Origin of the sequence: Crystallibacter degradans, assembly GCF_012952295.1 — a bacterium.
GTDB classification, from domain to species: domain Bacteria; phylum Actinomycetota; class Actinomycetes; order Actinomycetales; family Micrococcaceae; genus Crystallibacter; species Crystallibacter degradans.
Window position 1 is genome coordinate 57,672 of the sequence record NZ_JABBCH010000007.1, and the last position, 55,675, is coordinate 113,346.

At 66.0% G+C, this 55,675-nt stretch carries 56 protein-coding genes and 3 pseudogenes (2 of these 59 only partly in view); 37 read left to right on the forward strand and 22 right to left on the reverse strand.

All coding sequences use genetic code 11. The annotated features are described in order from the left end of the window. A protein-coding gene (locus HGO92_RS12830) for an acylneuraminate cytidylyltransferase (RefSeq protein WP_169995396.1) crosses the window boundary here: on the reverse strand, positions 1–603 show its beginning. Its footprint begins 621 nt before the window's first position; the window shows 603 of its 1,224 coding nt (coding positions 1–603); it begins with the start codon at positions 601–603; the stop codon falls past the left edge of the window. A 109-nt stretch (positions 604–712) separates the two neighbouring features. Between HGO92_RS12830 and HGO92_RS12835 the strand changes: the two genes are divergently transcribed. Both HGO92_RS12835 and HGO92_RS12840 read left to right on the forward strand, forming a co-directional pair. Next, positions 713–2,170: a glycosyltransferase family 87 protein gene (locus HGO92_RS12835; RefSeq protein WP_205834466.1), complete on the forward strand. Its 1,458-nt coding sequence runs from the start codon at positions 713–715 to the stop codon at positions 2,168–2,170. A gap of 21 nt (positions 2,171–2,191) precedes the next feature. Further along, the gene (locus HGO92_RS12840; protein WP_169995398.1) at positions 2,192–3,637 is read left to right on the forward strand and encodes a phytoene desaturase family protein; all 1,446 of its coding nucleotides are present in this window, start codon (positions 2,192–2,194) and stop codon (positions 3,635–3,637) included. Positions 3,638–3,697: 60 nt separating this feature from the next. Here HGO92_RS12840 and nagA read toward each other — a convergent pair whose 3' ends face one another. From nagA to HGO92_RS12855, 3 genes are all read right to left on the reverse strand, one after another. Further along, positions 3,698–4,876 (reverse strand): N-acetylglucosamine-6-phosphate deacetylase, encoded by a 1,179-nt coding sequence (gene nagA, locus HGO92_RS12845; protein ID WP_169995400.1) that lies wholly within the window; start codon positions 4,874–4,876, stop codon positions 3,698–3,700. Positions 4,877–4,946: 70 nt separating this feature from the next. Then, positions 4,947–5,639 carry an ABC transporter ATP-binding protein gene (locus tag HGO92_RS12850; protein ID WP_169995402.1) on the reverse strand — a complete coding sequence of 231 codons (693 nt, stop codon included), beginning with the start codon at positions 5,637–5,639 and terminating at the stop codon, positions 4,947–4,949. A gap of 67 nt (positions 5,640–5,706) precedes the next feature. Beyond that, positions 5,707–6,807, reverse strand: a complete 1,101-nt coding sequence (locus HGO92_RS12855) for an FtsX-like permease family protein (RefSeq protein WP_169995404.1) — start codon at positions 6,805–6,807, stop codon at positions 5,707–5,709. Between the two features lie 175 nt (positions 6,808–6,982). Here HGO92_RS12855 and HGO92_RS12860 point away from each other — a divergent pair, with 175 nt between their 5' ends. Continuing rightward, complete coding sequence (locus HGO92_RS12860) at positions 6,983–8,404, forward strand: sensor histidine kinase (protein WP_169995406.1); 1,422 nt, start codon at positions 6,983–6,985, stop codon at positions 8,402–8,404. Further along, positions 8,401–9,060 (forward strand): response regulator, encoded by a 660-nt coding sequence (locus HGO92_RS12865; protein WP_169995408.1) that lies wholly within the window; start codon positions 8,401–8,403, stop codon positions 9,058–9,060. Before HGO92_RS12860 ends, HGO92_RS12865 begins: the two co-directional genes overlap by 4 nt. 48 nt (positions 9,061–9,108) lie before the next feature. Here the strand turns inward: HGO92_RS12865 and HGO92_RS12870 are convergent, their stop codons facing one another. After that, positions 9,109–9,288 carry a hypothetical protein gene (locus HGO92_RS12870; RefSeq protein WP_169995410.1) on the reverse strand — a complete coding sequence of 60 codons (180 nt, stop codon included), beginning with the start codon at positions 9,286–9,288 and terminating at the stop codon, positions 9,109–9,111. A 173-nt stretch (positions 9,289–9,461) separates the two neighbouring features. Between HGO92_RS12870 and HGO92_RS23750 the strand changes: the two are divergent. The 3 genes and pseudogenes from HGO92_RS23750 to HGO92_RS12880 all read left to right on the forward strand — a co-directional run. Beyond that, positions 9,462–9,560, forward strand: a pseudogene (locus HGO92_RS23750) (IS5-like element ISAs34 family transposase); the annotation flags it as partial. A gap of 61 nt (positions 9,561–9,621) precedes the next feature. Continuing rightward, a pseudogene (locus HGO92_RS12875) lies at positions 9,622–9,983 on the forward strand (LuxR C-terminal-related transcriptional regulator); the annotation flags it as partial. A 382-nt stretch (positions 9,984–10,365) separates the two neighbouring features. Then, positions 10,366–12,642 carry a hypothetical protein gene (locus HGO92_RS12880; RefSeq protein ID WP_205834467.1) on the forward strand — a complete coding sequence of 759 codons (2,277 nt, stop codon included), beginning with the start codon at positions 10,366–10,368 and terminating at the stop codon, positions 12,640–12,642. Here the strand turns inward: HGO92_RS12880 and HGO92_RS12885 are convergent. Further along, entirely contained in the window at positions 12,639–12,890 is a 252-nt protein-coding gene (locus HGO92_RS12885) for a hypothetical protein (RefSeq protein WP_169995414.1), read from the reverse strand. The genes HGO92_RS12880 and HGO92_RS12885 overlap by 4 nt on opposite strands. 213 nt (positions 12,891–13,103) lie before the next feature. On the opposite strand from HGO92_RS12885, the gene HGO92_RS12890 reads away from it, so the two are divergent. Then, positions 13,104–13,931, forward strand: a complete 828-nt coding sequence (locus tag HGO92_RS12890; protein WP_169995416.1) for a fumarylacetoacetate hydrolase family protein — start codon at positions 13,104–13,106, stop codon at positions 13,929–13,931. Positions 13,932–14,001: 70 nt separating this feature from the next. Next, a complete protein-coding gene (locus HGO92_RS12895) occupies positions 14,002–16,845 on the forward strand; it encodes a helix-turn-helix transcriptional regulator (RefSeq protein WP_169995418.1) in 2,844 nt (947 codons plus the stop codon). Between the two features lie 39 nt (positions 16,846–16,884). Here the strand turns inward: HGO92_RS12895 and HGO92_RS12900 are convergent, their stop codons facing one another. Beyond that, positions 16,885–17,286 carry a DUF7793 family protein gene (locus tag HGO92_RS12900; RefSeq protein WP_169995420.1) on the reverse strand — a complete coding sequence of 134 codons (402 nt, stop codon included), beginning with the start codon at positions 17,284–17,286 and terminating at the stop codon, positions 16,885–16,887. A 485-nt stretch (positions 17,287–17,771) separates the two neighbouring features. Between HGO92_RS12900 and HGO92_RS12905 the strand changes: the two genes are divergently transcribed. From HGO92_RS12905 to HGO92_RS12965, 13 genes are all read left to right on the forward strand, one after another. Then, a complete protein-coding gene (locus HGO92_RS12905; RefSeq protein WP_169995422.1) occupies positions 17,772–19,454 on the forward strand; it encodes an ATP-binding cassette domain-containing protein in 1,683 nt (560 codons plus the stop codon). Continuing rightward, a complete protein-coding gene (locus HGO92_RS12910) occupies positions 19,451–20,635 on the forward strand; it encodes an MFS transporter (RefSeq protein WP_169995424.1) in 1,185 nt (394 codons plus the stop codon). Before HGO92_RS12905 ends, HGO92_RS12910 begins: the two co-directional genes overlap by 4 nt. Positions 20,636–20,814: 179 nt before the next feature. Next, a complete protein-coding gene (locus HGO92_RS12915; protein WP_169995426.1) occupies positions 20,815–21,813 on the forward strand; it encodes an ABC transporter ATP-binding protein in 999 nt (332 codons plus the stop codon). Between the two features lie 4 nt (positions 21,814–21,817). Next, positions 21,818–22,663: an ABC transporter permease gene (locus HGO92_RS12920; protein WP_169995428.1), complete on the forward strand. Its 846-nt coding sequence runs from the start codon at positions 21,818–21,820 to the stop codon at positions 22,661–22,663. Between the two features lie 22 nt (positions 22,664–22,685). Then, positions 22,686–23,945 carry a sensor histidine kinase gene (locus HGO92_RS12925; protein WP_169995430.1) on the forward strand — a complete coding sequence of 420 codons (1,260 nt, stop codon included), beginning with the start codon at positions 22,686–22,688 and terminating at the stop codon, positions 23,943–23,945. Then, complete coding sequence (locus HGO92_RS12930) at positions 23,938–24,681, forward strand: response regulator (protein WP_169995432.1); 744 nt, start codon at positions 23,938–23,940, stop codon at positions 24,679–24,681. The genes HGO92_RS12925 and HGO92_RS12930 overlap by 8 nt, the downstream gene beginning before the upstream one ends. 99 nt (positions 24,682–24,780) lie before the next feature. Then, positions 24,781–25,278 carry a hypothetical protein gene (locus HGO92_RS12935; RefSeq protein ID WP_169995434.1) on the forward strand — a complete coding sequence of 166 codons (498 nt, stop codon included), beginning with the start codon at positions 24,781–24,783 and terminating at the stop codon, positions 25,276–25,278. Positions 25,279–25,460: 182 nt separating this feature from the next. Then, complete coding sequence (rpsF, locus tag HGO92_RS12940) at positions 25,461–25,766, forward strand: 30S ribosomal protein S6 (RefSeq protein WP_074700461.1); 306 nt, start codon at positions 25,461–25,463, stop codon at positions 25,764–25,766. 96 nt (positions 25,767–25,862) lie between these two features. Continuing rightward, positions 25,863–26,420, forward strand: a complete 558-nt coding sequence (locus tag HGO92_RS12945) for a single-stranded DNA-binding protein (protein WP_169995436.1) — start codon at positions 25,863–25,865, stop codon at positions 26,418–26,420. Between the two features lie 60 nt (positions 26,421–26,480). After that, positions 26,481–26,720: a 30S ribosomal protein S18 gene (rpsR, locus tag HGO92_RS12950; RefSeq protein ID WP_026543915.1), complete on the forward strand. Its 240-nt coding sequence runs from the start codon at positions 26,481–26,483 to the stop codon at positions 26,718–26,720. A 25-nt stretch (positions 26,721–26,745) separates the two neighbouring features. Next, a complete protein-coding gene (rplI, locus tag HGO92_RS12955; RefSeq protein ID WP_169995438.1) occupies positions 26,746–27,195 on the forward strand; it encodes a 50S ribosomal protein L9 in 450 nt (149 codons plus the stop codon). A 196-nt stretch (positions 27,196–27,391) separates the two neighbouring features. Next, the gene (locus HGO92_RS12960) at positions 27,392–28,231 is read left to right on the forward strand and encodes a PhzF family phenazine biosynthesis isomerase (RefSeq protein ID WP_169995440.1); all 840 of its coding nucleotides are present in this window, start codon (positions 27,392–27,394) and stop codon (positions 28,229–28,231) included. Between the two features lie 62 nt (positions 28,232–28,293). After that, positions 28,294–28,602 carry a hypothetical protein gene (locus HGO92_RS12965; RefSeq protein ID WP_169995442.1) on the forward strand — a complete coding sequence of 103 codons (309 nt, stop codon included), beginning with the start codon at positions 28,294–28,296 and terminating at the stop codon, positions 28,600–28,602. A 57-nt stretch (positions 28,603–28,659) separates the two neighbouring features. On the opposite strand, the gene HGO92_RS12970 is transcribed toward HGO92_RS12965, so the two are convergent. Together HGO92_RS12970 and HGO92_RS12975 are read right to left on the reverse strand one after the other, a co-directional pair. Further along, complete coding sequence (locus tag HGO92_RS12970; protein ID WP_169995444.1) at positions 28,660–29,097, reverse strand: DUF1801 domain-containing protein; 438 nt, start codon at positions 29,095–29,097, stop codon at positions 28,660–28,662. A 39-nt stretch (positions 29,098–29,136) separates the two neighbouring features. Beyond that, the gene (locus HGO92_RS12975) at positions 29,137–29,880 is read right to left on the reverse strand and encodes a hypothetical protein (RefSeq protein ID WP_169995446.1); all 744 of its coding nucleotides are present in this window, start codon (positions 29,878–29,880) and stop codon (positions 29,137–29,139) included. A 599-nt stretch (positions 29,881–30,479) separates the two neighbouring features. Here HGO92_RS12975 and dnaB point away from each other — a divergent pair. From dnaB to HGO92_RS12995, 4 genes are all read left to right on the forward strand, one after another. After that, positions 30,480–31,850, forward strand: coding sequence for a replicative DNA helicase (dnaB, locus tag HGO92_RS12980; protein ID WP_139005594.1), 1,371 nt, complete (start codon positions 30,480–30,482; stop codon positions 31,848–31,850). Between the two features lie 111 nt (positions 31,851–31,961). After that, positions 31,962–32,438 (forward strand): TetR family transcriptional regulator, encoded by a 477-nt coding sequence (locus tag HGO92_RS12985; protein ID WP_169995448.1) that lies wholly within the window; start codon positions 31,962–31,964, stop codon positions 32,436–32,438. After that, positions 32,438–32,959 carry a YfcE family phosphodiesterase gene (locus HGO92_RS12990; protein WP_169995450.1) on the forward strand — a complete coding sequence of 174 codons (522 nt, stop codon included), beginning with the start codon at positions 32,438–32,440 and terminating at the stop codon, positions 32,957–32,959. Before HGO92_RS12985 ends, HGO92_RS12990 begins: the two co-directional genes overlap by 1 nt. A 61-nt stretch (positions 32,960–33,020) precedes the next feature. Further along, positions 33,021–33,896, forward strand: coding sequence for a 2-hydroxy-3-oxopropionate reductase (locus HGO92_RS12995; RefSeq protein WP_169995452.1), 876 nt, complete (start codon positions 33,021–33,023; stop codon positions 33,894–33,896). Between the two features lie 13 nt (positions 33,897–33,909). Here HGO92_RS12995 and HGO92_RS13000 read toward each other — a convergent pair whose 3' ends face one another. The 4 genes and pseudogenes from HGO92_RS13000 to HGO92_RS13010 all read right to left on the reverse strand — a co-directional run bounded on the left by HGO92_RS13000 (position 33,910) and on the right by HGO92_RS13010 (position 35,195). Next, positions 33,910–34,371, reverse strand: coding sequence for a DUF3817 domain-containing protein (locus HGO92_RS13000; RefSeq protein WP_074700475.1), 462 nt, complete (start codon positions 34,369–34,371; stop codon positions 33,910–33,912). A 113-nt stretch (positions 34,372–34,484) separates the two neighbouring features. Continuing rightward, positions 34,485–34,667, reverse strand: a complete 183-nt coding sequence (locus tag HGO92_RS23755) for a LysE family transporter (protein ID WP_240974610.1) — start codon at positions 34,665–34,667, stop codon at positions 34,485–34,487. A 70-nt stretch (positions 34,668–34,737) separates the two neighbouring features. Beyond that, a pseudogene (locus HGO92_RS23760) lies at positions 34,738–34,929 on the reverse strand (LysE family transporter); the annotation flags it as partial. 71 nt (positions 34,930–35,000) lie between these two features. Continuing rightward, positions 35,001–35,195, reverse strand: coding sequence for a DUF2795 domain-containing protein (locus HGO92_RS13010; RefSeq protein ID WP_169995456.1), 195 nt, complete (start codon positions 35,193–35,195; stop codon positions 35,001–35,003). Positions 35,196–35,387: 192 nt separating this feature from the next. On the opposite strand from HGO92_RS13010, the gene HGO92_RS13015 reads away from it, so the two are divergent. The 4 genes from HGO92_RS13015 to HGO92_RS13030 all read left to right on the forward strand — a co-directional run bounded on the left by HGO92_RS13015 (position 35,388) and on the right by HGO92_RS13030 (position 38,201). Then, the gene (locus HGO92_RS13015) at positions 35,388–36,011 is read left to right on the forward strand and encodes a LysE/ArgO family amino acid transporter (protein ID WP_346768948.1); all 624 of its coding nucleotides are present in this window, start codon (positions 35,388–35,390) and stop codon (positions 36,009–36,011) included. Between the two features lie 160 nt (positions 36,012–36,171). Next, entirely contained in the window at positions 36,172–36,387 is a 216-nt protein-coding gene (locus HGO92_RS13020) for a nucleotidyltransferase family protein (protein ID WP_346768955.1), read from the forward strand. 67 nt (positions 36,388–36,454) lie between these two features. Continuing rightward, on the forward strand, positions 36,455–37,501 hold the full coding sequence (locus HGO92_RS13025) for a DUF2293 domain-containing protein (RefSeq protein WP_169995628.1): 1,047 nt from the start codon (positions 36,455–36,457) through the stop codon (positions 37,499–37,501). Positions 37,502–37,577: 76 nt separating this feature from the next. After that, on the forward strand, positions 37,578–38,201 hold the full coding sequence (locus HGO92_RS13030; RefSeq protein ID WP_169995458.1) for a GNAT family N-acetyltransferase: 624 nt from the start codon (positions 37,578–37,580) through the stop codon (positions 38,199–38,201). Between the two features lie 14 nt (positions 38,202–38,215). On the opposite strand, the gene HGO92_RS13035 is transcribed toward HGO92_RS13030, so the two are convergent. From HGO92_RS13035 to HGO92_RS13045, 3 genes are all read right to left on the reverse strand, one after another. Continuing rightward, positions 38,216–39,226, reverse strand: a complete 1,011-nt coding sequence (locus HGO92_RS13035) for a cation diffusion facilitator family transporter (RefSeq protein ID WP_169995460.1) — start codon at positions 39,224–39,226, stop codon at positions 38,216–38,218. Beyond that, complete coding sequence (locus tag HGO92_RS13040) at positions 39,223–39,687, reverse strand: transglycosylase SLT domain-containing protein (protein ID WP_169995630.1); 465 nt, start codon at positions 39,685–39,687, stop codon at positions 39,223–39,225. Before HGO92_RS13040 ends, HGO92_RS13035 begins: the two co-directional genes overlap by 4 nt. A 109-nt stretch (positions 39,688–39,796) precedes the next feature. Further along, positions 39,797–40,282 (reverse strand): hypothetical protein, encoded by a 486-nt coding sequence (locus HGO92_RS13045; RefSeq protein WP_169995462.1) that lies wholly within the window; start codon positions 40,280–40,282, stop codon positions 39,797–39,799. Positions 40,283–40,446: 164 nt separating this feature from the next. On the opposite strand from HGO92_RS13045, the gene HGO92_RS13050 reads away from it, so the two are divergent. Further along, positions 40,447–41,430, forward strand: coding sequence for a hypothetical protein (locus HGO92_RS13050; protein WP_169995463.1), 984 nt, complete (start codon positions 40,447–40,449; stop codon positions 41,428–41,430). A 63-nt stretch (positions 41,431–41,493) separates the two neighbouring features. Here HGO92_RS13050 and HGO92_RS13055 read toward each other — a convergent pair whose 3' ends face one another. Further along, entirely contained in the window at positions 41,494–42,168 is a 675-nt protein-coding gene (locus HGO92_RS13055; RefSeq protein WP_169995465.1) for an endonuclease/exonuclease/phosphatase family protein, read from the reverse strand. A gap of 92 nt (positions 42,169–42,260) precedes the next feature. Further along, the gene (locus tag HGO92_RS13060; protein WP_169995467.1) at positions 42,261–43,754 is read right to left on the reverse strand and encodes a DUF4389 domain-containing protein; all 1,494 of its coding nucleotides are present in this window, start codon (positions 43,752–43,754) and stop codon (positions 42,261–42,263) included. Positions 43,755–43,938: 184 nt separating this feature from the next. Between HGO92_RS13060 and HGO92_RS13065 the strand changes: the two genes are divergently transcribed. Next, on the forward strand, positions 43,939–45,255 hold the full coding sequence (locus tag HGO92_RS13065) for a hemolysin family protein (protein WP_169995469.1): 1,317 nt from the start codon (positions 43,939–43,941) through the stop codon (positions 45,253–45,255). 3 nt (positions 45,256–45,258) lie between these two features. Here the strand turns inward: HGO92_RS13065 and HGO92_RS13070 are convergent, their stop codons facing one another. Beyond that, positions 45,259–45,768 carry a GNAT family N-acetyltransferase gene (locus HGO92_RS13070; protein ID WP_169995471.1) on the reverse strand — a complete coding sequence of 170 codons (510 nt, stop codon included), beginning with the start codon at positions 45,766–45,768 and terminating at the stop codon, positions 45,259–45,261. Between the two features lie 187 nt (positions 45,769–45,955). On the opposite strand from HGO92_RS13070, the gene HGO92_RS13075 reads away from it, so the two are divergent. Next, positions 45,956–46,501, forward strand: coding sequence for a hypothetical protein (locus HGO92_RS13075; RefSeq protein WP_169995473.1), 546 nt, complete (start codon positions 45,956–45,958; stop codon positions 46,499–46,501). 61 nt (positions 46,502–46,562) lie between these two features. Here HGO92_RS13075 and HGO92_RS13080 read toward each other — a convergent pair whose 3' ends face one another. The 3 genes from HGO92_RS13080 to HGO92_RS13090 form a co-directional block, all read right to left on the reverse strand. Beyond that, on the reverse strand, positions 46,563–47,099 hold the full coding sequence (locus HGO92_RS13080) for a flavodoxin domain-containing protein (RefSeq protein WP_169995475.1): 537 nt from the start codon (positions 47,097–47,099) through the stop codon (positions 46,563–46,565). Between the two features lie 72 nt (positions 47,100–47,171). Further along, a complete protein-coding gene (gene epsC / locus HGO92_RS13085; RefSeq protein WP_346768950.1) occupies positions 47,172–47,759 on the reverse strand; it encodes a serine O-acetyltransferase EpsC in 588 nt (195 codons plus the stop codon). A 56-nt stretch (positions 47,760–47,815) separates the two neighbouring features. After that, positions 47,816–50,545: a cation-translocating P-type ATPase gene (locus HGO92_RS13090; protein ID WP_169995477.1), complete on the reverse strand. Its 2,730-nt coding sequence runs from the start codon at positions 50,543–50,545 to the stop codon at positions 47,816–47,818. A 358-nt stretch (positions 50,546–50,903) separates the two neighbouring features. Here HGO92_RS13090 and HGO92_RS13095 point away from each other — a divergent pair, with 358 nt between their 5' ends. From HGO92_RS13095 to HGO92_RS13110, 4 genes are all read left to right on the forward strand, one after another. After that, positions 50,904–51,608, forward strand: coding sequence for a transglycosylase family protein (locus tag HGO92_RS13095; protein WP_440915777.1), 705 nt, complete (start codon positions 50,904–50,906; stop codon positions 51,606–51,608). A 180-nt stretch (positions 51,609–51,788) separates the two neighbouring features. Continuing rightward, positions 51,789–52,448, forward strand: a complete 660-nt coding sequence (locus HGO92_RS13100) for a pentapeptide repeat-containing protein (RefSeq protein ID WP_169995479.1) — start codon at positions 51,789–51,791, stop codon at positions 52,446–52,448. Between the two features lie 10 nt (positions 52,449–52,458). Next, complete coding sequence (locus tag HGO92_RS13105) at positions 52,459–54,165, forward strand: long-chain-fatty-acid--CoA ligase (RefSeq protein WP_169995481.1); 1,707 nt, start codon at positions 52,459–52,461, stop codon at positions 54,163–54,165. A gap of 90 nt (positions 54,166–54,255) precedes the next feature. Next, positions 54,256–55,675 carry the 5' portion of a long-chain-fatty-acid--CoA ligase gene (locus HGO92_RS13110; RefSeq protein WP_169995483.1) on the forward strand. It continues 86 nt past the right edge of the window, so only the first 1,420 of its 1,506 coding nucleotides appear in the window; its start codon is at positions 54,256–54,258; its stop codon lies off the right edge, out of view.

Genomic DNA, 55,675 nt, shown 5'->3' on the forward strand with positions numbered 1-55,675 from the left:
CCGGCCGAAGAAACGGTGCTTGCGCTCGGTGAAGCCCTCGGTGAGCATGGCGTAGAACGCGCCGGTCTCGCGGTACTGCGGTTCGCGGTCCTGGCGGCGGGGACGGAAGTCCGCGCTGTGGCCCACGGCGGTGACGGCGCCGCCGTCGTTCTTGGTCCAGAGGAAGTTGTGGTTTTCGGCGACCGAAAACGCCACGTCCGCCTCGCCGTCGAGAACCTTCCGGACCGCTTCGTTGAGGTCGGCCGGATCGATGAAGGGGGAGGTGCACTGCAGCAGTACGGTGACGACCGGCTTGGTGCCGAACTCCTGGTCGAGGGCGTCCAGGGCGTGCAGGACGGCGGATTCGCTGGTGGCCGTGTCGCCGGAGAGATCGGCGGGACGTTCGATGACACGGGCGCCGAAACGCTCGGCCTCGAACCGGATGTCGGCGGAGTCCGTACTAACGACGACGTCGGTGACCAGGGTTGTCTTGCGGGCGGCTTCCACGGCGCGGGCCACGAGGGAACGGCCGGAAACTGGCTTCAGGTTCTTGAACGGAATCCCTTTTGAACCGCCGCGGGCAGGGATCACAACCAGAACTTCTTGGGGATCGGTGGTGCTCATTGAAGCCACCGTAGGGAGCCCGGGTGGCCGGACGGGGTGCCTAAGGTTAAGCGGAGGTTATCGATAGCCAACGTTTTGTTAACCAGGACCGGCCAGTACTGTTGGTGCCATGCCCCGGTTCCGCCCATCGCGCCGCAGATTGCCGCTGCGCATTGTGGTGCCCAGCCGCAACGATCCGCTGCTGCGGCGGTTCACCGAGCTGATCGGCGGGCCGCTGGGACACCGGACCGCCCCCGGGATTGTGGAGCCGGGCTTCTTTACGGTGGAACGCGTGCTGATTGTGCTCACCACGCTGGCGGCGCTGCTCTCCGTGCTGGTCAAGACGCCCTGCCGCGTGGCTGGCTGGGTGCTGCCGGACTATTTCTATATGGGCTGCTACTCGGACTGGCCCGTTCTGTTCGAAACCCGTGGGCTGGCGGAGGGCATGTTCCCCTTCCTCACGCCGGGCGGTGTTTTCGAGTACCCGGTGCTGATGGGACTGCTGGCCGGAATCACGGCGCTGCTGGTTCCCGGCTCCGGGGTGTCGGCGGAACGCTCGCTGGCCTACTTCGACGTGAATGCGACGCTGGTGGCCGTGGTCTGGATCGTCACCGTGATTGCGACGGCGAGAATGAGCCACCGCCGGCCGTGGGATGCCGCGATGGTGGCGCTGGCGCCCGGGATCGTGGTGGCCGGGACCATTAACTGGGATCTCTGGGCGGCCATGCTGGCGGCGCTGGCCATGCTGTCCTTCGCACGCGGACGCCTGGTGCTGGCCGGGGTGTTCATCGGGCTGGGCACCGCCATGAAGATCTATCCGTTGCTGATCCTGGGCGCCGTGCTGCTGCTGGCCATCCGGACCGGGAAGTACCGGCCGCTGGCGGTCACGACCGCCGCCGCGGCGGGAACCTGGCTGGCCGTTAACCTGCCCTTCATGCTGGCCGACTTTGCCGGCTGGGCCTTCTTCCTGGGGTTCAGCCGCGACCGCGAGGCCGGCTACTCCTCGATCTGGTACGCCTACAACACCACGGTTCAGGGGCAAGGGCTACCGCAGCTGGGCCCGGAGTTCATCAACCGGGCGTCGCTGGTGATGTTCCTGCTGGCCTGTATCGCGATCGCGCTGCTGGTGCTGTCCGCGCCGCGGCGCCCGCGGCTGGCGTCCATCGTGTTCCTGATCGTGGCGGCGCTGGTGCTGACCAACAAGGTGTATTCACCGCAGTTCGTGGTGTGGCTGATTCCGCTGGCGGCGCTCGCCTATCCGCGCTGGCGGGATTTTCTTATCTGGCAGTTCGTCGAACTGCTGCACTGGTGGGCGGTCTGGATGTATCTGGGGCAGTTCACCAGCGGCGGCGCGCCGGAGCACAACATCGACGGCGCCTACTACGTGCTGGCCGTGCTCGCGCATATAGCAGCAACGGCATACATCGGCTACAAGGTTGTGCGCTCCATCCTGCATCCCGAGCACGATCCGGTCCGCCGGTTGGAGACCGACGATCCGCAGGGCGGTCCCTTTGACCGTTCCGGCGACGTGCTGGTGCTGGACAGCTACGCTGTTCACAGATGGCGTGCACGGATAGGCAGCCGGTAGGCCGGCAGGAAGGCGGAGCACATGTCACTTCCCGATGCGGCCGTGGTGGGATCCGGGCCGAACGGCCTGGCGGCTGCGGTCATTCTGGCGCGGGCCGGACTCAAGGTCACGGTTTACGAGGGCGGCGCGACACCCGGCGGCGGTGCCCGCACGACCGAGCTGATGGAACCCGGGCACTGGCATGATGTTTGCTCCGCGGTACACCCGATGGCGGTGGCGGCGCCGTTCTTCCGGGAGTTCGGCTTGGCAGAGCGGATCGAGCTCATTACGCCGGACATCTCCTATTCGCACGTTATCGACGGCGCGAAAGCCGCCTTTGCCTACCGCGACCTGGACCGCACAGCCGACGCACTGGGCGCCGACGGAAACGCGTTCCGGTCGCTGATGGAACCGCTGGTCACCCATTCCCGCAACGTGCTGGACCTGACCATGAACCAGTTGCTCCGGCTGCCCCGCCATCCGGTCTCGGCGCTGCAGTACGGACTGCGTTCGCTGGAGCAGGGGAGCCCCGCCTGGAATATGCGCTTCAAGGAATACCTCGCTCCGGCGCTGCTGTCCGGGGTGATGGCCCATACGCCCGGCGGCCTGCAGCGTCCGGTGGCTGCCGGAGCGGGGCTAATGCTCGGTTCGTTGGCGCACGCCGTGGGGTACCCGTTGCCCGTGGGTGGCTCGCAGGCCATCATCGACGAGCTGGTGCGCGACCTAAAGGACCACGGCGGCAATCTGGTCACCGGCCACAAGGTGAATTCCCTCGCCGAACTGACCGATGCCCGCACCGTGCTGTTGGACACCTCGCCGCAGGAGCTGGTCCGGCTGGCCGGCGGACGCCTGCCCCGCGGCTATGCCAAGTCCTTGATCTCCTACCGGTACGGTCCGGGTGCCGGCAAGGTGGACTTCATTCTGTCCGAACCTGTTCCGTGGGCCAACGCCGAACTGGCCCGGGCCGGTACCGTCCACCTGGGTGGAACCCGCGAACAGGTTGCGGCATCGGAGAAGGACATCGCCCGCGGCCGGCACTCTGAAAAGCCCTTTGTGCTGGTCTCCCAGCCGAGCGTCTTCGATGCCACGAGGGCCCCGGGCGGACGGAATATCCTGTGGACCTACTGCCACGTGCCGCAGGGCTCCACCCGCGACATGACGGACGTGATCACCGCGCAGCTCGAGGCGGCCGCGCCGGGCTTTGCCGACGTCGTTGTTGCCTCGCACAGTATGTCCGCGGCGGAATACGAGCAGTACAACCCGAATTACGTCGGCGGGGACTTCGGCACCGGCGCCGTGGACGTCACGCAGCTGCTGGCCCGGCCCGTGCTGAGCACCAAGCCGTGGAAGACGCCGCTGGACGGGGTGTACCTATGCTCGGCCGCGACGCCGCCGGGACCCGGCGTGCACGGGATGGCCGGATACCATGCGGCCCGCCTGGCGCTGAAGGATGACTTCGGGCTGCCGATGCCCGCGCTGGGGCGGTAGCTGCCGAGCGGGTGGGTCGGGAGCCGGGCTGCCCGGCAGGCTCCATCGGAGCCGGAATGGTTAGTCCTGCAGGCCCGGCTCCTTTGCTGCTGGCAGCTCTTCTCCCGCCCGCCAGATCCTGTGCGGCCGCAGGTTCTGGTCCAGCAGGATCAGGTCCGCCGGCGAACCGACGGCGATAGTACCTGCACCATCGCCGTCCAGACCGGCCGCGCGGGCTGGTACCGAGGTGCCTGCGGCCACGGCCATCGGCAGCGGGATTCCGGCCGCAACGGCACGCCGCAGCGCTGCATCCATCGTGAGCGTGCTGCCGGCGATGGGACCTTCGTGGGGCAGCCGGGCAACGCCGTCGTTCACTTCAACGGGGAGCGAACCAAGATGGTAGCTGCCGTCCCCGCAGCCTGCCGCCGCCATGGCGTCGGTGATCATGGCAACCCGGCCCGGAGCGGCTTGAAACGCCAGCCGGAGCATCGCGTCATCGACGTGGTGCCCGTCAGCGATCAGTTCCAGGGTGACGTGGGGTGAGTCGAACGCCGCGGCGACCGGGCCGGGCGCGCGGTGGTGCAGGCCGTTCATGGCGTTGAAGGCATGGGTGAGGATGCTGGCGCCGGCGTCGAAAGCAGCGCGGGCAGTGGCATAGTCCGCGTCCGTATGTCCGACGGCGACCCCCACCTTGTGGTCGACCAGTCGGCGGATGGCGGCAAAACCGGGGTCCAGTTCCGGGGCGATGGTCACCTGCCGCAAAAAGCCGCCGCCGGCTTCGACAAGCCGGTCCACGGCTTCAACCGTGGGCGCCGCGAGGAAGCTTGGATTGTGGGCGCCGCAGTGGCTGGCCGCGAGGAATGGTCCCTCAAGGTGGAAGCCCTTCACCGTCGCGCTGGCCGCAGCGTCCGCCGCCAGCCGGCGGAGTGTGGCCTCCAAGACCTCGAGCGGGTTGGTGACCAGCGAGCCGAGGAGGGTGGTGGTGCCGTGGGCCAGGTGGGTGAGCGGGCCGCGGGAGGTGTCGCCGTCGTCAAACGAACCGCCGCCGCCGCCATGGCAGTGTATGTCCACGAACCCCGGCACCAGATAGGCACCGGCGGCGTCGACCTCCCGAATCCCTGCAACCCCCTGGCCGGCAACGGTTCCGGACCAACTGCCGGTTCCGGCGTCGGTAATTCGGCCGTCCTCAAGGAGCACCCAGGAACCGGCGACGATCTTCCCATCGGCGATGCGGCGGGCGGAATGGATGACGGTGCGCATGGGCCTCACTGTTCTCCGGGATCAGCACATCGGAAAGGACTGGCTTACCTCGACAGTAGAGCGTCAGGTGCTAAACGGCGACTTGTTCCAGCGCAGTGAGTTTGCCGTCGCGCATGGTGGCGACCGCGTCGGTCAGCGGGATGTATTCGGTGTCGTGGGTGACCATCACCGTGGCCACCTTGAACTCCCGGGTCACCCGGACGAGCAGCCGGACAATCGCCTCGGAGCGTTCGTGGTCCAGCGCCGCCGTCGGCTCGTCCACCAGCAGCAGCTTCGGCTCACCCATCAGGGCGCGGGCAATGTTGACCCGCTGGCGCTGCCCGCCGGAAAGCTGGTGCGGGCGGCGCCGCGCGGAATCAGCGAGGCCCACCACGTCCAGCAGTTCCAGGGCCCGGGCCTTCGACTTCTTCGGCGACCCGCCGCGCAGGTGCTCCGCGATTTGCAGCTGCTCGACGGCGGTCAGCGAGGCGAGCAGGTTGGGCTGCTGGAAGATGATGCCAATGGATTCACGCCTCAGGACGGCCGTTTCCCGCGCTGAGAGGGCCGTGGCATCGACGCCGTCGAGGAGGACGAGTCCCGACGTCGGCCGGATCAGCGTGGCGGCAACGGCGAGCAACGAGGACTTGCCGGAGCCCGAAGGGCCGGCGAGCGAGGTGATGGTGCCGGCCCTGGCGGACAGGTTGACGCTGTCCAGGGCAGTGACCGTGGAATCGCCGTCCGGGTACTCGAGGGTGGTGTTGACGAGGTTCAGTACTGCAGTCATGGCTGTTGTCCTTTAGCTGGAGAGTGCGGATTTCGAGAAGTGGCTGGGGCTCAGTTGCGCCGGAGGCTCAGTTGCCGCCGAGCGCGGTCAGGGGATCCACCTTGGTCACGCGGCGGACCGCGACGACGGCCCCGGCCATGCCCAGGAGCACGATGCCGGCGATTGGCAGCACTGTGCTGGCCGCGGTAAGCAGGAACGGCGCGGCCTGGGCAGCGAAGTAGCCGCCCAGAACGCCCACGCCACCACCGACGGCGGCCCCGGCAACCAGGACGATCGCGGCTTGGGTCAGGGCGTCGCGCAGCAGGTAGCCGTCCGAGCCGCCCATGGCCTTGAGCACCGCAATGTCCCGCGTGCGCTGGATGGTCCAGACGGTCAGGAAGGCGACAATCACCAGCGCCGAGATCCCGTAGAGGAAGGCCTGCATCATCAGCAGCGAGCCGTTCTCGCTCTTGTACGAACCCAGTGCCTGGAACGAACCGGTCACGGAAGTGGTCACGGTACCGGCTGCCTCGTTGGCTGCCGTGGCGGCGGCTCCGGCCGCATCTCCGTCCGCCAGCTGCACCGCAACTGCGGTGGCGATCGGACCGTCGGCGGCCCCGCCGTCGTTAATATGGGCTATCTTCTGCCACTGCTCCAGCGAGGTCCAGACCACCGGCGTGTGGGAGTACCACTGGTCATCGACGACGGCGGAGACCAGCAGCTGCCGGCCGGCAACCTCCGCGGTGTTTCCCGCGGCAACGTCCAGCTCGTCCGCAATGGTCTGGCTGAGGATCACCGTCCCGTCCGCAACGGGGGCGGGGGCGAGCCTGCCGCCGGGCTCGACACCGAAGACCGCCACGTTAGTGGTGCCGCCGGCGGAGAAACGGGTCTGCGCGACGCCGAAGGCCTCGGCATGCTCCACCCCGTCCGCCTGCTGCCAGGTGTCCAGCTGGTCCCGGGTAATCTGCGACTCTGTGTAGGAAGCCTTCGCCTCGTTTCCTTCCGGCGCGCCGAATGCCACGGTGTTGGCCGCTGGGGCCAGCCCGGCGATGGCGGAGATGGACTGGTTGCCCAGGCCCGCCGTGAGGCCGGAGAGCATGACCAGCAGCAGGGTAATCAGGGCCACTACGGTTCCCATCAGGGCGAATCGGCCCTTCGCGAACCGGATGTCCCGCAGTGCCAAAAACACGATGTTTCCTTCTTTCAGTGGAGTACTGGCCGCCGTTCGGCCGCTGTATCCAGCCTTTCGCGGAAGCCTCGCGGGCACATCGCGGAACCGGTTGATCCGCCGCGGACAGAGGGTTGATTCCACCGTCAACCGAATGGTTGATGCCCGTTGCCCGTGTGGTGGCTACGCTGGGAGCATGTCTGTCCCGACCGAGCCTGCCGAGACCGAGGCCTGGCCCGGGTCCGGGCCCGGCTTCGCCGAAGCGAGCCAGTCCGGCCGAGCACCTGCAGAATCCGGGCCCGTTCAGCCGTCGGCGGGTGCCTTGGTGCTCCGTGTGCTGCGGATCGGGCTGCACACCGGCTTCGCAGGACTGCTCGCCTTCGCCGTCGTCCTGACACTCATCAACGCACCGCATGCACCGCTGAGTTGGCTCGCCTTGCTGCTGGGGATCCTGCTGGCCGGCGTCTACCTAGCCGGCACGATCGTCGAGAAACGGCACAGCACCACCGGGACCGGCCCGGATCCGCGCCGCTACGGGGCGGCCTGGCTGGCGCTGGTGACCGTGCTCTGGGTAGCGCTCGTGGCGGTCAGCGGGAATTTCGTCTGGCTGGCCTTCCCGCTGTTCTTCCTGCACCTGCACGTGCTCAAAACCGCCCACGCCGTGTTCGCCGTGGCCATGCTGACCGGCGTGGTGATTCTGTCCCAGTGGTGGCACAACGGCCAGCTGGAGCCGGCGATGCTGATCGGGCCGATGGTGGGCGCGGTGTTCGCCGTGTTCATGGCCATGGCGTACCGGGCGCTGTATCTCGACGGCGAGAACCAGCGGCGCGCGCTCGCTGAGCTCCGCCGTACCCGCGCTGAACTGGCCCAATCCCAGCACGACGCCGGGGTGCTCGCCGAACGCGGCCGGCTCGCTCGGGAAATCCACGACACCCTTGCCCAGGGCCTGTCCAGCATCGTGCTGGTCTCGCGCGGTGCCGTTAGTGCGCTGGACGCCGGCGACACCGCGACGGCAGCCGAGCGCATCCGCCTGGCCCAGTCCACGGCCTCGGAGAACCTTGCCGAAGCCCGGCGCTTCATCCGCGGCCTGTCCTCCCCTCAGCTGGAACCGCGGGAAGACGGTGCCAGCGCCCTGGCCGACGGCCTGGCCCGGCTGTGTTCCGCCACCGAGCGGCACGCCGCGGCGCGGGGGGACCAGCTGCGCTGCCGTTTCAACCTCGACGGCGACAGCGTCTGGCTGCCCGCCCCGTACGAGGTCACGCTGCTCCGGGCGGCGCAAGCGAGCCTGGCGAACGTGCTGGCGCATGCGAAGGCGCGCACCGCCGTCGTTACTCTGGGTTTCCTGGACGAAGACGTGACACTGGATATTTACGACGACGGCGTAGGCTTTGATCCGTCAAAGTACGACGGCGGTACGGGCCTTGGTTCTTCTGCGGTGACTGGGGACGGGGAGAGAGACAGCGACGGCGGCGGAGGCGGTGGCTTCGGCCTGCTGACGCTGCGGGAACGGGTTGCCGCGCTCAACGGCCGGCTGGACCTGGAATCCGCGCCGGGTGAGGGAACCGTGGTGGCCATCCGGCTGCCGCTGCGCACCGGCACGGGGGAGGAGCGGGAGTGAGCGGGATCAGGATTCTGCTGGTCGACGACCATCCCGTGGTGCGCGCGGGGCTGCGGGCCATGCTCTCCGACTTCGAAGGCATGACCGTGGCGGCCGAAGCCGCGGACGGTGCTGCCGCGCTGAAGGAACTGGACCGTCTGGCCGCCCTCGGCGAGCCCGCGGATGTGGTGCTGATGGACCTGCAGATGGGTGCCGGTATGGACGGGGTGACGGCGACAGCGCGGATCAAGGCCAACGGCGACGCCGGGAAAGCCGCCCCGCCGGTCCTCATTCTGACCACTTACGACACTGACGCGGACATCCTCGCCGCCGTGGAGGCCGGAGCCGCCGGCTACATGCTTAAGGACGCTCCGCCGGAGCAGATCCGCGAAGCAGTCCTGGCCGCCGCGGGCGGCCGGACCGCGCTGGCACCGGAAGTCGCGGCCCGCCTGATGGGCCGGATCCGCAACCCCGAGCCCGCGCTCAGCGCCCGCGAAGTCCAACTGGTCGAACTGCTGGCTACCGGCATGCAGAACAAGGAAATTGCCCGCAAGCTCTTCATCTCCGAAGCCACAGTCAAGACCCACCTCGTGCACATTTACGCCAAGCTCGGCGTGGACAACCGTACCGCCGCCATCGCCGAGGCCACCAAGCGCTGGATCATCCGCCCGTCCTGACTCTCGCAGGGTCAGCCGGTTGCGCCCAGCAATGTCGGTTAAGGCGTCCTATGACAGGTCGCTGGCGACACCGATCGTGAAGACTTTGGGCCCGCTCCGTGTGACTCTGACCAGATCCTTCGAGACGTTTGCCCTCAGGGCGACGTCGGCGACTGCGGCATCCAGCGATTCGTTCGTGGTCGAGCGGTCCCAGATCTTGAGCGTCACGGAGTGCGATTCAAAGTTCATGCGTCGTTGCTTTCTTTGATTGAATTCCCGCCTCGTCGCTGAGGCAGCGGCAACAACTCTAGCCGGAATGATCATCTTCCCTCGACTAGATTTCGCATTTATGAACCGCCATCAGCCGCTGCTATTCCTGGAAGATCGCGTACCTGGCCGGGCAAAGACCCGGCCCGGACCGCGCGTTGGCCGACAAAGTCTACTCATCCATGGCGATCCGGGAACTGCTGCGCCGACCCTGTATTCACGCAGTGATCCCCGAACGCAGCGACCAGGAGCAAACCGCAAACACCGCGGCGCAGCCGTTCTCAGAGCCATCACCATCTGGCTCAAGGATCTAAGGAGCCCGCGGATGTGGTGCTAATGGACCTGCAGATGGGCACCGGCATGCTCAAGGACGCCCCGCCGGAGCAGATCCGCGAGGCCTGGCCGCCGCGGTCGGCCGCACCGCACTGGCGCCGGAGGTCGCGGCCCGCCTGATGGGCCGGATCCCCAACCCCGAACCTGCCCTCAGCGCCCGCGAAGTCCAGTTGGTGGAACTGCTGGCCACCGGCATGCCGAACAAGGAGATTGCCCGCAAGCTCTTCATCTCCGAGGCCACCGTCAAGACCCGTCTGGTGCACATTTACGCCAAGCTCGGCGTGGACAACCACACGGCCGCCATCGCCGAAGCCACCAAGCGCCGCATCATTCGCCCGGCCTGACTCGCCGCGAACCGGTCCGACGTCCGGCAACGTTTATCCACAGTGGGGGTAACCCAGTGCATAAACGTCATACCTGCTGGTTACGGTAGAAACGATTCACCAATCGCTCCACTTAGTCCAGTCTCTTCACTTCGTCTCTTTCAGGGGAACTTTTATGAACACCGGCCCTTCCGGTATGCCCGCGCACGGCGCGGAACTGCATGACTCACTTCCACCGCGGCCAAAGCAGGCTCCAGCAACTGTCTCCGAACCGGCTGGACATTCAGTGCCGAGCCCTGCTGCAGAACGCGGTCCGTTTGACGGTCTCGGTAAACAGCATTGGCTCAAGGCAGTGGCTTCGGCAGCAATCACTTATGGAATTGTTCTGGGCGGATCTGTCTTAGTGCTCCTGCTGGCAGTGGCGGGTTCGCTGATGTCTGGAGCGGGGAGCGATCTGGGCCAGTCCGCGCAGGAAGCCATCGGCGTGGACCCGATGGAGAGCGGTGTCGGGATGATCTTCACCCTGCCGTTCCTGTTGGTCGGGATGGCTTTCCTTGGCCCGGTAAGTGCTTCCGGGGAGGCTGGCGTCCTGGGAATGTTCCTGAGCATGCGCGGCGAGGTTTGGGCCGTGCCAGTGCTGCTGACGGTCCTTGCAGCCCTCAGCCTGTGGTGGCTCGGCAGGCATTTTGAACGGAAGGCCGGCGTGGTCCGGACAAGCCAACGCTGGATTCTCGCCGCCACCACAGGACTGGCACTTGCCGTGATTGCCGTCGGGCTAGCAATCCTGATGGCGGTGCGCAGCGAAATGGAGGCTGTCACACTCAGCATTGACAGCGCCTCGGCCTGGTTGTTTCTCGGGGCGTTTGTCATCGGCGCAGTCTGTAGTGTTGCCGGACGCCATGCGGGCAGAACCAAGACGCTACCGGCAGCGTCGGCCACTGGGCATGCTGTTGTTCGGACGGCCCAAGCGGTGCGTGTTTTCGGGTGGCACCTTCTGGCTTACATGACGGTGGCGGGTATGGTGCTTTTTGTCGCAGCAGCAACGGAAGGCGGCACGGCAGCAGCCTTCACCGCCCCCTTGTGGCTCCCTACCGCTGCCGCGTGGGCGTATGGGGCGGGACACCTCTCCGGCCTGAACGTGTTCGGCCAACCCGAAACCACCTATGTTTTCGAAGCCGGGTGGTGGCAGGCGGCATTGTTGCTGCTGCTGACGGTGCTTGCCGCGCTCGCCGCGTCTTTGCTGTGGTCGCAGCGCCGGGGAACCGGCCGTAATGCACTTGAGGGATGGTACTCGTGGCTGACCCTGCCCGTTGTTTTCGCCTGTGGCGGGGCGGCAGTGGGACTGATGACCACGATCGTGGCCACGGCTGCCGGCAGTTTCATCTCCTTCTCCGGCGCCATGGGATTGGCAGGCTGGACCTTCCTGGTTATGGGCATCTGGGGTGGAATCATTGAGGTATCAGCCAGATATCTTGCGCCCACACTCGCCCCCTATGCCCCTGCAAAGATGCGCGGTTTTCTGACCGCGGGAGCTCCGTCCGGCGCGGTCATGAGCGTCGGTTCCGTCACCCCGGCCGCGGCACATCCCGTGGCGGACTCTGCCGCTGCGGGAAGGCCAGGCCCGGCCGAAAACCAGCCGACGCCGCTGTCGGCCTCGGCAAAGAAGCGCCTCAAGATCGCCGCTTGGTCTGTTGGAGCCGTTGCCGTGGTCGGAATCGGGGCCGGTATTGCCTACAACATCTTGGCAACCGGCGCTTATGGACCTCAGGCAAAGGTGGAGCAGTACCTCACGGCGCTGCAGAACGGCGAAGCCTCTACCGCAACCGCCCTGCTGGACCCGAACGTTGCCACGGCGGAGCGCGTCCTCTTTAACGATGAGATCTTCGCGGCGGCGGAGAACCGCATCACGGGCTTCAGCATCCGGGACGTGGTGACAACAGAAGATACAGCGATGGTCGTCGCCGACGTCGTCCAAGACGCAAAGACAACACCGCTGACTTTCGAGCTAGAGCAGGAGGGCCGAACGGCCGTCGTCTTCAAGGACTGGCGCATCGCGTCCGGCGGGAGCTGGAGCTTGCCGCTGGAGCTGCCGGCAGGCCGGCAGGACATCAAGGTCAACGGCGTCGCGGTGGAAATCGCCGGCGGCCAGGAGGACTTCCAGGGTGGCGTCCGGGCCCTCGTTCCGGTCTTGCCGGGCGACTATGTGGTCTCGGCGCCGGAAGGAACCAAGTACATCAGCTACGGTTCCGAGCAGGCCGTCCGGGTGCCGGTCGACAGCAGTGCGCAGCCCGAGACAGCGGTCTTCGAACAGGCGATGACGGACGCGGTGGCAGCAGATGCTGCTGCACAGGCGAACGCCTATCTCGCCAAATGCATCGAGGCAAAGGAGCTGCAGCCCCAGGGTTGCCCCAATGCTGCCTTCGCCTGGCGGGACGACGAAAACTACCGCGCGATCAGCTGGAAACTGGAGACCGAGCCGGAGTACGACGTCTCGCGGAGTTGGCTGGACGACGGATTAATGCTGACCGCCCGGAACGGCGAAGTCTCGCTAAATTACGAGGAGAACGTCTCCTTCACCGATGACCGGGAGGAATGGAAGCAGCAGGAGACCACCCGGGGACTCCTGTTTAACGGCGCGGTGTCCATCGACGGCGACAAGCTGACCGTGACCTTCGATTAGGACGCTCGCGCGTCCTGCGAATCGTTTTCCTGCGTGCTGGCTTCGGCCGACGAGCCGAGCCGGCACCAGGGACCGCAGGGTTCGGCAGACGGGCCGGTAACAAGCATCCGGAAGGCGCCGTCGAGGTAGGCCCTGCCGTCCCTGGCCCGCCCGATCACGACGCCACGGCGAAGACGCATCCGTTGGCCCGGTTCCAGTTTGCGCAGTTGCGGCCAGAGCAGGGCTTCCGAGGTCGAAAGGAATAACATAACGGCCCTCCTGTCACCGAGTTGGACCATTATGAACCCTCCCGGCCCTGTTTGGACCCGGCCGGCGCAAAATTGTGCCGACCCGTTATCGTTCGGGCCCGGCCGCTTCGCTGCAGGGCTTCCGTGCGAAAGCGATATATTGTGCGGTGGAGCGGGCATTACCGCACAAACAATGGACGACGGCGGTGTGCAGCTGCCTGCAGGAGGTTATGGATGCGACTGGGTACAGTACGGCGGAATGGGACAACGCAGGCGTTCCGGCAGGAGAACGGCGCCACCACCTACCTTCCGGCCAACGACGTCGGAGAGCTCCTGCTGCGCGAGGACTGGCGCACCCTTGCCGGCGAAGAAGGACAGGAACCGGCTGCCGCCGACCTGGACACGCCCATCCTTCGCCCCGGCAAGATCCTTTGCGCCGGACTGAACTACTACGCACACGCCGAAGAAGTCGGCCAGGACGTGCCGAAGCACCCCACGATCTTCACCAAGATGCACAACGCGCTGGTGGGTCCCAACGATGACGTGCAGATGCCCGAAGCCAGCCGCAAGATCGACTGGGAGGCCGAGCTGACCATCGTGATCGGCAAAACAATCCGCAAAGTGGACGAGGCCGCAGCCCGCGACGCCATCCTCGGGTACACGGTGATGAACGACGTCTCCGTGCGGGACTGGCAGGGCCGCACGTCCGAGTGGTTCCAGGGCAAGAACTGGGACCGGATGACGCCGGTGGGCCCAGTCGTAGTGACGGCGGATGAAATCGACCCGGCGGACGGCCTGGCCGTGGAGTGCGAGCTGGACGGCGTCGTCAAGCAGTCCGGCACGACATCGGATCTGATCTTCTCCTGCGCCAAGCTGGTCTCCTACATCAGCGAGTTCATGACCTTGGAGCCGGGCGACATCATCGCCACCGGCACGCCGGCCGGGGTCGGTCTGGCGCGCAAGCCCCGCGAGTGGATTCCGGTCGGTGCGGAACTAGTGACCCGGATCGAGGGAATCGGCGAGCTGCGCAACAAGTGCGTCGCCGAGCCGACGGCCGGATAATCAGGCTTCGCGAATGTCACTTTCGAGTCACTCCGTCGTAAATGTCCTAAGGCGGCCGTAGTATCGAACGATGGGGCAGACACGGTTATTCGGTCGGGACCGCGAACTTGCTCATTGGCAAACGCTCGCGGACACCGTCGCGTCCGGCCGCAATACGGAGCTGACGGTCAGCGGCCCGGCAGGCATCGGCAAGACCTCGCTGCTGGACGAAATCTGCCGCGATGCGCAGGCCCGCGACTGGAAGATCCTGCGTGCCCGCGGGGATGCCCGGCGGCAGCTGCCCGGAGCCATGCTGTGGCAGTGGTTCGCCCCGTTGGCCCAGCGGCTGCCCGCGGATGCGCCGCCCTTTGACGGCCAGGGCGCGCTGCTGCACAAGTTCCTGACCACCACCGGCATTCCGGCCCAGAGCGAGGCCCTGAGCTATTCGGCCTCGTGGGTGCTGCGCTCGCTGAGCCAGGACCGGCCAGTGATCGCCGTGGTGGATGACGCCCAGTGGCTCGACGAACTCTCCCTCGGCGCCCTTCTGGATATCGGCAGCCTGCTGATCGACGTCCCCGTGCTCCTGCTGCGCGGCGTCCGGACCGGACCCGGCGCCGAACATCCCGAGGGCATCGACACAAGCGCGTTGCTGGAAGGGGACCGGATTTCCGACCGCGAACCTCAGGTTCCCTCCAGCGTTCCCCTGCACTGGCAGCTGGAGCCGCTGAGCCAGAAGGCCATTGAGAACTGGATTCTGGAGCGGCAGGAAAGCAACGTCCAGGTCAACGCGGCCCGGGTCCAGGCCGCGAGCGGCGGAGTGCCGTTCTTCATCCACGAACTGCTCGAGCGGGACCAGCCGCTGGCCAGGCCCGCCGAAGCTTCGCCCAATGAGGCAGCCGTGCTGCGGGACCGGCTGCACCGGCTCGGGGCGCTGGACCGAAACGTGCTCGGCGGCGTCGTCGTTCTTGGCGAAGACACCAGCGCAGCACGGCTGAAGGCCATGCTGGAGCTGCGGACCGCGGAACTAAACGAGTCGCTGGCCAGGCTGGAGGAAGAACGGTTCCTGGCCTCGGTGAAGCCGCGGCCGGCCATCCAGCATGCGCTCGTGGCGGAGGCCTTGTTGGCGGATCTGGGCGATGAAGAGGTTTCGGCCCTGTACCGGAGCGCGGCCGGCGTATTGATGGCCGAAGGCGCGCAGCCGGCCCTGATTGCCGGCTACCTGCTGGAGACGTTGCCGGACGGCGACGAGGACGGTGCCCGGATCCTGCTCGCCGCTGCCGCGCAGGCACGCCGCCAGGGCGCCTACGCGCTCGCCGCCCAGCTGGCAGACCGGGCGCTGCAGGAGTCCGCGCTGCCGAACCACCTGCGGCAGGAGCTGCTGGTCGAGGCCACGTACGCGCATCAGGGCGCGGGTGATTCGCAGACCGCTGCGAGGCTCGCTGAGGACGCGTTGGAACTGACCGAAGGAACAGTCTGCCGGGTGGAGCTGCTGGTCGGCCACGCTGAAGTGCTCTACGGCATGAACGAGGTGGAACGTGCCTCGGAGTGCTTCGGCAAGGCGCTGAAGGAACTCGAAAACGACCCGGGCGACCATGGCGATTTACGACGGCGGGTGATTGCGTTGGCAGCCGGCGCGGGTTTCCAGCAACTGCAGATCGCCGCGCAGTATTCGTCCGAGCTCGCCGGGATCCTGAACCGGGACCCGTCCGAGGACGGGCCGGGGGACCGGCTGCTGCTGGTGCAGGAGGCACTGCGCCTGACCATTAGCGGCACGGACGCGGCGCTGAGCGGGGAGCTGGCGGTCCGCGGCTACGCGGGCGGTCTCATCCTGGCCGAAAACGGGGCCGAGTCCAGCATCATCAATTTCCTGACCGGCGCCCTCAACGGTGCGGAGCGGGACGCGGACGCCCTGGAATTGCTGGACGCGGCCATTGCCGAAGCACGGTCCAAGTCGTCGCTGATGGCGCACGCCACCCTGGCTTACTGCCGCGGGTCCATCCACCTGAACCGCGGCCGGCTGCGGTTGGCACAGGTGGATCTGGAGGCCAGCATGCGCGCCGCGGATGCCGGCTGGCGCACCTACATTGAAGTGGCCGCGTTCGTGCTCGCCAGTGTTTACGTCGCTCGCGACGACCTGGAGGCGGCGGATGCCCTGCTGGCCAAGGTTCCACTGGACGAAAAACGTGTTCCGCTGGTCCAGGCCATGGCGCTGCAGCTGCACGGAACGGTGCTGGCCGCGCACGGTGACCACAAGTCCGCGCTGGAACACTTTACGGCCGCGATGGATCTGGCCGTGGGGCTGGGACCGACCTTGAGCGCCTGGACCCGGAGCGCGGTGGAAAGCGCGGTGCGCCTGGGTCAGAAGGAGTATGCCGCGGCGGTGGCAGAGGAAGCGTTGGACAAGGTCCGCGCCTTCGGCGCACCCCGGCTGACGGGCATGACGCTGCGGGTGGCGGCGCTCGCGCAGCCACCGGAAACCGCCGTGCTGATGCTCCGCGAGGCCATCGGCCTGCTGGAGGCGAACGAGGGGCGCTACGACCAGGCCCTCGCCTTGGCGGATCTGGCCGAAATCTGCCTCGCGGGGGAGGACGCGGACAAGCTGTCAGCGCACCGGCAGGAGGCCCTGGCGGCAGGCCGCAAGGCACTGGTGCTGGGCAACCGCATCGGCGCGGCCGCCGTGGCGCGGCGCATGACCGAGCTGCTGGCCGCCCATGATGCACGGCTGCCGCTGATCGCGGAGAACAAGGCGGACCGGCTGACGGCCGCGGAGACCCGAGTCTGCTCGCTGGCTGCCAAGGGCATGACCAACCGGCAGATCGCCGCAGAATTGTTCATCACCATCAAGGCCGTGGAGTGGCATCTGTCCCGGTCCTTCTCCAAGCTAGGCATCTCTTCGCGCAAGGCGCTCGCCGGCCTCGTCGACGCCCGCGATTAGGCGCGGTTGGGGGCACGTTCAGCCGGTGGAGCAGCGGATTCAGCCGGCGGCGCCGTCGTGAGCCATGTCCTGCCCCTGCTGTAGCCACGCCATGGCCTCGGACCGTGAATTGAAGAACCGCGTGGGGCACGGCGGGGTATGTACGCCGAGGAAAAAGTTCGCGATGACCCGGTCCACGGCGGATTTTCCCAGCAGTGCTATCCGGTTCGCGGCGCAGGGGATCGAGAAGACCGCACGGGCACCCCGGCTCACGGATTGGGTCGTCGCCATGTCAACCAGCATTGGGTGCTCATCGGTGCCGGAGAGGTTGTTGACCTCCCGCATCGCCGCCTGGGCGTCCTCGGCTTCGATCCGCACCCCTGTGGTCCACCGCAGATTCAGGATCCCGTCCCCGGTGAGCTCCAGAGTGGCTTTGTCTCCTTCGATGGCGATCGGTTCCATAGCTCCTCCTGGGATGCGTGGGGCGCGCTCGGCTGCAGCGGAGCGGCTGTCTTAAATGTAACGATAAACTGCCGCGCACGGTACGAGCACGTCCGCTGCCACCGGCCGGTGCGGCGTTTCCGGCCGCTGCGGCAGGACCATGAACAACCACAGCCACCCTAGCTTTTCCTAACTGGGGTGGTTAACGCTGGTCAAACGCTCTATGGCCGAGCAGAATTGATTGTGTTGGAAGCGGAACGGGAAACCGGACCGGATCCGGCAGCAGCTTAGTCCGTTGGGGGCGGCTGGGGAGACCCGGTTGTGGTGCATAGCACCGGATATTCGCGGCTGCAGATACGAAATGGCTCGAAGTGAGTTGGCTCTTGGGGAGGCCTGACTTTGAGCCATTTCGTCTGTCCGGGGCCGTTTCCGCCGCGGGGCGCGGACCGCTTCGGCCGGACCCGGGCAATGTCTACGTCGCCCGCCGGAAGTGACACACTGTAACGGTGGCCCATCTTGACGTGACCAATATTGACTTTTTCCTCTCCGACGGACGCCAGTTGCTCAACGGCGTCGGCTTCAAAGTCGGCGACGGCGCCAAAACCGCTCTCATCGGACCGAACGGCACCGGCAAGACCACCCTGCTGCGCATCATCGCCGGCGATCTGACCCCGGACGAGGGCGCGGTCAGCCGCTCCGGCAACATGGGCATCATGCGCCAGTTCGTCGGCCAGGTCCGGGACGACACCACCGTGCGTGACCTGCTGGTCACTGCCGCGCCTCCTGCCCTCGCGGCCGCCGCCAGGGCGGTGGATTCGGCCGAACTGGCCATGATGGAGCACGACGACGAGCCAACCCAGATGCGCTACGCCCAGGCAATCGCGGACTGGGGCGACGCCGGCGGCTACGAGCTGGAAACCGTCTGGGACGAAGTCGCCATGGCCGCGCTCGGGATTCCCTTTGACCGCGCCCAGCACCGCGCGGCGTCGACCCTCTCCGGCGGCGAACAGAAGCGACTGGTCCTCGAGGCACTGTTTTCCGGTCCGGACGAGCTCCTGCTGCTCGACGAGCCGGACAACTACCTGGATGTACCCGGCAAGCGCTGGCTGGAAGGGAAACTCAACGAATCCAAAAAGTCCGTGCTCTTCGTCAGCCACGACCGGGAGCTGCTGGCCAACGCCGCCAACCGGATCGTCACGCTGGAACCGGGTGCCCTCGGCGCCACTGCCTGGGTGCACGGCGGCGGGTTCGAAAGCTACCTGCAGGCGCGGGCCGACCGCAATGCCCGCTTCGAGGAGCTGCGCAAGCGCTGGGACGAGGAGCACGTGAAGCTCAAGGAACTCGTCAACATGTACAAGAACAAGGCCGCCTTCCGCTCCGACATGGCCAACCGTTATCACGCGGCGCAGACCCGGCTGGCGAAGTTCCTCGAGGCCGGCCCGCCTGAGGCCGTGCCCATCGAGCAGAACGTGCACATGCGGCTCAAGGGCGGCCGCACGGCCAAGCGCGCCATTGTCGCCAGCAAGCTGGAGCTGACCGGCCTGATGAAGCCGTTCAGCACTGAGATCTGGTTCGGCGACCGCGTCGGCGTGCTCGGCGCCAACGGCTCGGGCAAGTCGCACTTCCTGCGGCTGCTGGCCGGCGGCGGCACGGATCCGGAGAAGGAGCACGTGCCGGTCTCCGAGGTCGAGATTGCCGAAGTTCCGCACAGCGGCACGGTCAAGCTCGGCGCCCGGATCCGGCCGGGTTTCTTCGCGCAGACCCACGTCCGCCCCGACCTGCTCGGCCGGACCTTGGTGGACATCCTGCACCGCGGCGACGAACACCGCTCCGGCCTTGGCCGGGAGGCCGCGGCCGCAGTGCTGGACCGTTACGGGCTGGCGCAGCAGGCGGAGCAAAAGTATGACTCGCTCTCCGGCGGCCAGCAGGCCCGGCTGCAGATCCTGCTGCTGGAACTTTCCGGCGCTACCCTGCTGCTGCTCGACGAGCCCACGGACAACCTGGACCTGCACTCGGCCGAGGCGCTGGAGCGCGCCATCGACGCCTTCGAGGGCACGGTCCTCGCGGTCACTCACGACCGCTGGTTCGCCCGCAGCTTCGACCGCTTCCTGGTCTTCGGCTCGGACGGCAAGGTCTACGAGAGCGACGTGCCGGTCTGGGACGAAGAGCGCGTGGTCCGCCAGCGATGAGGCAGCCGGGTTCCGTTGCCGGCGCCAAGTACGCCACCTTCATCATCTTTGGGCTCAACGGACTGGTTTTCGCCAGCTGGGCGGCCAGGATTCCCGCAGCCGCCTCCGCGCTGCAGATTTCGGCCGGGCAGATCGGGGCCCTGCTGCTGGCACTCGGGCTGGGCTCGGTGGTCTCGCTGCCGCTGGCCGGTCCGATTTCGGCGCGCATCGGCACGGCCAACACCGTGCGCGCGGGCGGCACCGTGGCGGCAGTCGCCGCCGTCGGGCTGGCCATGGCGCTCTTCGCGGGCTCCGTACCCGGGGCCGCGGCGGCCTTGTTCGTCTACGGCGTCGGCGTGGCCTGGTGGGATGTGGCCCAGAATATCGAGGGCGCCGACGTCGAGCGGCGCCTGCTGCGCACCATCATGCCGCAGTTCCATGCCGCCTTCAGCCTGGGCGCCTTCATCGGCGCGATGATCGGGGCGGCGCTCTCCGTGCTCCAGATCCAGCTCGCGGTGCACCTGCTGTTCATGGCCGTGCTGGTAGCCGTCGCCGTCCTCACCGTGCCCAAATACTTCCTGCCGCATGCGCCGGAACAACCTAACGACGACGACGGCGTACCCCGCCGCGGTAAATTCGGCGCCTGGCGGGAACCGCGCACCGTGCTGATCGGTGTGCTGGTGCTCGGGGCGGCACTGACCGAGGGCGCCGCCAACGACTGGATCGCCCAGGCCACCGTGGTGGGGCTCGGCGCGTCCGAGGCCATCGGCGCCGTGCTGTTCGGCATTTTCGTGGCTTCGATGACGCTACTGCGGCTGGTCGGCGGACGGTTCATCGACCGCTGGGGCCGCGTCCTGGTGCTGCGGGTGAGCATGACGACGGCGTTGGTGGGCCTGCTGGTATTCGTCCTCGCTCCGGAGGTGCCGCTAGCCATCTTCGGCGCGGTCCTCTGGGGCGCGGGCGCCGCGCTGGGCTTCCCGATGGGCATGTCCGCGGCGGCCGATGACCGGGCCTTCGCCGCCGAACGCGTTTCGGTCGTCTCCACCCTGGGCTATGTCGCGTTTTTGGCCGGGCCGCCGTTCCTCGGCTTCCTGGGTGAGCATGTGGGCATCCGCAACGCCCTGCTTGCGGTGGCCGTGCTCATGGTCGCCTCGCTGCTGACCGCCCCCGCCGCCCGGGAACAGGAGCCCGTCCGGCGGTAAGGCGACTACAGCACTGGCCGTTGGCCGGCCTCCTGCGGACAGCCCTGTAGTCCTCAAGGACTACGCCGGCGGCGGGCAAGATCATCCTGCAGTGCGGTTACGCCGCGGCCGCCGGCCCGTAGCGTAGTTGGTGCGGGAATCTTTTCCGCCCGCAACCCCAAACTTTAAGGACGGCAGACATGATCGAGGCACACGGCCTGGTCAAGGTGTACGGCAAGAAACCCGCCGTGCAGGGCATCTCCTTCACTGTGCAGCCGGGCAAAGTCACCGGCTTCCTGGGCCCGAACGGCGCGGGCAAGTCCACCACCATGCGCATGATCATGGGGCTGGACCGGCCCACCAGCGGCGACGTCAAGGTGAACGGCAGGCACTATGCCGCACACAAGGCTCCGCTGCGCGAAGTCGGCGCGCTGCTGGACGCCAAGGCGGTCCACAGCTCCCGCAGTGCCTACAACCACCTGCGCGCGATGGCCGCCACGCACGGGATCCCGACGAAGCGCGTGCAGGAAGTCATCGATCTGACCGGCCTGGGTGCCGTCGCGAAGAAGCGGGTAGGTGGCTTCTCGCTCGGCATGGGCCAGCGGCTCGGCATCGCGGCCGCGCTGCTGGGCGATCCGCAGACCATCATCCTGGACGAGCCCGTCAACGGACTCGATCCCGAAGGCGTGCTCTGGGTCCGCAACCTGGTCCGCTCGCTCGCCGCCGAAGGCCGCACCGTGTTCCTCTCCTCGCACTTGATGAGCGAAATGGCGCAGACCGCGGACCACCTGCTAGTGATCGGCCGCGGCAAGATCATTGCCGACGCGAGCATGCAGGACTTCCTGAACGGCCAGAACCAGGTGCGCTCGCGCGTCCGTACGGACAACCCGGAGGTCCTGATCCGCGCGCTCGCAGCTCCCGGCGTCAGTGTGGACACCCGCGACTTGGCGCTGCTGGAGATCACCGGCGTGGACCCCCGCGACATCGCCCGGGCCGCCTTGGAACAGCAGGTCCTGGTTTACGAACTGACCCCGCTGCAGGCTTCGCTGGAAGAGGTCTACATGGACCTGACCAAGGACGAAGTGGAATACCACTCGCAGAACATCGACACCCAGCCAGCGCTTCAAGAACAGTCAGGACAGCCGGCGCTGCCGGCCGAACTGGCCCCCGCGGGCACCACCGGCAGGGAAGGAAAGTAAGGCCATGAGCACTGCAACCATGAACAAGCCGGCCCACACCGCCGGTAGCGGCGTGAACTTCGCCCGGTCCCTGCACTCCGAGTGGATCAAGTTCACCACCCTGCGCTCCACCTGGATCCTGCTGGCCACCACGATGGTCGTCATGATCGGCATCGGCCTGCTCGGTGCCTGGGGCATGGGCTCCGGCATGGAGTCCATCCGCGAGAGCGGGCAGGACCCCGCGGCCATGGGCATGGACGAGTCCATGCTGCACATGATGGCCACCGGCGGCATCGATTTCGGCCAGCTGATCATCGGCGCCCTGGGCGTGCTGTTGATCGCCTCCGAGTACTCCACCGGCATGATCCGTTCCACCATGACCGCCGTGCCGGGGCGTTTGTCCCCGCTGGCAGCCAAGGCCGTCGTCGTTGCCGCGGTAGCCGCCGTCGTCGGTATTGTTTCCAGCTTCGCCACGTACTTCCTCAGTCAGCCCATCCTGGCCAGCTACGGGCTGGACTACGGGCTGGACGTGGAGAACTTCGTGCAGTCGCTGCTGCTCTCCGGTGTCTATCTGGCGCTGGTCGCCCTGATGGGCCTGGCCGTGGGGTCGCTGTTGCGCAACAGCGCCGGCGGGATTGTCACGCTGGTGGCCCTGCTGCTGGTGCTGCCGATTGTGGCGAGCATCCTCCAGTTCGACTGGATCCAGGACGGCGTGGTTCCGTACCTGCCCTCCAATGCGGGCCGCCAAATGCTGGCGCTGCAGATTGCCGACGGCGACCTGACCCAGCTGCAGGGCGGTCTGGTGATGGCAGCCTGGACCGCAGTGCTGCTTGCCGCCGCGGCGGTGACCACCAAGACCCGGGACGTCTAGGCCCGGGGATAAGCTCACCAGCATGAGCACACAGACTTCAGCGAGGGAGGCGGCGGAGCGAACGGCCGCCGTCTCCTTCGCTGAGATATCTTCCAAGCGGCGGGGGCCCTTCCGCCGCTATTTCCATGCCCACCCGGTGGCGATGGACTGGCTGCTGGTTACCGCCAACTTCTTGTTCGGCCTGGGCAACGCGATCTACAGCATCGGCATCGGCGAATGGCTGCCGCTGGTCCTGCTCGTGGGAGCCTCTACCGCGCTGGTCTTCCGCCGGCATTTCCCCTGGCTGGTCCTGGCGGCCATAGTCGTCGGGGACGTGCTGACTGTGCTGTTCACCAGTACCGGCAGCAGCTCCATCGGCATGTGGCTGGCCATTTACACCGTTGCCACCACCGTGCGGGCATTGCATGCGCTGGTGGCGGCGGTTCTCGCCGGGGCCCCGCTGCTGGTTGCCATGGCCTTCAGGATGCCGGCGGAAATCGCCGAAAGCATCGCCTCCGGAGAGCTGCCGCCCTACATCGGGCTGATCTCCGGCGTCGTCATTCTGTTGTTCAACGTCATTGCCGCCGGCATCGGGATCACCGTCCGGCGCGACCGGCAGCACGAAGAGGAGCTGCGCCGCTGGGCCGCCGACAATGCCCTGCTGGCTTCGGCCAATGAACGAACGCGGATCGCGCGCGAAATGCACGATGTGGTGGCCCATTCCTTGTCGGTGATGATCGCGCTCTCGGACGGCGCCGCCGTCGTTGTTAAGAAGGATCCGGGGCGGGCGGCGGACGTGCTCGACCAGCTCTCTGTCACAGGCCGCACCGCGCTCGCCGACATGCGCCGGGTGCTGGGCGTCCTGCGCGACGATGCCCAGCCGGCCGCGCCGCTGGAGCCGGCCGGGAGCGAGCTGATGGACCTGATCGAAGGCTTCCGCGCCGCCGGGCTGCCGCTGCGGGTGGTCACCAGCGGGCCAGTGCTGCCCGAAGACCGGAACTTCAAGCTGACCGTGTACCGGATTGTGCAGGAATCGCTGACCAACGTGCTGCGCTATGCCCGCGGCCTGAGCGAGGTCAAGGTGGACATCACCCGTGCCGGCTCGGTGGTGAATATCCGCGTGACGGACGACGGGCACGCCCCGGCATCGGTGAAGTCCCTGGGGGCGGGGCAGGGCATCACCGGCATGCGCGAACGCGCGGCGATTTACCACGGCACGGTTGACTGCGGTCCGCGTCCCAATGGTGGTTGGATGGTTGAAGCAACGTTGGACTGGCCGGGGGAGGAGCCTGCACATGGCTGAGGAATGCGCGGAACCAACTGAAGCAACGGAGCCGGCGGCACCGAACGGTCCCATCCGGGTGTTGCTGGTCGATGACCAGCCTCTGCTGCGCATGGGATTCCGCCTGATCCTCGAAGGCGAGGACGACGTCGAGATTGCCGGCGAGGCGTCCAACGGCGCGGAAGCGCTGGAGCTGGTCCGGACGCTGGAGCCGGACGTGGTGCTGATGGACGTGCGCATGCCCGTGCTGGACGGGATCGAGGCAACCCGGCAGATCACCGCGGCCGGACTGTGTGCGCGGATCATCATCCTGACCACGTTCGACCTGGACGAATATGCCTTCGCCGGGCTGCGGGCCGGGGCCAGTGCCTTCCTGCTCAAGGACGTGGCGCCGGACGAGCTGGTCCACGCCGTGCGGCTGGTGGCCAGCGGGGACGCCGTGGTGGCGCCCCGGGTTACGCAGCGGCTGCTGGAAACGTACGTCCGGGCCCTGCCGCCGGATGCCGGCCCCGCCGTGGCGCCGCAGCGTGATCCGCTGCTCGATGACCTCACGCCGCGGGAGCTCGAAGTGCTGTCCGCGATTGCCGAGGGGCTGTCCAACGCGGAGATCGCGCACAAGTTCTTCCTCTCCGAGGCCACCGTGAAGACTCATGTCCGCCGGATCCTGAGCAAGCTGCACCTGCGTGACCGGGTACAGGCCGTGGTCTACGCGTACGAGACAGGCCTGGTGGTCCCGAGCCAGGGGCTGGATTACTGATCCTGCGCGGGCCTTGCGCTGCTTCCCCAACCTTTTCCCATCCGTTTCGCGCCGGTCCCGGGATAAGGTGGCCTTCTACTAAAAGAGGTGTTGGGGGACATGAATCTGGAAGAGCTGGATGAGCGGGTCCACGAGGAAGACGGTGAATCCGCCGCGGGCAAGACCCGCTCGGTCGGACGGAACCTCGCGGCCGCCCTGGGTTTCACTTTCGTGGCCCTCGCCGTCGTCGCGGTGCTCGCCGTGGTGGTGATGAACCACCTTGCCTACCTGAACTCGGCCACCGAACAGTCCAAAATCAGTGCCACCGCCTATCTGGACAGCCAGTTGCTGAGCAGTTACGAGATCACGCAGGCCGCCCGGATCGAGAAGCTGGACCAGTTGTCCGTCGTAGAGGTCACCACGGACTTCGATACGGGCTATGGCGACGCCGGCACCGCCGTCGTCACGGTTGGCTGTGAGAAGTGGTGGGTCCAGCGCTGCGAAGTGGTCGACGTTTCCGGCTTGCCCGGCCGCGGATCGGCTGCTGACCGCCCGGCTGTGGAGGACAAGACGCGCGTGCCGGAGGCGGGCCAGGAACCGCGCCAATCCGCGGATTAACTCCCGGGACCACCTGTCCGGTAAGCTTGATGAGTCTGTGCTGGCGCTGCCACCGGCTTTTTTCTGTGAGAATAACCAAAACACCCGAAAGAGTCTGCGGTGGTTCTGCGGCCGGACAACGCAATAGAACCTCCTGTTACGGAAATACCGTGACCGTCTAGCCCAAAGGAGGTGGGTTCACAATGCGTGCTTATGAACTGATGGTAATCATCGACCCCGAGGTCGAAGAGCGTACCGTAGAGCCTCAGCTCGACAAGTTCCTCAACGTCATCCGCACCGACGGTGGCACCGTCGACAAGGTCGATATCTGGGGACGCCGCCGTCTTGCCTACGACATCAAGAAGAAGTCCGAAGGCATCTATGCAGTGGTTAACTTCACCGCTACCCCCGCAACCGCAGCTGAGCTTGACCGTCAGCTTGGTCTGAACGAGACCATCCTGCGCACCAAGATCATCCGCCCGGAGGAGCAGAAGATCTCCGCTGAGTAATTCCAGCTTTGATCTTCGGAGCCCCACCGGCTCCACTCTTCAGAACGCAGAACCGCGGACATTAACAATCCGCGGATCAGGACATCAGGAGGCAGTATGGCAGGCGAAACCGTAATCACCGTCGTTGGTAACCTCACCAACGATCCGGAACTCCGGTTCACTCCGTCAGGCTCGGCAGTAGCAAACTTCACCGTTGCTTCCACGCCGCGGACCTTTGACCGCCAGTCCAACGAATGGAAGGACGGGGAAACCCTGTTCCTCCGCGCGTCGGTATGGCGTGAGGCTGCAGAGAACGTCGCCGAGACCCTGACCAAGGGCACCCGCGTGCTCGTTCAGGGGCGACTGAAGTCGCGTTCCTATGAGACCAAAGAAGGCGAAAAGCGCACCGTGATGGAGCTTGAGGTCGACGAAATCGGCCCCTCGCTGCGTTATGCATCCGCAAAGGTCACCCGCACCCAGCGCTCCGGCGGTGGCCAGGGCGGCTTCGGCGGCGGCAACAGCGGTGGCTTCGGCGGAAACCAGAACCAGGGCTGGGGAGCACCGCAATCCGCTCCGCAGTCTGCACCCCAGGAAGATCCCTGGGGCGCACCGGCAGGCGGCGGCAACGCCGGCAGCTGGGGCAACGGTCCTGACTCCAACGAACCGCCCTTCTAAATAAAACACCCCATCCCGCAGAAACGTTCTGCGGGCTCCACTAGATAAAGGAGCTCCACGATGGCTAAGGCTGAACTCCGTAAGCCCAAACCAAAGTCCAACCCCTTGAAGGCCGCTGACGTCACCGTCATCGACTACAAGGACGTAGCATTGCTGCGCAAGTTCATCTCCGACCGCGGAAAGATCCGCGCCCGCCGCGTTACTGGTGTAACCGTGCAGGAGCAGCGCAAGATCGCACTGGCAATCAAGAACGCCCGCGAAGTTGCTCTGCTGCCTTACTCCGGCGCTGGCCGCGGCTAAGCGAAGCGAAGAGGAGAGTACAAACATGGCAAAGCTCATTTTGACCCACGAAGTAACCGGTCTCGGTGCCGCAGGTGACGTCGTCGAGGTAAAGAACGGTTACGCCCGTAACTACCTTCTGCCCCGCGGCTTCGCTCTGGCCTGGTCCAAGGGCGGCGAGAAGCAGGTTGAGTCCATCAAGGCTGCGCGCGCAGCCCGCGAGCACGCTTCCCTGGAAGATGCTCAGGCCCAGGCCCAGTCTCTGTCCGCCAAGCCGGTCAAGCTGACCGTCAAGGCCGGCGAGTCCGGACGCCTGTTCGGTACCGTCAAGCCCGCCGACGTTGCAGCAGCTGTTGAGGCTGCAGGTCTGGGCGCCATCGACAAGCGCAAGGTTGAACTGCCTGAGCACATCAAGTCGGTTGGCAAGTACCAGGCCAACGTCCGTCTGCACGAGGACGTAGCCGCTGTCATCGACCTCCAGGTCGTTGCAGGCTAATAGCCCGATGATTGGTTGATCCGCGTGCGGTGATACCGGACATTTTGCTGAAGGACCTCTGCCCTCACGGGTGGGGGTCCTTTGCCATGTCCGGGCGCTGCCTGTGGAGCAAGACTCTCCACCCGGAACGCTGAGCGGACCGGACACCGATCTGCGCGCAGGGCCGACGGTCCGCCGTACGGAGTAGGCTACGGACGTGAGTACCCACGCGTTTGCCCAGGTTGATGTCTTCACCACCGGTCCCGGAACCGGCAATGCGCTGGCGGTGGTCGGCGGCGCAGAGGGCCTCTCCGCGGAGCAGATGCAGCGCTTCGCGAACTGGACCAACCTCTCCGAGACCACCTTCCTGCTGCCGCCGACGCAGCCCGGGGCCGACTACCGGGTGCGGATCTTCACGCCGAGCGAAGAGCTGCCCTTCGCCGGGCATCCGACCCTGGGCAGCGCCGCCGTCTGGCTGCAGGACGGCGGCAGTCCGCAGAGCAACTCCGGCTTGGTCCAGGAATGCGAAGCCGGGCTGATCAACCTCAAGAACGACGGCGGCCGGCTGGCTTTCGCCGCCCCGCCCCGGGTGCGCACAGGTGAACTGCCCGAGGAAAATGTTGAGCGGATTTGCGCCGCGCTGGGGCTGGAGCGCTCCGCCGTCGTCCGCCATCAGTGGGCGGACAACGGCCCGCGCTGGCAGGCGCTCCAGCTCACTGATGCCCGGACAGTGCTTGAGGTGGAGCCGGACTACGCCGCTCTTGCTCCCTTCGGCGTCGGGCTTATTGGTGCTTATCCGGAGGGCAGCGAAGTCGATTTCGAGGTCCGCGGCCTGATGGGCTTCGAGGCGGTTCCTGCCGAAGACCCGGCAACGGGGAGCCTGAATGCTGCCTTGGGGCAATGGCTGATCGGCGAGGGTGCGGCTCCGGCGAGATACATCGTCCGGCAGGGGTCGAGACTGGGCCGGGATGCGCGGCTGTACATCCGGGCCGAAGACGGCGACGTGTGGGTCGGTGGCGACGTGCAGACCGTCATCCGCGGCACGGTGGAGCCGTAGACAAGACCCGCGGCGCCGAGCCGGATTGGCACTGCTGCGGTCCGGCACCGGACAATAGACGGGTGGCTACTGCGCAAACTTTCCGGAATCGTTCCCGTACCGCGCTCTGGGCGCTTGTCTCGTCGGGGCTCGCCGCGCTCCTTCTCGCTCTGGTCCTGATCTACGCCGCGACGACCGGCGGTGCCGGGCTGATCCTGGCTCCGCTCGTGGCGTTGCCTGTGCTCATGTTCGCCCTGGGCAGTGTGGCCCTGGCGATTTCCGCATTGGCGCGGCGTACCCATGCCCGCCGGCTGGCCATAACCGGCCTGATCCTCGGGATTGTCTGCGCCGTGCCGCCGGTGTGGCTGTGGGTCTGGCTGCTGGCCGGTTAGCCCCTGCGCCGCCCTTACCCCTCGCGCCGCCCCTGAGCCCTGTGCCCTGCGACCCGGCTAGGACTGGCTCTGTAGCGACTCGTGTGCCGCCGTCGTCATGTGTTCGTAGCCGAGCGTGATCAGCTCTCGGAGGACCGCGAGGTCCACGTCAGCCAGTTTGTTGACATAGAGGCAGGCTGCCCCGGTCTTGTGCTTGCCCAGTCTCTCCAGCAGCGGCGCTGACTCGGGCGCGTAGGTCAGTCCATAAAGCGCGAGGTTGCCCTTGCGAGGAGAGAAACCGACGGCGGCAGCATCGCCTTCGCGCCGGCTGGCGTATTTGTAGTGGTAACTGCCGAAGCCGATGATCGACGGACCCCACATGACCGGCGGCTGGCTCGTCAGTTTCTCGAAGAGTTCCAGCAGTACCTGTCCGTCCGCCCGCCGGACGGGATGCTCCACAGCGTCCATAAAGGCCTGGGCGGACTCGTTGGTGGGGGCAGTCTTGTTTTCAGCCATGGAGGCAGTCTGGCAGAGGATGGCTTCCGCGAGAAGGGTTCAGGGGGCTTCCGGGGCTCCGGCGGGTGGCTCGTCGTGGATGAGCTCCACAAAACCGGATGCTTCCTGCTGGGACGCGTCCGAGTGTTCCATGAGCAGCTGCACCGCGGCTTCCTTGTCGCCGTCGAGCGCTGTTGTCCTGATCCTGGCAAAGACCTCGTCATTGAGCCGGGTACTCGCGATCTCCCTGATCTCATCGCCCTTGGAGACGATGGCCCGGTACCGGTAGCCCGTGGCCGGCGTGACGCTTGCGCGGGCGGCAGAGGCGTCGGAAGTGGTGCTTGCTTCCGGAGTGGCGAACGGTTCAGGAGGGGTATCCGGTTTCGAAGCGGTGCTCCTCTCCGGAGTGCCAGCGGAGTCCGGCTGGGAGGCGGCAGGACCATCCTCCGGCTTGGGCATGGCAGGGGGAGTGTACGGCTGGGGGTGTGCGGACATATTTGCGACGGCGGCAGCGGCTTCGCGCAGGCCGGCTCCGGTCGCGGCCCGGTAGTCCTTGATCGCCCGTAGCGCATCACCCCTCGCGATAGCGGAGTAGACAGCCGTGTGCTGTTGCTGGTTCAGCCGGCTGCTGGCCACTTCGGAATGCTCCTTGGAGGTAGCGGGGGCCGCAGTCAGGTTAGGTCGGCGGCCGGTTCCGCCGCCGTCGTCAGTGGGGGTGGATCTGCGTCTGGCCGTTTTCAACAGGAGCAGGCCGAGCGCAACGACGACAACCAGAATCAGCAGGGGGATCAGGAAAAGCTCCATGTGATCAATCCTACGGGCACAACCAGATGGGCAGCAGCCCTCCGCCCGAGACTGCCCTCAACTAAAAGTGGCACCTGAAGCGCGGGATTTTCCGTTTTCGGCCCGAACGGGCAACGACGCAGGTCAGTGGCACAGGGTGGGTGCATCGCTGGGGCTCCTGCGTGGAAAAAGCTGTGGATAACGGCGTGGATAAGCGACGTATAGGGCCATGTGGGGCATCTGTCAATACGAGGGGTGTGGATGAATGTTCCACAAAAATTTCTTTAATCCACAATGAGGAATAAAAGTTTCCGCAGGTCAGAGCCTTGTTACTCAGTAGTTAACTTTGTTATCCACAGCTGTGCACACAGGCTGTGCACAAGACACGCCGCCTAATCCACAATTAATCCACAGGACCGGTGGATAACTCGCTTGGTTCTGTGTGGATAGAGGGCTAACGTTGCGGAGTATCCCTCAACAGACCGCGATCCGGTCTCTAGTTTTCGTGCCCTCAACCGGGAGCAGCGAAAAGCGTCGGAGGCGGCTGATATACCCGTTTCAACGGGCGAGGCGGGATGCGATTGCCCGGTTTGTCGTTTTAGTAGAGAAAGCAGGCAGCGGTGACTTTAGTACATGCCGACTCCGCCCAGGCTGGCCGGGAACCGGACTTCGCACGTACCCCGCCTCAGGATCTGGTAGCGGAACAGTCGGTACTCGGCGGCATGATGCTGTCCAAGGATGCCATCGCTGACTGCGTCGAGGTGCTGCGCGGCGTCGACTTCTACCGACCCTCGCATGAAGCGATCTATGAGGCCATCATCGACCTCTACGGCCGCGGCGAGCCTGCCGACGCCGTCACCGTCTCCGACCTGCTGACCAAGCGCGGCGAAATCTCGCGCATCGGCGGACCCGCATACCTGCACACCCTCATCCAGTCCGTCCCCACTGCTGCCAACGCGGGCTTCTACGCGGAGATCGTGCGTGAACGTGCGGTGCTGCGCCGACTGGTGGATGCCGGAACCAAGATCGTCCAGCTCGGATACTCGCAGGACGGCGAAGTCGACGACATCGTCAACCAGGCGCAGGCGGAGATCTACACCGTGGCCGAGCGCCGCACGGCTGAAGACTATGTCGCGCTGAAGGACATCATCGAAGGTACGGTCGACGAGATCGAGTCTGCCGGCCACCGCGGCGAAGGCATGACGGGTGTTCCCACCGGCTTCTACGAACTCGACGAACTGACCCAGGGCCTGCACGGCGGACAGATGATCGTCATCGCGGCCAGGCCGGCCGTGGGCAAATCGACGTTCGCATTGGATTTTGCCCGATCTGCAGCGATTAAGAACAACATGACCACGGTCTTCTTCTCCTTGGAAATGGGCCGGAACGAGATCGCCATGCGTCTGCTCTCCGCCGAGGCAACCATCGGCCTGCAGGACCTACGCAAGGGAACCATCAAGGACGAGCAGTGGGGCAAGATCGCCACCACCATGGGCCGGATGAACGATGCTCCGTTGTTCATCGACGACAGCCCCAACATGTCGTTGATGGAAATCCGCGCCAAGTGCCGCCGTCTTAAGCAGCGCCATGACCTCAAGCTGGTGGTCCTGGACTACCTCCAGCTGATGTCGTCCGGTAAGCGCGTGGAATCGCGGCAGCAGGAAGTTTCCGAGTTCTCGCGTGCCCTCAAGCTGCTGGCCAAGGAACTGGAAGTTCCCGTGATTGCGCTGTCGCAGCTGAACCGTGGTTCCGAACAGCGGACGGACAAGAAGCCCATGGTTTCCGACCTTCGTGAATCGGGCTCGATCGAGCAGGATGCGGATATGGTCATCCTCCTGCACCGTGAGGACATCTATGACAAAGAGTCACCTCGCGCGGGTGAGGCAGACGTGATCGTGGCCAAGCACCGTAACGGCCCGACGAAGACCATTGTGGTCGGCTTCCAGGGCCACTATTCACGCTTCTCGAACATGGCAGTCGAGCACGGCTAAGCGCGAACCGCGTTCCAACATAGCCCAGCACGCACCGATGGGTGGGTTGCAGCCAGGCGTGGCTAGACTTGAAGGAAGCGGAGAACCCGCAGACAAGTAGCTGGAGGAGATATGTTCAGGCCCGGGGCGCCCATCGAGGAAATCGAACAGGACGTCGAAGAAATCATTACCGAGCTGGTCCATCAGCTGGGCCGGCTGGCCGAACGGGACCCCGTCCCCACTGGCGCAGAAGAGCGTGCCTACATCCGGGCTTTCGCCGACGCCCGGTCGAACGCCGACCGGAACCAGGCGGCATTGCTCGCCACCGCCGTAGCCAGGCCGAATCTCGCCGAGGCGCTGATCTACCTGAACCGCAGGCTGGACAGCCGTGACCTCGACCCGCGGGACCCCGCGGGCATCATCGGCATCATCGTCCGCCTCGCCATGGACGGCCTGTGGGTCAGCGACATCCTGGACGAAACCCGCTTCACCGCCGGAGAGCGCCGCAAGCTGACGGGCATCCTGGAAGGCATGACCTACCTGACGGACAACCGGTTGGAAACCCTTCTTGCCGAAACGGCACCGGAGCGGAAGGCGCAGGGCGCCTAGTGGCCAGTCGGCTGCTGCTCGTCGCGGACACGCATGTTCCCAAGCGCGCGCGGCAGCTGCCAGCCCAGGTCTGGGACGCCGTCGAGCAGGCGGACGTGGTCTTCCACGCCGGCGATTGGGTTGTCCCGGAGCTGCTGGACGAATTTGAACAGCGCAGCCGGCAGCTGGTTGCAGTCTACGGAAACAACGACGGCGAAGAGCTGCGGTCGAGGCTGCCGGAAGTTGCGAGAGTGACGATCGAGGGCGTCCGGTTTGCCATGATCCACGAGACCGGAGCCGCCACCGGGCGGGAAAAGCGGGCCGAGGCGAATTTCCCGGACACGGACGTGCTGGTCTTCGGGCACAGCCACATCCCGTGGGACACCACGTCGCCCGGCGGCCTGCGGCTGCTCAATCCGGGCTCGCCCACAGACCGGCGGCGCCAGCCGGTCTGCACCTACATGACGGCCGTGGTGGACTCGGGCCAAGTGCTCGACGTCGAGCTGGTCACCGTCCGCAATCGATTACCGGGACCCGCATGATGGCCACTACAGTGACCGGCAGGTGTGACACTCCCGATTTCAACGACGATGGCAGGTTTTCATGACGAAGATAGGTTTTATCGGTCTGGGCATCATGGGCGGCCCGATGGCGGCGAACCTGGTCAAGGCCGGGTTCGATGTGGCTGGGTACAACTGCTCGCAGGCCAAGGTGGAGCGCTTCGTCGAAGCCGGCGGTACGGGTGCCGCCACTGTGGCTGAGGCCGTCCGGGACCGCGACGTCATCATTACCTGCCTGCCTGATTCGCCCGACGTCGAGGAGATGGCCTTGGGCGACGACGGCGTTTTTGCCCACGCCCGCGAGGGCGCCCTCTTCATCGACATGAGCACCATCCAGCCGGCCACGGCGCGCAAGATCGCCGAGGCAGGTCGAGCACGGGGCTTCGGCGTGCTGGACGCGCCGATCAGCGGCGGCGAACGCGGCGCCATCGAAGCCACGCTGTCCATCATGGTGGGCGGGGAAGCAGTTGACGTGGAGACCGCCCGGCCGGTGTTCGAGGCCATGGGCAAGACGATCGTCCATGTCGGTCCGGCCGGGGCGGGGCAGACGGTCAAGGCCGCCAACCAGCTGATCTGTGCGGTCAACATCCAGGCCGTGGCCGAGGCCATCGTTTTCCTGGAGGCCAATTCCGTGGATCCGACCACCGCCATCAACGCCCTCTCCGGCGGTCTCGCCGGCAGCGCGGTGCTGGAGCGGCGCGCACCCAGCATGGTCGAGCGCAACTTCCAGCCCGGCTTCCGCGCGGATCTGCACCATAAGGACCTGGGCATTCTCACCGCGGCGGCACGGGATGCGGGAGTCACCATTCCCTTGGGCACTGCTGCGGCTCAGCTCATGGCGGCGCTGGTGGCACAGGGCGACGGAAAACTGGATAACACCGCGCTGCTGAAGCTGGTCGAAGAACTCTCCGGCCGCTAGCCGCGGACGGGCCTTACGCGAACCAGGTGTCGGGCGGACCGAGGAACAGCAGGAAACTGAAGACGGCGGCCACGGCGATGAGTGCGACGACGATGGCCGTGATCGGCTTGCGTAGCACCCATGCCTGGAGCTTCTCAAGCAGGCCGTGCGGTTCCTCGCCGCCGGCGGCCAGACGCCAGCCGCCGTTGAGCATGCCCCTCTTGTCCAGTGACTTTTCCACCGGGATGGTGGCATAGGGGATGACGGCGGAAACCAGCGCGAGGAGCCCGGTCTTGGCTGGCCACTTCTGATTGACCCACATGAAGCACGTGACGGCTGCGTAGCAGAGGAACACGAACCCGTGGATGCCGCCGCCGATGCGGACGCCCACCTCGGTGGTTTCGGTGACGTACTTGAGGAACAAGCCGATCAGTAGCAGCGTCCACGTCACCGCCTCGGCGAAGGCGACAGAGCGGAACAGGGCGCGCGGAGACATAAGGGTCCTCTACTGGGGAAAACGGGTCCCTTCCAAAATACCGCCCGGACGCGTGCCGGCGCACCTTGGTCCAGGACCGACGCACGTGCGCCGAGGGGACGAGCCGAGTAGGCCTACCGGGTCTCCAGGGCCAGGGCGGCGCCGAATCCGATCATGACCGTGCCGGTGAGACGGTCCGTTGTCTTCGCCACCTTCGGTGTCCGCAGCCATTTCCGCGCGACGTGCGTGCCGAAGATGATGCCGGTGAACCACAGTAGGCCCAGCAGGTTGTGAACCGCGGCCAAGGATATGCCCATCAGGAGCGGGAACAATTGGCTGCCGGAAAGACTTCCACAACAGCGAGGCGCCGAGCCAGATCATGTACGCGGCGCCGATCAGTTTGAGGGCCGTGAACGCTGTCTCCGAGGCGGCCAGCAGCGCGGATGCACCGACCGCCGCCGCGATCCCCCAGATCATCGCGCCTGAGTTGATGCCCAGTGCTGTGGCGTAGGCATGCCGGCGGTTCTGGCTGGATAGCCGAAGACCATTGAGGCACGAGGCGCCGGACACCAGGTACATGGACCCCCGCGGCCCGAGTCCCGATCATCCGGAACCCGGGCGCCCGGGGCGGGCGGCCGCCGTCGTCGTCGTTAACTGTTGGAGATGGCCTTGTTGACCTCCGCCGGCGTCTCGTAGTCCTTCTCCGGGAGGCCGCGCAGTGCCTCGAGGACGGCGTTGTCGGCGCCGGAGTTCTCCGCGTGCTTGACCAGGTCGGCGGCCGAGGCGGGATAGTCGACGCCGCCAAGGGCCTTCTGGATGTCGATGGGGCTGGGGTTGTCTGCCATGCGGTTTCCTCCTGAAGTGGAACGTGGACGGGGTACCAATCCAACGTACGTTCCCCGTCGGTGCAGGGGAATAGCCCGGTGGACATTCAACAGCAACAACAGGCCCGGGTCCGGCCTGGGAACGGTGCAGTTCGGGGCGCGACTGGGGGACGGTCCGTGATGCAGTTCCGAAGCGTAGTACCTTCGACTCTTGTGAATGCACTTGATTTGGTCCAGGCGGCGGTCCTCGGGTTGGGGACCGGGCTGGCGCTGATTATCGCCATCGGGGCGCAGAACGCCTTTGTGCTGCGGCAGGGCATCCGCGGTGAGCATGTCGCCGTCGTCGTTGTCATCTGCGCGCTGTCCGACGCTTTGCTCATCGCCGCCGGCATCCTGGGCATCGGCGCGCTTATCGAGGCGGCGCCGGTGGTGGTGGACGTCATCCGCTATGCCGGTGCCGCGTTCCTGATCGGTTACGGTCTGATCGCGGCGAAGCGCGCCATTCGGCCGGGCTCGCTCACCGCGGGCGAGCAGCAGGGTCCGCTCAGCACCAAAGCCGCTGTGGCCACGGTGCTGGCCCTGACCTGGCTGAACCCGCACGTGTACCTGGACACCGTGCTGCTGCTGGGCTCGGTGGCCAACAGCCAGGCGCCGGATGCGCGCTGGTGGTTTGGCGGCGGGGCGATGCTCGGCAGCCTCATTTGGTTCAGCGCTCTGGGTTTCGGAGCCCGGCTGCTGCGGCGGTTCTTCGCCAAGCCGTCCTCCTGGCGGATCCTGGACGGGGCGATCGCCGTGGTCATGTTTGCGCTTGGGATCCGGATGGCGATCGGCGCTTAGGAGCTGCTGTGCTGGCAGCTGGGGGCAGATTGTCCTGCTGACGTAGACTGACGTTGTGGACGGGTACACCGTGGAAGCGCACGTCTTGCGGGGGGCGATTGGTCGCCATCGCGCCGAGGTGTAGGCCATTCTTGACCGTTACGGCGCGCGCAATCCGAGGATTTTCGGTTCCGTAGCCCGAGGCGATGCAACTGCGGCCAGTGATATCGACCTGCTTGTCGACTTGGACCCGCAAGGCGGCAATGCCTTGTTGCGAGTCGCCGGAATTGGCGAGGAGTTGAGCACCATGCTGGGTGTGCGGGTCGATGTGGTGACCGATGCGTTGTTGCGCAAGGCGGTATCTGCAACTGCCCATCTGGATACTGTAGCGCTGTGAGCCGAGATCCGAATGAGCGATTTAGCGATATTCTCGCCGCGATCGAGCGATGCTTCCAGAGAGAGCAATGGCACAATCCATTGAGCAGCGGGTCGCCCGGGCGGCTGAGGAGGCGTTGAAGGACCACGGTTACGTTGCGCCGGTCGACGTGCTCGTGGGAATGGGCTGGCTACAACCAATGCACCGAGACCGCTGGCGCCAGGGACGCATTCCCTATCTCGAACTGGTGGTGCAGGCCGGCTTGGGCAAGGTCTCGACGGCGATGCGGGCACTGCCTCGCTGGGCCCATGAGCAGGGGCTGCAGCCCAGTAAAACCGACTACATCGCCCGGACCCGCGGCCGCAAGACGCTGCGGTTCTCCGCCAGCGGCAGCCCGTCAATCGAGCAGGCCTACCGTACGCACTGGGTCTCCCCGAACCTGTCAGCGGCCAAACGCGCACGCGTCCAGGAGCAGGCCAGCCAGCCGCCCGACCTCGTCGTCGTCTCGCCGCTGAAGGACTGGACATGCACGGCGTGCGGTGGGCAAGGGGGCTTGCTGCTCATGGAAGACGATGGGCCGCTGTGCATGAGGTGCGCCGATCTCGACCACCTCACCTACCTGCCGGCCGGCGACACGGCTCTGACGCGCCGGGCGCGCAAGGCCAGCGGCTTGTCGGCGGTAGTGGTGCGCTTCAGCCGGTCCCGGCGGCGCTACGAGCGGCAAGGCGTCCTCGTCGAGGAGCAGGCGCTGGTGGATGCCGAGGCCTCGTGCCTGGCGGACGCGGAGGCGCGCACCCGCCGTCGGGCTCGCGATGAGGAGCGACGCCGCGAGGCTGACAGCCAGCTCGCTGACCGGATGGGCGGGGAGATCAGCCGACTGCTGCCCGGATGTCCCCCTCAGCGTGCTGCCGCCATCGCCGCACACACCGCGGCACGCGGCAGCGGTCGGGTCGGCCGCACCGCTGCGGGACAGCGCCTTGACCAAAAGGCACTGGAGTTGGCGGCCGTAGCCTCCATTCGCCACCAAGACACCGATTACGACGCACTGCTCATGGCGGGCATTCCGCGGGAGGAAGCCCGCGAGCGGGTCGCTGAAAAAGTCGGCGAGGTGCTCGACCACTGGCGTCGGAGCTGAATCCAGATGGCGATCGGCGCCTAGAAAACCGCCGGCAGGTCTTCGCAAGCTGCCGCGGCGCTGGCAAGCTGGAGGCATGGCGCAGCTGGACGGGACGCAGCACGGCACGGCCCGGAGGGACCTTTCCGGGCTCGAAACGGTGGAAATAACGACGGCGACCTGGCCCGTTTTCGAGGAACTCTTCGGCCCCGGCGGCGTGCAGGGAGGGTGCTGGTGTTCCTGGTTCCGGCTGTCCTCGCGCGACTATGCATCGTCCAGTAGCGTGGAACGGCGGGACTTTGTGCATTCGCGGGTGGAGGCCGGCGAGCCGTTCGGGCTCGTAGCAAGGGTCGACGGCGAACCGCTGGGTTGGGTGTCCGTGGCACCGCGGCAGTGCCACACCAGGCTGGAACGTTCCTCCGTCGTCCGGCTGGCGGAGGACGAGGATCAGGCAAGCTTGTGGACGGTGGCCTGCTTCTACATCAAGCGGGATGCGCGTGGAATCGGCCTGTCCCACCGGCTGCTGGACGCCGCCGTCGAGCATGCGGCAAGCCGCGGAGCCAGAGCGGTCGAGGGGTACCCGGTGGATACCGCAGGCGGAAAGACGCCGCCGCAGGATCTGTACTACGGCACGCTGAAGGTGTTTCTGGGCGCAGGGTTCAAGCTGGTGGAGCGCCGTGGCCAGCGGCGTGCGCTGGTGCGCAAAGCGCTCACCGGCTGAAGCCCCGGCGGAAACTAGTCCTCGCCGCCGGTCTCGACTCCGGGCAGGAACTCTTCGGGCAGCTCCGGGACCAGGACGATCACCATATCCTGGATCTTCCAGTCCAGATCCACACAGTCCTCGCGCAGCAGCTCCAGGTCTTCCGCCGTCGGCGTGCTGCCCTCGCGGGGGACAACAAAGGACTCCACGTGGAACACGTGCCCTTCGTCGCGGATCCGGCTTTTGGCCTCGCCCACCCAGCCGGTGTTGCCCAGGAAGTCGTCGATCCGTTCCAGCAGCGGATGCGGTGCGGCATTGTCATAGGTCCGGGCCCGGGCGTCCATGAGGTCGCTGACTGCACCGCGCAGGTTCTTGACGCCGTCGTTAGCAATGCTGGCGGAAATGACCAGCGCGGCCGCGGAGTCGGCCCACCACCAGCCGATGCCGATCCCCGCCACGCCTATGGCAGCGGCGACGGCGGTCATCCAGTCGGCCTTGTTCATGTCCGCGTCCGCGTAGAGCACCTTGTCGTGCAGCTTTTCGGCCAGCTTCATCTTGGCGTGGCCAATAAAGACCGGCGGCGCCGCGATCAGGAGCATGACGCCGATCATGAGCCATCCCAGCCAGATGGTCCGGCCGAACAGTTCCACGCCACCGATCGTCGGGTGCTCCGCGGTGATCAGTCCCAGCGCCGAGTCCACCAGCAGATAGGTGCCCATGACCAGCAGGGCCACGGCAGCCACTAAGTGGGCTATTCCGATGGCGCGGTGGTAGCCGTAGGGATGCTGCTCCGTGGGCGGCTTGCGGATGACGCGGGCGGCTACGAGGAATGCGATGGGCGGCAGGAAGGAGAGCATGTCCTCGATCCAGGCCGCCTTCATGGCCTGCGAGTTGCCGAGCACCAGGTACACCAGCGCCACCGTGACAGCCAGGAACGCGATAGTTATCCACTCGAGTTTCTTGGCCTTGCGCAGAGTCTCGCGCTGCTCCTCCGGCAGCTGCGTGTTGCCGAAGTGTACGGCCTGCGTGCTGTTCCCGGCGCTCATGATTGCAGCTCCTGGGCCTGCAGGTACTTATCCAAGGCGAGCAGGAAAGCATTCTCGCCCAGCGGCGTCAGCATCACGTGTTTGACGGTTTTGCCGCGTTCGTCTTTGGTCTCCATGTACGGAAGTGTCATCCCCGCGTGCTTGGTCCAGGGCGTATCCGCGCCGAAACCACCGATCACCAGGTCCAACTCGCCGTGTTCAAGGTCATCCACGAGCTCGTGCTCGGTGCCCCCGGTCCATTCGACGGTGGCCTCGCGGCTGGCGGCGAAACCACGCACCAGATCCGGCTCGATCCCGGCCGGCTCCGCGCCCGGCTGCAGCTGAACCCAGTCGCCTTCCTCCCCTGCAGCGGCGGTGACTCCTACCTGGAGCGTCCCGCCGGTAATTTCCTGCAAGGTACCGTTCGGATCGGCTGGCATGGACACCCCGCAGCCGGCCAGCAGGGGAGCAACGGCGAGCATCACCGCCCATCGGATCCTTGGCGTTGGCAAGGCAGTCACCTCCAGGCTCGTGGCTTTGTGCTACTGCTTCGGACTCTAGCAAGCCAAAGCCCGCGCAGGGGGCAAACAGCTAATGCCGGGCGTATTTGGCGTCCCGGTAGCAGACCACGGTCACGGTGATGGACAGGGCAATGGTGATGATGCCCAGCGGATTGCACAGCGCGATCGACATGCCCAAAGCGGACTCGCCGGCGAGAGCGGTCAAGACCGAGCCGCCGTTTTCGCCGAAATCGGGCACGGTGAAGCCGAACCCGAAGGCCACCAGATACGTGGTCAGCAGCAGCGCGGACGTCTTCAGCGGCGCGCCGAAGGGCCGCACCTTGACGGCGTTCGCCACGGTCTTGATCCCCGCGAACAGCAGCAGAAGCAGCAGCACCGGCCCGAGCGTGAACGCCAGGATCGACACCATTGGCCCGGAGATCCCGAACAGCACCCGCCCTGCAACCACCCACAGGGGAACCAGGATGGCCATCGGGATGCAGATCACCGCCATCAGCGTCTGGAAAGGATGAGGACGGCGTACGACGGCGGGGCGGGACGATGCTTCTGAACTCACCTTATTCACTATATGGCTAGCCGCCAGCCGCCTACCCGGTCATGCTTCCGCTCCAGTTTGCTCAGCGCTGACACGTTCCCCGGTGCAGCGGGCGACTCTTCTGCTGCCGGGCATGTCCCTCAGCAGAGGACGCGGCGCGGGACCGGCAGATATATGCTTTCTCCATGAATGAGGAGAGCGGGCAGGGCCAGACGGTGTCCCTGCGGGTGACGATCGAGGTGAACATTATCGACGCCGACGCCCTCCGGGACAGCGCGATCTCGCGTGCCTCCGACACCCAGGAAGTCGAGTATGCGATCAGCGACGCGATGAACGCGCTCATCATCGCCTCGGATCCGATCCAGGCGGCGGATGTTTTGGCGGGAGTGGAGGGCGTGGAACCGCGTGCATTCCGGGTCTCCGCGGAAACGGGCAATCCCGCCGACGATGACGATATCCACGCCGCCGACACCGCGATCGTGATCGACGGCGAGTTTGCCGACCGCCGGCCTGCCGACGTTCCCGATGCTCCGGTCACCGAACAGGATTTCATCGACCTCTCCGGCCAGGTGGAGGGGCTGAGCCCGGACATGCTCGGCTACGACGACGAACTTGAGGATCAGGGGGAGCGACGGCGTTCGCTCCGGCAGGCGAAACTGGTGGCCGGACTGCTGTGGCACGCCTCCGTTGTCATGATGGACGAGCTGTTCTCGGACATTGAGTTGCTGCGCAGCCGGGGAGCGCCGACTGCGGCGGACGTGGACGAAACGTTCGTCATTTCGGGCCTGCCGCCGCGCTTCGCGCACCGCTACACGGCCCTGTTTGCCCAGCGGTTCCTCACGGTTGCCGTCGACCTGACTACCAGGATCGCCGGCCGGTGGCAGCCGCCGTCGTGCGTTGCCCAGGAGCTTGCGCTGCGCTGCCTGCTCAACGAGGCGCAGCTGCTGGCCGAGGAAGCCGGCCTGGAGCTGGACGAAGACTGGCGGGCAACCGTGGAAGAGTTCCTGCTCGAGGACACGGATGCGGAACTGCTCTACAACGAGGCCCTGGATGGCTTCGAGGACTATCTCGAGAGCCTCGGGACCGGCGTGGCCTCGATGAAGTTCGAGAACTGGTTCGAGCCGTTCAACAACGCGCGCCATGTTCCGCCGTACGCCCTGAGTGACTAGCCGGCCCCGCCGTCGTTGTTGGTGTTTCTGCTGTGCGCCCAGAGATGCGGGCAGTGGGCTCAGCTAGCTCAGGTATTCGGCCGAGACGAGGATGGGCAGGTGGTCCGATTCGCCCCGGGGCAGGGTTTCCACGCTCTCGATGTTCAGACCCAGCGACGTGGCGAAGTCGAAGTGGCCTTGGAAGACCTTGTAGCGCGTGTAGGTCCGGCGGTTGCTGAGCGTGAGCTCGTAGCCGGTTTCCTTAAGGTGGGAGATGAGGTTTTTGGTGAAGAAGGGGTAGTTGAAGTCGCCCACCATCAGCGTCATGCCTTCGCCGCCCATGGTGAGCAGTTCGGCGTGGCCGGCCTTGATCTGGTGGCGCCGCAGCGAGTTCGTCGCGGTTAGCGGCGCCGCATGGAAGGAGCCGACCACGAGTTCATGTTGCGTCTCGTTGTCGACCAGCTTCACGCCGAGCAGCCGCTCGTGGGCGGGGGAGAGGACGTAGTCATGCAGGGACTTCTTCAGCGCGAACGTATTCGTATCCAGGGCGGTGAAGCGGTCCTTGTGGTAGTACATCGCCAGGCCCAGCCGGTTGCCCTTGGTGGAATCGGCCAGGTGCAGCGGTCCCAGCGTGGGCGGCAGGTCGGTCGTGTCGCACTCCTGCAGGCAGAGGACATTGACGTCGAAATCCTGGGCAAGGTTCAGGAGTTCACTGCTCGCACGGTGCTTTCGCAGGTTGTAGCTGATGACTTTGAGCACGGGTTCACCCCTTCCATTGGCCGTTCGAGGAAAGCTGCCCTAATAGTACCCACAGCATCACGGCGGAACGGCGCAGATGAAGGATTTTGCCCTCAGCTGAGAGGCTGGCGCTCACCGGGACCTGCCGGCGGGGCGGCGTCACCGGTCTCCAGCGGCGGTTCGGCCGGGCCTTGGTCAAGCCGGAACGGCGGATACTCGTCGCGCATCAGCGCCGTGTAGGCGAGGACGCGGTAAATCCACCGGTTGATCCCCATGATCAGGTCAAACAGCGAGCGGCGGTACCTGCCGGTGAAGAGCAGGATCACGGCGGCGACCAGGACCAGCAGGCCCAGCAGGGAAGGGCCTGCAGCGCCGGCGTAATTGCCGTCCCAGTCACCGTCCGCGCCCCACCAGATCGCCGCATTCGAGAACGCGGATACGATCAGCAGGTGCGGAATGGCCAGCAGCCACCATTTGACCAGCACCAGGCCGTTGGTTAGGTGGTCCGGATAAGCGACGTCGAAATCCGCCGGGTAGCTGGCCGGGGCCAGGGTGAACGGTGGGTAGCGGTCGGTGCCCAGCGCGGAGTACGCGTAGAAGGCCACCCGCCAGTTCCAGCGCGCCACGCCCACATTGAAGTGGAACAGGGACCTCGGATAGCGGCCGGTGAAAAGGATGGCGAAACCGGCGGCGATGGTGGTAACCACAAACGCGAACCACAGGAAAAAGAGCAAGAAATAGTGCGGAATGGCCAGCAGCCACTTCACCAGCCACAGCCAGCGCGAGAGCCCCGGATCCAGCGCGCCGTTCAGCGCGGCGGGATAAACCGGGCGTGCAGCCGCGGGAGAACCTGAGTACGACGGCGTGCGGTCACCTGCCGCGCGCCGGTCCGCCGGGTTGTCGCCGGACAAGGCCGAGGGCCGCGATGCCAGGGTCCGCCCGATTCCCGCCGCGCCAAGGATCAGCAGGGGCAGGCCGATGATCAGCAGGACCAGTCCGGTGATGAGCAGGCCCATGGTGAGCGGGCCCAGGAAGCCCGGCCTGATTCCCGCCTGCAAGTCCACCGAGACAGGCAGGCTGGCATCCGCGTTCATGACCACTACGCTCCAGCTACCGGACTGCAGGTCCCAGCTGATCCGCTGCTCGCCCGGGCCGGATGCCGAGACCGCCCAGAAGTCCTGCTCGGCGGGAGGCTGCGGCTCGGAGGTCCCCGGCAGTTCCCGGTAGTCCGGATCGAAGGGGCGGAAATCGACGTCCACCAGCTGCGAGTGCGGCACGCCGGCCAGATAATTATCGACGGCGTCCACCGGGGCGATCCCGATGAAAACGTCCTGTCCAGGCTGGGCGGCCCGCGCCTCGAGCCGGAAACCGAACGCGTCGCCCAGCTGCACGCCGGGCGGCAGTTCCTCTTCTATGACCACGTCCAGCGGCTGGCTGGTCAGGGCATAGGAGTCCGTATTCAGCCGGACCGGCTGGGAGGTGAGGTAGCCGTCGTCGTCCTGTGCGGCCTGGATCAGGCCGGTGAAGGCCGCAGTAGAGACCAGCGCCAGGCCGGCCAGGGACAGCAGGATACCGAGGACCAGTAAAACCACGTGACCGGGCTTCATGGCGGCCACCTCCTTCTGAATTCTGTGGCCGATGCGTCGTTTCCGTCGCCCCGTCCGGAAAACTCTTTGCGAGCAGTGTGGCCCTGTACCGCCGCGGGCACAAGGGCTGTCAGTACTTGTTCTCCCTGTCGGCGGCAGGGCGAAGACGCCTGACTCACCGCCGACCCTTCGATAAGGTCTGATTATGGATGGCGGCACACTGATGAATTTCGCGTTGGTCCTCTTCTTTGTGCTGCTCGGAGGGGTGTTTGCCGGCACGGAGATGGCGCTCGTGTCGCTCCGGGAGAGCCAGGTGCGGCAGATCGAGCGCTCCGGCAAGTCCGGTGCCAAAGCGGCCGAGCTCGCCCGCAACCCCAACCGGTTCCTCTCCGCCGTGCAGATCGGCGTGACGCTTTCGGGCTTCTTCTCGGCGGCCTACGGTGCGTCCACTATCGCGCCCGACATCGCGCCGCTGCTCGAAGGGCTGGGCCTGGCAGCCGGTGCCGCCCAGTCGGTGGCGTTTATCGGTATGACCCTGGTGGTGGCCTACCTGTCCCTGGTGCTCGGCGAACTGGTGCCCAAACGCCTCGCGATGCAGCGCCCGGTGGGGTTCACCAAGATCCTGGCGCCGCCGCTGAACCTGTTCAGCAAGGTCATGCGCCCGGTGATCTGGCTGCTGTCCGTGTCTACCAATGCGCTGGTGCGGCTGCTCGGCGGGAATCCGTCGGCGAAGTCTGACACCATTACCGCCGAAGAGCTCTGGGACATGGTGGCGCAGAACGAGGCGCTGGGCGAGGACAGCCGCAGCATCCTGAACGACGTTTTCGGCGCGGGGGAGCGGCTGCTGCAGGAAGTGATGCGCCCGCGTCCGGAGGTCCGCTTCATCGAGGGCCGGCTGAGCCTGGACGAGGCGCGCCGATACACCCGGAACCTGCCGTACTCGCGCTACCCCGTGATTGGCAGGACCTCGGACGATGTGCTTGGCTTCATCCACATCCGCGACCTCATCCCGGAACCTGGCGAAGCGGCTGGCACAACGGTGGCCGCTATTGTGCGGGAGATCCTGCCGCTGCCGGGCACCAACCGGGTGCTGCCCACGCTCTCGCGGATGCGCAAGGAGGGCCATCACATCGCCCTCGTGGTGGACGAATACGGCGGCACGGACGGGATCGTGACCCTTGAGGATCTGGTGGAGGAACTGGTCGGCGAGATCTACGACGAGTACGACGCCGGGGTGGACCCGGAGGACCGCGTGCGGCAGGCCGGCGGGGCCATTGATGTGGATGGCGGCCTGATCCTGCAGGAGTTCAAGTCGCTGGCCGGCATCGACCTCCCGGACGGGCGCTATGAAACGGTGGCCGGCTTCATCATCGACCGGCTGGGCCGCATGCCCCGCACCGGCGACCAGGTGGAGGCGGCCGGACATCTGCTGAGCGTGCTCTCCATGGAGGGGCTGCGGATCGGACGCGTCCGGGTTACCGAAGTGCCGCAGGAAAACAACGACGGCGGCAGCAGCGGCTAGGCGTCATGCTCCCGTGCGGGTTTTCCGCCAGAGCCACGCCTGCCCTATCTGATCGTCCGGAACAACGCCTTGGTATTCGAAGCCGGCTTTCTTGAGGACAGTCCCGGAAGCGTTGGTGCGCGGAAGCGTGCGGGCTTCGACCACCGCCACTTCCGCAGTGGTGAAGGCGCGGCCGACGAGTTGGCCGACAGCAGCGGTGGCATATCCCTGCCCGCGGAAGCCGGGCGCGATCTCGTAGCCGATCTCGACTGTCCCGTCCTTGGGCGGACCCTTGTAGCCGCCGGATCCAACCAGGAAGCCCAGCTCCGGATTCAGAAAGTAGTACATCCACCACTCGGCCTGGCCGGGCTGCGCCTGGAGTACTTCGAGCGTGAACTCGATTACCCATGGGTACTCGGGCCAACCTGCCGGAATGCTGACGCCTAACGCAGCAGCCAGGGAGTCAGTGCCGCCGCGCAGGAAGGCGCTCAAATCATCCGGAGTAGCTGCTCTCAGCAGCATTGCTTTGCTCACCGCCCTTTCAGCAGTAGGCCGAGGTTAACTTTGGATGATATGTCCTCTTTTGAGGCCACACAGGGTTGCTTTAGGAGGGTGAAACGATAAAGTCGCATCGGGGGCGCCGCAGTTAGCAGCGCCCTTTGGCCTGTCCGCAGGTCTGTCAGTGATTCGCACTCTCCCCATCACGAATCGAGCATCAAATATGAAGAAGATAGTCTCTGCAGTGGCCCTGACCGCTGCGCTCACCCTGTCAGCGGGCACCGCGGCCTACGCCGCCGATGCCCAGTACCCCGCCCCGGAACTTTCCGTAGTAGTCTCAGCCGGCAGCGTCCAGGCCGGCGAAGAGTTCACCGTTTCAGGCGCTGGCCTTGAGGCCAATGAAGACGCCACCATCACGGTGGCCCAGAATCAGTCCGCCAAGAACTTCCGCGGCTTCACGAAGACCACCTCGGCCAACGCCTCGGGCGAGTTCTCGGAAGAGATTTCGATCGACAAGCCGGGCCGTCACTGGATCTCTGTGGAGGGCTACGAAAGCGAAGAAATCGGCACCGCTTCCGTTGTCGTAACAGGCCCGCCGGCCGAGGGACACACCGGACCCAAGGACGAGAAGGAACCCAAGGAACTGAAGGCAGACCGTTCCGCCGCCACCACTTCGGTATCCCCGGCAGCATGGGGCGCTGCAGGTCTTGGCCTGCTGGTCACGGCCGGCGCAGCAGGCGCCTTCATGGTCAAGCGCCGCCAGAGCTAACGCCCTGAGCTAGACGCAAAGGCCTTACCGCAGCCGGGTGGCAGCGTCCGCAGGGACGCTACTACCCGGTTGCGGGGCCAGCTGGGTACGCGCCGGCTATCAGGGCACGCGAAATCTCCCTGGCCCAAGCCTCTATCTCTGCACGATCACGGTAATCACCGAAATGACCGCCCCCGGCCACGAACAACATCCGGCCCGGCCGCGGTAATTGCTCGGCCCGGCAAACGCCGGAGAAGACCCGGTGGCTGCGCGGCTGGATTTTATCCCGGAAGGCCAGAGCAATGCGCTTGTCCTGCGCTGTCTTCGCCAGCTTACGGAGGGGCCGGGGCAACCCGTCCGACATTCCGACGCTGAACAGCCAGATCGGCTTCGTTCTCAGGGCTCCTGCATGGCCATGGACGAATTCGGCAGCCGCCGGTAGCCAGGACTGACTGTGGATGGCGCTGCCCAGCACCACTGCCTCATAGTTGTCCAAAGAGCCGATCTGCCCTATCTCAAGGACATCCACGTTGTGATCTTGCTGCAGAACAGCGGCCATCCATTCCGCAATTTCGGCGGTTGAGCCGCTCTGGCTTGCGTAGCCAATGAGAATCCGCATCCGTTACTCCTCCGTTTGGTATCAGCGTAAACCGCTGACGCGCCAAGGAAAACGGTCCTGGACCGGACTGCTTTAGAGCAGGAACGCCGGGTCGATCAGGTCCAGCCGGGGATCCAGCGGATAACTGCCGTCTTTGTGCCGCCAGCGCGCGGGCACGCCAATGGCTACGGAGTTGGCGGGGATATCCGTCACGACGACGGCGTTGGCACCGATAGCTGAATCGTCGCCAACGGTCACGGGACCCAGAATGCGGCAACCGGAGCCCAGCATCACGCGGTTGCCGATGGTCGGATGCCGCTTGGTCCTATCCAACGCCCGGCCACCCAGCGTGACGCCCTGGTACATCATCACGTCGTCGCCGATGACCGCAGTTTCACCAATGACAATCTTCGTGCCGTGGTCGATGAACACCCGGCGGCCCAGCGTCGCGGCGGGATGGATTTCGATCCCGGTGAGGAAGCGGGCGAACTGGGAGAGCAGCCGGGCGCCGGTACGCAGGTGCGGCCGGTTCCACATGGCATGGGCGATGCGGTGTGCCCAGACCGCGTGCACCCCGGAGTAGGCGAAGCCGACTTCCAGATCCGAGTTCGCGGCCGGATCCTGGGCACGCGCGGCCTTGAGGTCCTCGCGCAGCAGCGCCGGCAGGCTGTTCCTGGCCACGGTCGATCAACTCCTTGTAGCGGTTCTGGTTCCCTTCGAGGCAACCGGGGGCCGGATCAGTGTATTCCCCGCAGTCTTCTCCGCGTAGCGGACTTGCGGATTTCTTCCACCCATAGCACCAAGGAGCCGGTCAGCAGCGCCAAGCCCCACTGGGCAGACGTCAGTGCCGTGGTGTCGAAGAAGCCCTGCAGCAGTTCCAGATGCACCACAAGTACCTGCAGCACGACGACGGCGAACAGCGCCACCCAGATGCTGCGGTTGGTGAAGGTCTGCAGCGAGAAGACCGAACCGGCGTCGGAGCGCACGTTGAGCAGATTGAAGACCTGGAAGAACACGAACGTGGTGAAGGCCAGGGTGCTGGCCAGCAGGGGATCCCCGGCGCTGTCCGGGAACAGCACGGGCGCCAGCACCAGGACGGCGATGGTGCCGGCCGCCATCACCACCCCGAGTCCGAGGATCCGCAGCAGCCGGTTCCGCGTCAGCAGCGGTTCAGCGGCGGGGCGCGGTTTCTGCCGCATGATCCCAGGTTCCGCCGGATCCACCCCGAGCGCCAGCGCGGGCGGGCCGTCCATGATGATGTTCACCCAGAGGATCTGCAGCGCCGTGAACGGTGCCCCGCCGGCGAGGCCAAGGACCCCGGCGGTGAGGAAGATCAGGACGAAACCCCACGCCGTCGTGAGTTGGAATTTCACGAACTTGATGATGTTCGCGTAAATGCCGCGGCCCTCCTGCACGGCCGCGACAATCGTGGCGAAATTGTCGTCCGTGAGGATCATGTTCGCCGCGCCCTTGGAGACATCCGTGCCGGTGATGCCCATGGCGATACCGATGTCCGCCTGTTTCAGGGCGGGGGCATCGTTGACGCCGTCACCGGTCATCGCCACGATGTTGCCTTCGCTCTGCAGTGCCTTGACCACACGGATCTTGTGCTCCGGAGCCACGCGCGCGAGGACACCGAAGCCGGCGGCACGGCCGGTCAGGTCGCCGTCGTCAATCCCGTCCAGTTGTGCTCCGGTGGCAGCCTCGCCTTCGATGCCCAGCTGGCCGGCGATGGCGGAGGCGGTGGCCAGGTGGTCGCCGGTGATCATGTGGACAACAATCCCGGCCTTGCGGGCTGTGGAGATGGCTTCGGCGGCCTCGGTGCGGGGCGGATCGACAATACCGACGACGGCGTACAGCGTCAGCGAGCTGGCCAGACCGCGTAGCTCGTCCGGATCCTCGGGCAGGTCCGCATCCAGCCTGCGGCCGGCGATCATCATCGTGCGCAGGCCCTCGGCCGCCATCGCCTCGGTATCGCTCCGGATGCGCTCGCGGTCATCGCCGGTCAGCGGCTCGATCCCGCGGTCGGTCAGGATCGAATCCGTACGTTCGAGCAACGGGCCGGGAGCGCCCTTGGCGAAGCAGCGGAACCTGGCCGGAACAGAGTCGCCCCGGGTGAAGTCGTGTTCGTGGAACGTCATCATGAACTTGTAATCCGAATCGAACGGCACCTCTGCCACGCGTGGGTGGCGCCGCCGGACTTCTTCGACGTCCATTCCGCCCTTCTCCGCCAGCACCGCAAGCGCGCCTTCAGTGGGATCGCCAACGAGCTTGCCGTCCCTGATCCAGGCATCGTTGCACAATGCCATAGCCAGCAGGGCATCCGGCATGGCCGGGAGCGGTTCGCCGTCGCGGGTGAGGATTTTGCCGTCCGTGGCGTAGCCCTCGCCCGTGATGCGGAAGCTCCGGCCGGCGGTGTTCAGGCGGCGCGCCGTCATCTCGTTCAGCGTCAACGTGCCGGTCTTGTCCGTGGCGATATGGGTGGTGCTGCCCAAGGTTTCCACTGCGGAGAGCTGCTTGATGATGGCTCCACGCTTGGCCAGCCGGGAGGCGCCCATTGCCAGGGTGAAGGCGACGACGGCGGTCAGGCCCTCCGGAATGGTGGCTACGGCCAGCGAGACCGCGGTGATGAGGAGTTCGGACCAGGACTGGCCGCGGAGCAGGCCCAGGAGGAAGACGATGGCCACCACCACCAGGGCGACGATGGTCAGCAGCCGTGCCAGCTGGTCGATCCGGCGCTGCAGCGGGGTCTTGGCCGGGCCGGCGCTTTCCAGCAGGGTGGCGACCGCCCCGATCTGAGTGTTCATGCCGGTGCCGGTGACTACCATGACCGCGCGGCCGCGGCTGATGTCCGTGTTCATGAACAGCATGTTGGCGCGGTCGCCGAGCGGCAGGTCAGAACTCTCCAGCGTGCGGGAAGACTTCTCCACCGGCTGGGATTCACCGGTCAGCGCCGCCTCGGCCACCTGCAAACGGGTGGCTTCCAGCACGCGGCCGTCCGCGGGGACGGTTTCGCCGGCGTCGAGCAGGACGATGTCCCCGGGCACCAGTTCTTCGTTGGGAACTTCCTCCTCGCGGCCATCGCGGCGCACCCGCGAGGTATCCACGGACATCGTCCGCAGCGCGGCCAGCGAGCTCTCGGCCCGGCTTTCCTGGACGTAGTTCAGGACCGTATTGAGCACAATGACAGCGAAAATGACCACGGGCGTTTCCCATTCGCGGGACACGACGGCGCTGACGGCGGCGGCCGCCACCAGGACCAGGATCATCTTGTCCGCCAGCAGTCGCAGGACTTTTTTCCAGATGGGAATCCTGGCACCCTCGGCGAGCAGATTCCGGCCGTGTTTTTGCTGCCCCGCGCGCACCGCCGCCGTCGACAATCCGGCGGCGGGCTCGACGTCGAACGCCGCGGCTGTTTCCGCAGGTGAGACGGTATGCCAAGCGTTTTGAGCGGTACCGGAAACCATGGAAAATCCCCCTCCCGCAGGCGCACCGGAACGGTCGTCCTGCTGGCCCCAGCGTAGCGAGCAAACTGCAGCGCAAAACACAGCTCGACACGCGGCACGACACGCGGAACGATTCATCACGATTTTGCATCGTTGGTAACGGTCCGGTAACGTGGCGGCTTGTGCGGGGAAGTAACCCGCTCAGGGGAGCCGGATCCTAACCGGCAGACTTACTGAAAATCGAATATGCTCGGCGCTGCCCAACACCAAATGCCGTCAACATGGCAGACGTCGGAAATGACCTCGATCTAACGAGTGGTTGACGGCGGCGTGATGAAGTCCGGGGACGGATGGAGCGAAGGTGGCCCTGCGGAGCATCGTGAACTCAAATAAGAACAAGAACTTCAGCCGCGCCCTTCGCGGAGGCCTTGCGGCAGTAGCCCTCACCGGCGCCGGTGTAGCCATGGTCGGAACTCCGGCCAACGCTGCCGACACCGCCACGTGGGACGCCCTGGCCGAATGCGAAAGCGGCGGTGACTGGAGCATCAACACCGGCAACGGCTTCTCGGGCGGACTCCAGTTCACCCCCAGCACTTGGGCAGCATTCGGCGGCAGCGGAAGCCCGCAGGACGCCAGCAAGGCTGAGCAGATTGCCGTAGCCGAGAACGTCCAGGCCACCCAGGGCTGGGGCGCCTGGCCCGCATGCTCGGCCAAGCTGGGCCTGAGTGGCGGCGGCGGAGCACCGGCTCCGGCACCTGCCGAGGCGCCGGTCCAGGAAGCACCTGCCGAGTACAACGTGGCACAGGCCCCCGTTGAGGCTCCGGTCCAGGAAGCTCCCGTCGAGCAGGCACCTGTCCAGCAGGCCCCGGTCGCCGAGGCGCCGGCCGCTCAGGCTCCGGCCCAGGCCCAGGTTGCCGTCAGCGGCGAGACCTACTCTGTGCAGGCGGGCGATACTCTCAACACCATTGCCACCGAGCTTGGCATTGAGGGCGGCTGGCAGGCACTGCACGCAGCCAACGCCGACACCGTCGGCAACCCGAACCTGATCTTCGTTGACCAGGTTCTGCAGCTGCCGGCCAACTAAGGCCCAGCTGACCTAAACCAACTGCGTTTTGCCACGCAGTTACCTAAGAAAGCCCCGCGTTTCCCCCCAACTGCGCGGGGCTTTCTGCTGCCCGGCGGCAGAAGTGGTGTCGGTCTCACTGGCGGCTGTTTTGGAACAGGCCCGCCCGTCCACAGGGTCGAGATGTGATGGGATGGCAGCATGGCAAAAAGTGCGACGGCGGCCCCCAGACTGGATCCGGTCCGGCTGGCAAACCTCGAAGACTTCGATTCTGCGGACCTGCTCAGCGGGGACCACTGCGAGGGGCAGCGCTACACCAGGGTGCAGCTGGACGGGCTGGATCTGACCGGCATCACGTTCCTGGAGTGCGAACTGCTCTCCGTGGCCATGAACGAAGCCCAGCTGCGCGGCGCCCGGTTCACCGACTGCCGGTTCGAGGAGTTGTACGCACCGGTTTTCCGCGCTGCGCGCTCGAGCTGGCGGGACGTTGAACTCACCCGGACCAGGCTCGGGTCCGCGGAAGTCTTCGACTCGGCCCTGCAGTCCGTCCATTTCGACGGCGGCAAGCTCGGCTATATGAATCTGCGCAGCTCCAAGCTCACGGACGTGCTGATCTCCGACTGCATTATCGACGAGCTGGACCTCTCCGGCGCCCGCGGTCTGCGCGTGGCGTTGCAGAACTGCCGCATCGGGACACTGGATGTGACGGATGCAATCCTGAAAGACTTCGACCTGCGCAGCAGCGAATTCAGCATGATCCGCGGCGTGGGCGGTCTTAAGGGAGCAACAGTGGATGACTACCAGCTGAATTTGCTGGCACCGATTCTGGCCGAACAGCTCGGCATCCGCGTGGAAGGTTAGGGGAAGCACCATGTCAGCCGTAGAGAACCGGCCCTGGCTGCAGAACTACCAGCCCGGGGTGCCCGCCGAGATCGAGCTTCCCACCGAGTCCCTGAGCCACATGGCGATGGACTCGGTGGGCAGGTTCCGGAAGAAAACGGCCCTGGACTTCTTCGGCGCCACTACCAGCTACCGTGAGCTGGGCGAGCAGATTGACCGTGCCGCGGAGGGGCTGCGCCGGCTGGGAGTGGGGCCGGGCCACCGGGTTGCACTGATCCTGCCCAACTGCCCCCAGCATGTGGTGGCGTTCTACGCGGTGCTGCGGCTTGGCGCCGTCGTTGTTGAACACAATCCCCTATATACGGAGCGCGAGCTCCGCCATCAGTTCGAGGACCACGGGGCCACGGTGGCCATCGTCTGGAACAACGTGGTGGCCAAGGTCCAGGACTTCCCCGCGGACATTGCCGTCAAGACCATTATTTCGGTGGATCTCACCCGGGCCATGCCGCGCTCCAAGCGCCTGGCCCTGAAGCTTCCGGTGCGCGCGGCCCGCGCCGCGCGCAAGGCGCTGACCACCAAGGTCAGGAACACCGTTCCCTGGGAAAAGCTGCTGCGGGCCAGGCCCCTGCGCAAGTCCCATCCCATGCCGCGGGTCACAGACCTGGCCGCCATCCAGTACACCTCCGGCACCACCGGCCATCCCAAGGGCGCCATGCTCACCCACCTTAACCTGCGCGCCAATGCCGAGCAGGGCCGCGCCTGGATGCACGGCGTGGACGAAGGCAAGGAGGTCATGTATGCGGTGCTGCCGATGTTCCATGCGTTCGGCATGACCCTGCACCTGACGTTCGGCATCCTCACCGGATCGCGCGTGGTGATCTTTCCAAAGTTCGACGTCGACCTGGTGCTGGCTGCTGCGAAGAAGCATCCGCCCACCATCTTCTGTGCCGTGCCGCCCATCTACGAACGGACCGCCATCGAGGCGAAGAAGCGCGGCGTGGACCTGGGCAGCGTGCGGTTCGCCATTTCCGGGGCGATGAACCTGCCGCAGTCCACCGTGGACCTCTGGGAAGGCACCGCCGGCGGCCTGCTGGTGGAGGGCTACGGGATGACCGAGTCCTCCCCGGTGGCGATGGGCAATCCGTTCGGCCCCAACCGCCGGAACGGGACCATCGGAGTCCCGTTCCCCAACACCGAGATGCGGGTGGTGGATCCGGAAAATCCAACGCACGACGTCGACCCCGGCCGGCCGGGGGAGCTGCTGATCCGCGGCCCGCAGGTCTTCCAGGGTTACTGGGGCAAGCCGGAGGAAACCGCCTCAACCCTGCTGGACGGCGGCTGGCTGCGCACGGGCGACATCGTCACCGTGGACGAGCAGCACAACGCCCGGATCGTGGACCGGGTAAAGGACCTGATCATCACCGGCGGCTTCAACGTCTCGCCGACCGAGGTTGAAGACGCGCTTCGCTCGCATCCGGAGGTGGCGGACGCCGCCGTCGTTGGTCTTCCGCGGGCCGAGGGCGGCGAGGACGTCACCGCCGCCGTCGTGCTGCGGCCCGGGGTCACGCTCGATGAGGCCGCCGAAAAGGACATGCGGGACTACTGCCGCGGCAGGCTGGCCGCGTACAAGGTTCCGCGCCGGATTGTGGCCGCGGCGGAACTGCCCAAGTCCATGCTGGGCAAGGTGCTGCGCAAACAGGTCAAGGAGCAGCTAGCGCGGCCGGTGACCGGCGCATAAGCCAAGCGGCCCCAGCGCGTTAATCGTTGACAATATCAATAAAAGACTGTTCCAATGGTCGAGACGTGAAACCGCTACGAAGGAGTTGCAGTGAATCTCGGCATTGGTTCATGGCCTGCCCGCCGCGCCAAGGTCCGCCCGGACGATGTCGCCATTGTCTTCGAAGGGCGGGAGCGGACCTATCGTGAGGTTGATCAGCGCGTTACCCGGTTGGCCAATGCCCTCGCCAGCGCCGGCGTATCCAGGGGTGACCGGGTCGCCTACATGGGGTTTAACCATCCTGCTTTACTGGAAACGTTCTTCGCCGCCGGTCTTATCGGCGCTGTCTGTGTACTGATCAACCCCCGGCTCCGGAAGCCCGAGGTCGATTACATCCTGCGTGACTGCGGCGCTACCGTTGTGGTCTTCGGCGAGGACCAGCGGGGCAATGCCGGGGAACTCGCCGCAGAGCTCGATGTGCTGCAGTGGCTCAGCGTTGACGGCGGCGGTCCGGGAGCCTTATTCGAGGACTTCCTCGCCAGCGGGAGCGAAGAACCCGTCCAGGACGATGTCGATCTTGAGGCCCTCGCCCTGATCATGTACACCTCCGGAACCACCGGCCGTCCCAAGGGGGCGATGCTGACCCATAACAATCTGTTCTACCAGTACGTCAACGCGCTGATCGGCCAGGACCTCCGGCAGGATGAGGTCCATCTTGCCGCCGCCCCGCTGTTCCACATCGCCGGGCTGAACATGATGACCCTGCCCACGTTCACCCTGGGCGGGCGGATTATCATCCACCGGACCTTCAAGGCCGCGGCCGTGCTGACCGAGATGGAACAGTCCCGGGTCACCTCGGCGTTCCTGGTGCCGGCCATGCTCGACGCCCTGAGCAGCGATCCGGCCTTCCCGGAGGCGGACCTCTCCACGGTGCGCGGGTTCATGGTGGGCGGTTCCCCGCTGCCCGAGCGGACCATCCGGACCTGGCAGGACAAGAAGGTCGCCATCATGCAGGGATTCGGGATGACCGAAACCGGCCCCGGTGTCTGCATGCTCGAACCCCGCGACGGCCTTGTTAAGGCCGGCTCGGCGGGCCGGGCCCACTTCTTTACGGAAAATCAGGTGGTGGACCTGGACGGCAGGCCGGTCCCGCCCGGGGTCCCCGGCGAGGTCATCGTCCAGGGTCCCAACGTCATGGCCGGCTACTGGAACAAGCCGGAGGAGACCGCCAGGGCGCTCGACGGCGGCTGGTACCACTCCGGGGACATCGCCGTAGTCGACGAAGACGGCTACATGTACATCAAGGACCGGATCAAGGACATGTACATCTCCGGCGGCGAGAACGTCTATCCCGCCGAGGTGGAGAACGCCCTGCTCAGCGTCCCCGGCGTGCAGGAGGCGGCCGTCATTGGAGTGCCGGACGATAAGTGGGGCGAAACGGGGCGGGCCTTCGTTGTCCTTACGCCCTCTACCCACTTGACCAGCGAAGCGATGCGCGAAGAGCTCAAGCAGCGCCTGGCCACCTACAAGG

Coding starts and splice junctions, on each gene's coding strand:
- HGO92_RS12835 (WP_205834466.1), top strand. CDS start 713: ATGCCCCGGTTCCGCCCATCGCGCCGCAGATTGCCGCTGCGCATTGTG.
- HGO92_RS12840 (WP_169995398.1), top strand. CDS start 2,192: ATGTCACTTCCCGATGCGGCCGTGGTGGGATCCGGGCCGAACGGCCTG.
- nagA (WP_169995400.1), bottom strand. CDS start 4,876: ATGCGCACCGTCATCCATTCCGCCCGCCGCATCGCCGATGGGAAGATC.
- HGO92_RS12850 (WP_169995402.1), bottom strand. CDS start 5,639: ATGACTGCAGTACTGAACCTCGTCAACACCACCCTCGAGTACCCGGAC.
- HGO92_RS12860 (WP_169995406.1), top strand. CDS start 6,983: ATGTCTGTCCCGACCGAGCCTGCCGAGACCGAGGCCTGGCCCGGGTCC.
- HGO92_RS12870 (WP_169995410.1), bottom strand. CDS start 9,288: ATGAACTTTGAATCGCACTCCGTGACGCTCAAGATCTGGGACCGCTCG.
- HGO92_RS12885 (WP_169995414.1), bottom strand. CDS start 12,890: ATGTTATTCCTTTCGACCTCGGAAGCCCTGCTCTGGCCGCAACTGCGC.
- HGO92_RS12890 (WP_169995416.1), top strand. CDS start 13,104: ATGCGACTGGGTACAGTACGGCGGAATGGGACAACGCAGGCGTTCCGG.
- HGO92_RS12895 (WP_169995418.1), top strand. CDS start 14,002: ATGGGGCAGACACGGTTATTCGGTCGGGACCGCGAACTTGCTCATTGG.
- HGO92_RS12900 (WP_169995420.1), bottom strand. CDS start 17,286: ATGGAACCGATCGCCATCGAAGGAGACAAAGCCACTCTGGAGCTCACC.
- HGO92_RS12910 (WP_169995424.1), top strand. CDS start 19,451: ATGAGGCAGCCGGGTTCCGTTGCCGGCGCCAAGTACGCCACCTTCATC.
- HGO92_RS12915 (WP_169995426.1), top strand. CDS start 20,815: ATGATCGAGGCACACGGCCTGGTCAAGGTGTACGGCAAGAAACCCGCC.
- HGO92_RS12920 (WP_169995428.1), top strand. CDS start 21,818: ATGAGCACTGCAACCATGAACAAGCCGGCCCACACCGCCGGTAGCGGC.
- HGO92_RS12925 (WP_169995430.1), top strand. CDS start 22,686: ATGAGCACACAGACTTCAGCGAGGGAGGCGGCGGAGCGAACGGCCGCC.
- HGO92_RS12930 (WP_169995432.1), top strand. CDS start 23,938: ATGGCTGAGGAATGCGCGGAACCAACTGAAGCAACGGAGCCGGCGGCA.
- HGO92_RS12935 (WP_169995434.1), top strand. CDS start 24,781: ATGAATCTGGAAGAGCTGGATGAGCGGGTCCACGAGGAAGACGGTGAA.
- rpsF (WP_074700461.1), top strand. CDS start 25,461: ATGCGTGCTTATGAACTGATGGTAATCATCGACCCCGAGGTCGAAGAG.
- HGO92_RS12945 (WP_169995436.1), top strand. CDS start 25,863: ATGGCAGGCGAAACCGTAATCACCGTCGTTGGTAACCTCACCAACGAT.
- rpsR (WP_026543915.1), top strand. CDS start 26,481: ATGGCTAAGGCTGAACTCCGTAAGCCCAAACCAAAGTCCAACCCCTTG.
- rplI (WP_169995438.1), top strand. CDS start 26,746: ATGGCAAAGCTCATTTTGACCCACGAAGTAACCGGTCTCGGTGCCGCA.
- HGO92_RS12970 (WP_169995444.1), bottom strand. CDS start 29,097: ATGGCTGAAAACAAGACTGCCCCCACCAACGAGTCCGCCCAGGCCTTT.
- HGO92_RS12975 (WP_169995446.1), bottom strand. CDS start 29,880: ATGGAGCTTTTCCTGATCCCCCTGCTGATTCTGGTTGTCGTCGTTGCG.
- HGO92_RS12985 (WP_169995448.1), top strand. CDS start 31,962: ATGTTCAGGCCCGGGGCGCCCATCGAGGAAATCGAACAGGACGTCGAA.
- HGO92_RS12995 (WP_169995452.1), top strand. CDS start 33,021: ATGACGAAGATAGGTTTTATCGGTCTGGGCATCATGGGCGGCCCGATG.
- HGO92_RS13000 (WP_074700475.1), bottom strand. CDS start 34,371: ATGTCTCCGCGCGCCCTGTTCCGCTCTGTCGCCTTCGCCGAGGCGGTG.
- HGO92_RS23755 (WP_240974610.1), bottom strand. CDS start 34,667: ATGGGCATATCCTTGGCCGCGGTTCACAACCTGCTGGGCCTACTGTGG.
- HGO92_RS13010 (WP_169995456.1), bottom strand. CDS start 35,195: ATGGCAGACAACCCCAGCCCCATCGACATCCAGAAGGCCCTTGGCGGC.
- HGO92_RS13025 (WP_169995628.1), top strand. CDS start 36,455: ATGGCACAATCCATTGAGCAGCGGGTCGCCCGGGCGGCTGAGGAGGCG.
- HGO92_RS13030 (WP_169995458.1), top strand. CDS start 37,578: ATGGCGCAGCTGGACGGGACGCAGCACGGCACGGCCCGGAGGGACCTT.
- HGO92_RS13035 (WP_169995460.1), bottom strand. CDS start 39,226: ATGAGCGCCGGGAACAGCACGCAGGCCGTACACTTCGGCAACACGCAG.
- HGO92_RS13040 (WP_169995630.1), bottom strand. CDS start 39,687: ATGCTCGCCGTTGCTCCCCTGCTGGCCGGCTGCGGGGTGTCCATGCCA.
- HGO92_RS13050 (WP_169995463.1), top strand. CDS start 40,447: ATGAATGAGGAGAGCGGGCAGGGCCAGACGGTGTCCCTGCGGGTGACG.
- HGO92_RS13060 (WP_169995467.1), bottom strand. CDS start 43,754: ATGAAGCCCGGTCACGTGGTTTTACTGGTCCTCGGTATCCTGCTGTCC.
- HGO92_RS13065 (WP_169995469.1), top strand. CDS start 43,939: ATGGATGGCGGCACACTGATGAATTTCGCGTTGGTCCTCTTCTTTGTG.
- HGO92_RS13075 (WP_169995473.1), top strand. CDS start 45,956: ATGAAGAAGATAGTCTCTGCAGTGGCCCTGACCGCTGCGCTCACCCTG.
- HGO92_RS13080 (WP_169995475.1), bottom strand. CDS start 47,099: ATGCGGATTCTCATTGGCTACGCAAGCCAGAGCGGCTCAACCGCCGAA.
- HGO92_RS13090 (WP_169995477.1), bottom strand. CDS start 50,545: ATGGTTTCCGGTACCGCTCAAAACGCTTGGCATACCGTCTCACCTGCG.
- HGO92_RS13100 (WP_169995479.1), top strand. CDS start 51,789: ATGGCAAAAAGTGCGACGGCGGCCCCCAGACTGGATCCGGTCCGGCTG.
- HGO92_RS13105 (WP_169995481.1), top strand. CDS start 52,459: ATGTCAGCCGTAGAGAACCGGCCCTGGCTGCAGAACTACCAGCCCGGG.